Below are 56513 nucleotides of genomic sequence, written 5' to 3'. Positions count from 1 at the left end.
TTTCTCGAAGTACAAAAATCTAAATACCAAGTGGAAACTTTGTAACTTTGGCAATCCAAAATCCAGTGTATGATATACAAATTAAGAATAATACTTGATGCCGAAGAAGATGTCTTCCGCGATGTTGAAATTGAAGCTGATAATACCCTAGAAGATTTTCATAATGTTATTACACAAGCTTTTGGTTTTGGTGGTAGTGAAATGGCTTCTTTCTATATTGCTGATGATGAATGGAACCAAGGAGAAGAAATCGCTTTGTTTGATATGGGAGACAAAGAAGCACGTTTTATGGGAAATACAACTATTGAAGAGGTTGTCTCTGAAGATCAAAACAAACTGATTTATATCTATGATTTTCTAAATATGTGGACATTCTATGTGGAATTAGCAGGAGTAGCAGAAGCACAAGATGGAATTACCTATCCACGGTTGCTTTTCGCTCATGGGATCGTGCCTGAATCAGCTCCCGAAAAACAGTTTGAAACAAAAGAAATAATCGATGATCTCGAAGATTTGAATATTGAAGATTTTGACGATCTGGATTTTGATGAAAACTGGAATTAACAAACCTAATTTTTGAAAAATTAAAACTATGGTTAACCTCTACACTACTCAAGTAGAAACACTTTCTATACATCGTATTGGTAATAAAAGTAAGAACGAATCACTTTTTTTATCATCAGAACCTTATAATCTAAATGATGAAATCAAAGGGCTTTTAAAAGAATATTTTTTTAAGTCTTTTCGGGAAAAGGAAGAAAATTATTATCATTTCTCACATGAATCCGATATAGCGTTCAATACACTATACAATATAGCTAATACTATTTTTGATAATCCGGATACACTTCATGTCAATTCTAAAAAAATTGCAACCCACCTTTTCGAGCAATCCAATCACCCACATATTAAGAATGGTGAATTGTATGTTACTTACCTGACTAACATCGTCTTAGACAATGAGAAAACAGATGCCATAGGTATTTTTAAAAGTGAGCTTAAACACGATTTTTTACAATTTGAAGAAAAAAGCAACAATCTTGATATTATCATCCAGCAAGGTGTCAACATCAATAAGCTAGACAAAGGCTGCCTGATCTTTAATCGCAGTAAAGAAGAAGGGTACAAAGTGCTTTCTGTAGATAGCAATCGTTATGATACCAAATACTGGCTTCATCATTTTTTAAATGTTGACACATTGGCTGATGAGAACTTTTTTACTAAGAAATACTTGAAATTTTGCCAAAATTTTGCAAAAGATGTGGTTTTGCCGGCAGAAGATAAGCAACAAGAAGTTCTGTTTATGAACAGGGCCATTAACCATTTTGCTAGCAATAATGAATTTGAAGAAACACATTTCTTAAACGAGGTAATGGACAACCCTGAGCTTATTCCGGAGTTTAAAAACTATAAAGTAGAGCGGGGCCCTAAATACAGTATTGAAGACGTTTCGAGTTTCCCTATTGCTAACAAAGCTGTTTCCGACACCCGAAAGAAGATCAAAAATGTGATCAATCTGGACACCAATATCCAAATAAAACTGGATTTTATCAATCCCGATTCTGCCGATCGGTTTGTAGAAAAAGGATGGGACGAAGAACGTCAGATGTATTATTACCTTGTCTATTTTAACAGGGAGCAGAAATCCTAGCTCAATTACTTTTAAAACTTATAGTAGGTAAAATCTTTAAGTGCAAAGTGTTTAACCAAATTCCCTTTATCATCTATAAGATCAATATCGCACTTTAAGTTGTGCGTGCCTACAGGCAAATTAAGTTCATCATAAGGCATAAACACTTCTATATCTGAATAATTTGCATTATCAGAAGAAGGGTAAATACTCTTAAAAACAGCTATATCACCATTTTTATTTGCAAACGAGGAATTTGTTGTACTTAAAAATTCATCATCTTCGTCCATAAAACGTACAGTGATCTGGCCTCTTTTATTAGTCATATTTTCTACAGAAAAACTTACATGGACCCGTATTCCATACTTCCCATTTTCATATACTCCTTTATCCAACCATGCATTTTTATAGGTTGCACTCGCTACCTTGCTATTGGTAAAACTCCCGGATGATGAGTCCCCTCCTCCACTAATAACAGCTTCTGTCAGTTTAATATTATAAAAATTCCAGCAACCACTCCCTTCACAATTTACTTCTGTCATAGAATAAATATCATCAATATTATTCAACTTACTGAAATAGAGTTTAATTCGTTTTTCTTGATTGGCAGTTAACGACATACTTCCAAAACCTCCTTTGTCTGAGCCTCCCCAACCGGTTTGAAAGATTAAAGAATACCTATTCCCTTTTTTGTCGGTTAAAACAAAAGGCGATTTTCCCGAAGGAGCATGTAAGGTAGCATTGATGGTTGTAGTTGGGTTAAATTTAAGACCAACTTCCGTCCATTGTTGAGAATTTTCAACACTTGCAATAGTTATATAATTGGTTGTTGAATTGCCAACAGTGACTACCTTTTGAGTATATGCATAGGTGAAAAATAAAAATAAGCTAATGGTAATTATTCGTTTCATAGTAAATTATTTCTTTGTGGTGCCTAAAATTAAAAAATATTTTTAACTTCCTAAAAATCAAAATCTCAAAACTTTAAAATATTTATTGCTATTTTTAAAGACATATAACCCATACTTATATAATTGTTATGAAACATACCATATCTATACTTATGCTTGTTGTTTTTTTCCTATCATCATGTAAAACAGCGGAACCACTTATTGGTTATTGGGAAATATATAAAGTTAGTTATGATAATGGTGAAACCATACTTGATGAACGGGATAAATGGATAGAATTTGTAAAAGGTGGGATTTTAAAAGGTGGGGATATTGGTAAAAGTTCAGATAAAACAGGTAAATGGACCCTAAGCGATGATTATAAAGTGCTCACCTTTGATGTGGGAGATGTTCGCGATAGTGGAGATTATCTTATTGAGAAGATAACCAAAAACCAAATGGTTTTGTTACGGAACAATACCAGAATTTATATGGAAAAAGGTGAAAAAAATTAGTGATTTTTTTAAGGTCACGACGATATAGTCATCATTCCGGTTGAACAATATTCTTATTCTTCTTAAAAGGCCGTATAATCAACCGTGTTTCCCTATCATAACGGATGTAGTTATATACCCAATTTATGAATACCACAATCCGACTTCGAAAACCGATCAAAAAAAACAAATGCACAAACATCCATACAAACCATGCAAAAAAACCTTGAAACCGGACTTTAGGCAAATCAACCACCGCTTTGTTGCGGCCTACAGTGGCCATTGAACCTTTATCCTTGTATGAGAAAGAGATCATTTCTTTAGATTCTATGATCCGAATGAGGTTTTTTCCAAGATGTTTGCCTTGCTGAATGGCAGGTTGCGCCATCATCGGATGTCCATGAGGGTACACCTCGCTTATCATAGAAGCTACATCTCCGATAGCAAAAATATTTTCATGGGTCACTACTTGATTAAATTCATTTACTTTTACACGATTCCCTCCTGCAATATATCGTTCCGCATTTAATCCTTTTACTGTAGCTCCTTTTACCCCGGCTGCCCATATAAGTGTTGCTGTTTCAAAAAGTGTTTCACCATCTGTTTTTGCAACAAATCCGTCATAATCTACTACTCGCATATTTTTCCATACCGTAACACCCATTCGTTCCAAGAAAGCTTCTGCTTTTTCAGAAGCTTCCTCACTCATGGCATCAAGAACCCGTTCTGATCCTTGTACCAGATTTATCTGCATCTGACGGATATCCAAATCAGGATAATCTTTTGGCAAAATGGCTTTTTTCATCTCTGCCAAAGCACCTGCCAGTTCCACTCCTGTAGGCCCTGCACCTACAATTACAAAATTCATCAATGCATGGCGCTCATTAAGGTCTGAGGTCAGTAATGCTTGTTCAAAATTTTCTAGTATTAAGCTTCTAAGGTTCAATGATTGTGGAATGGTTTTCATAGCCATACTATTGGCTGCTATTTTTTCATTTCCAAAAAAATTAGTTTTAGACCCGGTTGCCAAAACCAGATAATCATACTTAAGTGTCCCTATATCTGTAATTACCTTATTGTTGGTTGTATCAATATCTTCGACACGTGCCAACCGGAAATAAAAATTAGCGTAATTTTTCAACACCTTTCGAATCGGATACGCTATGGAATCTGGCTCTAAACCTCCTGTTGACACTTGATACAAAAGCGGTTGAAAGGTGTGGTAATTGTGCTTGTCCAGTAAAACTACTTGTACTTCTCTCCCTCCCAGTTGCTTAGCGAGTGAAATTCCTGCAAAACCACCTCCAATAATAACTACTCTGGGAGTGCTCGTACGGGGTATGTTCATAGTGAATTTGTTTCTCCTACAAAAATACAGCTTATTATTTGCTTTTCCAGTGACTGAAAAATATAATTCACTATCTTTTGTAACATATTTATAAAAAACACTACTTATAACCAATAACCATCAAGAATCTGTGAATAAAGAACTGGAGCATAGTTTTGTAACACAATTGGAACAGCACCAGAATATTGTGCACAAAATATGTCGTATCTATACGAATGACAGCGATTCGCACAATGATTTATTCCAAGAGATCACCATTCAATTATGGAAGGCATATCCGAAATTCAGAGGTGATTCCAAATTAAGTACATGGATTTACCGTGTTGCATTAAATACGGCCATTACCTTATACAGAAAATCCAAACGACGTATCAATACATTTGATTATGATACCATAGATTTTAAAATAAAGGCTGAAGAATATGATGATACGGAAGAGCAACAATTACGATTGATGTATAATGCTATAAAAGAATTAAATGACATAGATAAAGCACTTGTGTTTTTATATCTGGAAGATAAAAACTATATGGAAATTTCTGAGACGTTGGGAATTTCTGAAGTAAATGCGAGAGTAAAGATGAACCGTGTAAAAACAAAATTAAAGACAATATTGAACCCCTAATAATTAGTGGCATGGATGAGTTAGAATTATTGAAGAAAGATTGGCAAAAGCGAAATACGGACTTCCCTAAATTATCGTATGACGAGCTCTATAAAATGATTTGGAAACGCTCTTCTTCCATTGTCAAGTGGATTTTTTATATCAGCATCATTGAGTTTGCTTTTTGGTCAATACTTGCTTTTTTTACAAATGATATGGACCATTTAAGAAAGTTCAACAGTTATCATATAGATTATATAACCATTCCAATGAATATTATAGGCTACGCCGTTCTCCTTTATTTTATCGTTCAATTTTATTTTAACTATCGGAAAATAACAGTTACTGATAACACGAAAGTATTAATGAACAATATTTTAAAAACCAGGAGGACTGTAAAACAGTATGTGTGGTTTAATATCATCTTCTTTTTTGTTTCTTTTATCGTTATTGCTATTGTATTGCTATACTACGATCAGGATCTCATAAATAGTGTTGAAGAAGCTGCCCATAAAGACACTACAGGGTTATTCTATTTTTCCTATATAGGGATTATGGTAATAGCCGCTTCAATTATAGCTTGTATTATATGGTTTCTCTACCGTTTAATTTATGGTGTCCTCATACAAAAGCTTAAAAAGAACTATGACGAACTTGAAAAAATAGAAGTTTAAATGCTTAATAACGCCATTGGCGTTCTTTATTGAGTTCTTCATAAGCTTCTAGTTCTTCTTGGGGGATTACCTTTAAAAAAGAAGGATGTTGTTCTATAGCATATTCCAACTTTTCTACAATATCATCTATAGTCTCATTATTATAATCGATGTCCAATGGTTCTTTAATTACTATAGACTGAAGAATATTTTTTTTCTTTACACGAAGTCCTTTTTTATCAAAAGAACGTCGGAAACCATCTATCACTATCGGAACTACAATCGGTTTGTATTGCTTTATAATATGGGCTGTCCCTTTACGAATGGGTTTCCAGGGCTTTGTAGTACCCTGCGGAAAGGTTATTACCCATCCATCATTTAACGCAATACCTATATTTTCAGTATCGTTTAAGTTGACATTTCTTTGTATGTTTTTTCCTTTCTCCCTCCATGTGCGTTCCACTGTTATAGCTCCTGCATATGCTAAAATTTTGGGTAGCAACCCCGAGCGCATGGTTTCTTTAGCAGCTACGTAATAAATGTTAAGCTTAGGCCTCCATAAATAGCTGATGTTTTTAATAGTGTCTACCCGACCACTTAAACTGGCATTAAACACATGAAACATTGCCACTACATCCGCAAAATAGGTTTGATGATTAGAGACAAATAAGACACCTGTTTCCGGTAAGTTTTTTATAATCTCAGAGCCTTCTATTTGTAGTTCATTAAACCCTCGATACCTCCTGTGAGTTAACACCCCGAAAGTCCTAATCAACCATTTTTTTAAAAATAATATATGCCCAAAAGGGTTTTCTTTAAATACTCCCATAAAAACATTTAGTCTTTGTCAGATAGCGAAAGTATGAAATAATATGTGTTAAAGCACATGTTTTAATAGCTCTTTAACTTCGCTGAGCATCATGGCAGTTGCCCCCCAAACAACATGACCGTTCAATTTAAAAACAGGAACAGTTATATTCTTAGCATAAAAAGTAGTCAGTTCTTCAGTATATACATTTGTATCGTCCATGAAATTTGCTAATGGCACCTCTACAATTTGTTCCACTTCACTTTCTTGTCGAGAAAAAACAGGAAATTCATTCGTTATTCCCATAAAAGGATATACCATAAAATTACTAGGTGGAATATACACTTCTGATAATGAACGGATTAATTTAATTTTTTCAGAAGACACTCCTATCTCCTCATGTGTTTCCCTCAAGGCAGTTGCTCGTAAATCAATGTCTTTCTTTTCAACTTTTCCACCCGGGAAACTAATCTGGCCTGAGTGGGTTCCAGGGTATTTTTTTCTGTGAATAAGCACAAAATTAGTTTGCAAATCTACATCCGGGTACAATAATATCAAAACCGCTGCTTTTTTCGGGTTTCGTTCTTCTATGTTAATGGCATTTAATTCTTTTAAACGTAACTGTGGAGCCATCTTATAGTGTGAAGTTTCCCCCGGAAGTGGCAGATTTGTTATTTTTGAAACTGATTTAGAAAAAATATCAAAATCCATGTTACTAATATCCTCTAACTTTTATGCAATATTACTATTTATTATTATAACAGCTTGTCAGGAAAAACCTGAAAAAAAAGCTAGACAAGCAGTTTCTACTATTGATAGCATTCAAAAAAAAGCTCCTGAAAAAGATACTATTCAAGAAAAAAAGAAGGAGCCTTTTGTCCTCAATGAAGACAATGCCATTCCTTTCTTTTTTGAATATGCTAAAAAACATAAAGAGAACAAAGTAAAAATATCCACACGGTTCGGAAGTTTTGTCGTAGAACTTTATGACAGGACTCCTTATCATAGGGCTAATTTTATTTACTTAACCAAAAAAGGCTATTTTAATGGTTCCTACTTTCATAGGGTTGTCAAAGATTTTATCATTCAAGGCGGGAATGCCGATAATAAAAAGATAAGTGAAAAACGAAAAGCTATAGGGCGTTATTTACTACCTCCGGATACCCGAAAAGGGTATAAACACCATAGAGGGACTATTTCCATGCCCAGTAGCGATATTGACAATCCGCATAAGTTAGCCTCTCCTTATGAGTTTTTTATTGTAGTAAAAAAACCGGGGTCTTACCACCTTGATGATGATTATACTGCTTTTGGAAGGGTTATTCAGGGAATGGAAGTGGTTGACAAGATTAATGCACAACCTACTGATGCCGGGGAGTGGCCGTTGCAAAATATTGTTATTGATAGTGTAACTATTGTTGAACAATAAACTGTTACATGTTCTGGGTGTAGTAGTTGTAATCCCTTAAAATCGTGTCTAAATATTGAATATCGTATAATTCTGATGTTGTTTCGAGCACTTCTTCTACTCTGTTCCTCAATTGTTTCAACGTTTTATGATCGGCCGTCCGTTTAGCCGTTCTATATGTTTCCTTTATTAACCGTACATCTTTGTCCGTTAGCTTTGTGACATTTAAAAAAGTAGGTGTGTAATCGGTTGCTACCTCTTCTAAAATGGTATGAGAAATTTTTGTTTTTCTCTTGGTACTTATGACTACTGTTCCTGCAGCTGCATCACCTAACCGTTGCCTTCTATCCGTAAAGAGAATGGATAAAATCCCTATAGCACCTATGAAAAGCCAAATATCCACTAAACGCAGCATCCACCGGATACTGTATGATGACCAATGTACAGGTGTTCCATCAACCTTAACTACTTTAATCTTCATGATCATTTTCCCTACCGTTTGTCCATTAAAAAGAATGTGCATCAACAAGCTATAAAACATAGCCGGAAGAAATAGTAACGACATAAAACCAAATACAGACCAGTTGTCATTTAAAACATCCCTGAAAGCGTCTCCAACATAATTTACCAATAAGGCATACATATATAAAATGAAACCGTCTATTAGGAAAGCCACTATGCGTTCCCCTATACTGACAATCTTATAGTCTAAGTTTACATTTTGTGCGGTATTGATAGCCAAATTTGCCATAGTTAGATTTGTTTTTATCTTTAACCATTATTTATTTCATAATGCGCGAAGCAGCTTTTATTAAGCAAAATAAGGAAAAATGGATCGCTTTTGAAAAAGCGATCTCCTTTAATGCAAAGATAGACCCTGATAAATTAGCTGATTATTATATTCAGCTTACAAACGATTTGGCCTATGCACAAACTTATTACAAAGAAAGCAAAACCCTTTTGTACCTCAATTCATTGACCTCTCAAGCGCATCAAAAAATATACAGCAACAAAAAAGAGCATAAAAACCGGATTGTAAGCTTCTGGAAAACAGAATTCCCGTTATTTTTTAGGCAATACCACAAAACCCTTGGTTATTCGTTTTTAATTTTCTTCATCGCAGCAGTGATAGGTTCGCTATCTGCTCTAAACGATACCAGTTTTGTCCGCCTTATACTCGGTGATGCATATGTAAATGAGACATTGAACAATATAGAAGATGGAGACCCTACAGCTATATATAAAAGTGGTAGTGAAATAGGTACTTTTTTGGGAATTACTATCAATAACATACGGGTTGCCTTTTTGGCATATGCTTTTGGGGTAATAACCAGTATAGGTACTGCCTATATCCTTTTTACCAATGGAGTGATGCTGGGCTCATTTATGACCTTTTTTTATACACAAGGGGTACTGTTCCAGGCAACAAAGCAAGTATGGCTACATGGCACTATCGAAATATCAGTCATTATTATTGCCGGATGTGCAGGATTGGCAATGGGAAACAGTATTTTATTTCCGAAAACCTATTCCCGGAGAGTTTCTTTTGTAAGAGGAGCCAAAGACGGTTTAAAAATAGTGGTTAGTACGGTTCCCTTTTTTATCATTGCCGGTTTTATAGAAGGGTTTATTACCCGTTATTCCAATATGCCTGTATGGTTGGCTTTTACCATTATTTTTATGTCACTTGCATTGATTATTTATTATTATATTGTTTATCCAATTCTATTGAACAGATCCTATGAAAAAAGAATTCATTGAGCTTAAAGTAAACAGGGATTTTGGTGAAATCATCGCTGTTTATTTTGATTTTTTTAAACAAAATATCAAAAAGTTCACCAATATCTTCATTAGTTATAATGGTATTTTTTTAATTGTTTTTTTGATTATCAGTTATTTGTTAATATCTGGTTTTCTTGGTCTCATTACTGAAGGGGAAGAATTTTTTCAGGGTACTAACCTGACTAGCGATGATTACTATTTGGCATATTTAATACTAGGTGGCGCACTATTTTTCATAACATTCATAATTGTTGCCATTATGAATTACAGCTTGGCATCTTCTTATATGATCCATTATGAGAAGAATAAAGGGGCCCATTTTACGAAACAAGATTTATGGAAACTTATAAATAAAAGACTTGGTAGTATTCTTGGGTTCATTCTTTTAATTATTGCTATTTATGTAGTGGTCATGATTATAAGTGTCGTTCTCGCTTTTATCCCTATCATAGGGATGTTTATTCAATATATTATGTCGTTTTCATTAAGTGCATGGATAGGCGTATCATTTATGTGTATGCTCTATCAGGGAAAAGGGGTTACTGATGCCTTGGGGGAAGGTTGGAAGCTTGTGATGGGGAATTTCTGGAAATCTGTTGGTGTAAATTTTATCTTAGGACTACTTGTAGGCCTACTCGTGCTATTTGCTCTATCTATTCCCGGAATCATTATAGGCATCTATACTTTTCATGTGGTAGATACTGACCTGGTTGTAGGGGAGTCAGTTTTTGCAAAAGTAGTTTATTCCTTGGGGCTTAGTTGTGTATTAATTATTACTGCATATTCGCAATCATTATCACAGTTCATAAATGGTATTTTGTTCTTTAACCTTCATGAAAAAGAATACAACACAAATGCCCAGGAAAAAATACAACAAATAGGTGCTGATAGTGAATAAATTATGTATTTACATAGTTGTTTTTATTTCCGTTTTTTCTTACGGAAAGGCTACAAATGATTCTATCAAAATAAAAAGAGATGAAGGCCCCATTATCATAAAGTCATTTGATGAAGGTTTTGAGAACCGTTATAAAAGCAATGAATATAACTACGATGCAAAAACAGGGGAAGCTCAAAATCTTATTTCGCGATTCATAAACTGGATAACAAAAGGAATTTCAGAGCTCTTTGGTGTTAGTATCTCTCCTCAAGCATTAGCAATCATAGAAATTATTATTTATGTGTTGTTGGGCATTTTTGCGCTGTACTTATTGATACGCTTTCTTACTAATGAAAATATTTCATCATTGTTCAATAAAACTGCCAAAACAATTGCCCCTATTGAAATTTCAGAAGATAATATAACAGCCGTAGACTTAGATGAATTTATTAAAAAAGCTCTTCTAGAAGGAAACTATAGGTTGGCAGTCAGGTACTTATATTTAATGTCATTAAAAAAATTATCCTTACATAAACTGATCAGTTGGCATTATCAAAAAACAAATACTGAGTATGCTAATGAAATTGACCATCCCGAAATTAAAAATGCTTTTCAAAAAACTTCCTTTTGGTACGAGTACGTATGGTACGGGGAATTTTATATTGATGAACCTCTTTTTGAGAACGCACAGGAAAATTTTAAAATGTTAGAGCAACTTATAAACAAACATTTTGGATAGAAAATCAAAAATAATTATCGGGTTATTTTTAGCAGTACTAATAGCTATTATTATTACTGAAGTGGTGCGCCCTAAGCCTGTTAACTGGAAGGATTCTTTCACCTCAGCCGATAAAATCCCTTTTGGTTGCTATGTTTTATACAATGAGCTAGAAAGCCTCTTTCCTGATAAAACTATTAAGAAAATAGATCGGAGTGCCTATCTGGAATTAGTAGAAGGCGACATTCCTTCATCAACCTACCTGTTTATAAACAGCTATCTTGAGTTTGATGAGCAAGAGCTCCAGAAATTGTTGGACTATGTGGAAACAGGTAATAATGTGTTTTTGGCTGCCAATAGTTTTGATTATATGCTACGGGACTCTCTAAAAATAGACACCTATACGGCATATGGATTGACAGAAGACACGATCACTATCTCATTGGCAAATTCTGTGTTTAAAAATAAGGGGTATAAATACGCAAGAGGCATTAATGAGTCTTATTTTTCTTCTTTTGATACTATCAATACAACAATATTAGGGTACAGGAATGCCACAAAGAAAAAAGAAAAGGAAGTTAATTTCATAAAACTAAAAAGAGGGAGTGGAAGCTTCTACATCAGCACCCTTCCGAAAGCTTATACTAATTATTACATGCTTAGAGGAAATGGTGAGTATGTAGCAAACACATTGTCATACTTCCCTAGTGAAGTTATCTTTTGGGACGATTATAAAAAAGACGGTAGGATTATTATAGATTCACCTATGCGTTATGTTTTAAACCAAGATGCCTTAAAGTGGACCTATTACCTTACCATAAGCACTATTTTTCTATTTGTCCTGTTCAAGGGAAAAAGAGAACAACGGATCATTCCTGTAGTGAAACCCTTGGAAAATGCCTCTGTAGCATTTACGCAAACTATTGGTAACCTCTATTTTCAACATAAAGATTACAGCAACATTGTTCGCAAAAAAATAGTTTATTTTTTAGAATTTGTACGGTCTGAATTCTTTTTAAATACAGAAAGACTCGACAATCATTTTATAGAACGATTGGCTATAAAATCAGGGAAAACAATAGAAGAAACACAAGTACTTATTAAATATATTGAAAAGCTTAGAAGCAATACAACACATACTGAACAACAACTTATTGAACTTAACAAAAAAATAGAATCATATAAAAATACATAGCCGGCATGAACACACAAGAAAACGAGAACAGCACATTTAGTAACCGTATCGACCTTAAAGGGCTTCAAGAAGCAGTAAACAAAATCAAACTAGAACTAAAAAAAGTGATTGTAGGGCAAGAAGAAATGATTGAATTTCTCATTGTTTCTATCCTTGCAAATGGACATTCGCTTATAGAAGGGGTTCCCGGCGTTGCCAAAACTGTCACCGCAAAACTCTTGGCCAAAACCATGAATGTTGACTTCAGCCGGATTCAGTTTACCCCTGATCTAATGCCAAGCGACATCATTGGAACTTCTGTATTCAATGTAAAAACCAATGAGTTTGAGTTTAAAAAAGGCCCTGTATTCTCCAACATCATCCTTATAGATGAAATTAACCGGGCTCCTGCTAAAACACAAGCTGCCCTGTTCGAAGTAATGGCAGAACGGCAAATAACTATTGATGGGACACAAAACACCCTTCAAACACCATTTTTGGTTTTCGCTACCCAAAACCCCATAGAGCAAGAAGGTACATATAGTCTTCCCGAAGCACAATTGGACCGTTTCTTATTTAAAATTAATGTTGATTATCCTTCCTTGGAAGAAGAAATCAATATCTTGGAAGGCAACCATCAAAGAAAAGATCATATAGCCGACACACTTATAGAAGCGGTTATGAATGCAAAAGAAATAGCCAACCATCAAGCTATCATTAAAGAGGTCATCATAGAAAACCATCTACTAAAATACATTGCTACTATTGTAAATAATACTCGTACCAATGCCAATTTGTACCTTGGGGCCTCTCCGAGGGCTTCCATTGCAATTATGAATGCTGCAAAAGCATTAGCTGCTATGAACGGACGCGATTTTGTAACTCCAGATGATATAAAAAGATGTGTGCCCCCTGTACTGCGCCATCGGATTATTCTAACCCCTGAACGTGAAATGGAGGGCTTTACCACCGATAAAGTAGTTCAGCAATTATTGGAAACCATTGAAATACCCAGATAGTGAAACGGTTTTTTAAACAACTCTATTTAGAGCAACACTTTTTTGTCGCAGTTTTGAGCATTATACTACTGTTTAGCCTCTCGTACCTATATGAAAGCCTGTTTATCATTGCTAAATTGGTGTTTTTTATTTTTCTTGGGTTGGTTTTGATAGATGTTTTACTTCTCTTTCGGAACAAAAAGAATAGTATCGCACAACGCATCACTCCCGAAAAGTTATCGAATGGTGACAATAATGACATTCATATCCATGTAAAAAACAACCATTCTTTTGTTGCTACTATAAAAATCATTGATGAGCTACCAATACAATTTCAAAAACGCGATTTCATAATCCACTCAAAAATAAAAAGTGGTCATCAACGAAAATACACCTACCAATTAAGGCCTACAGAACGTGGTGAATACCGTTTTGGCAGCCTTCATGTATTTATCAGTTCGCCCCTTCAACTTATTTCAAAAAAATACAGCTTTTCGTCCGCTGCTGCTGTGCCTGTATATCCCTCCTTCCTACAATTAAAAAAATATGACCTGATGGCATTTACCAACCGTCTTTTTGAGTATGGCCTGAAAAGAATACGGAGGATTGGACATACAATGGAGTTTGAACAAATAAAAGACTACGTACAAGGCGATGACATTCGGAATATCAATTGGAAAGCCACTGCAAAAAAAAGCCAGTTAATGGTGAACCAATATCAGGATGAACGTTCTCAACCTGTATATTCGGTAATTGATAAGGGGCGTGTGATGAAAATGCCATTCAATGGATTGCGTTTATTGGATTATGCTATCAATGCAACACTGGTTATATCAAACATCGCATTGAAAAAACAGGACAAAGCTGGCATGTTTTGTTTTTCCAGTAAAATTGAAAACCGGATAGTGGCCCAAAGACGAAAAGCCCAAATGAACCTCATTTTGGAAACACTTTACAATGTTCAGACCAATTTTGTAGAATCAGATTTCGGCCGTTTATATATTGATATCAAACGCAATCTAAAACAACGAAGCTTATTACTGCTTTATTCTAATTTTGAAACGTTGGGCGCCTTACACAGACAATTGCCTTATCTGCAAGCCATTTCCAAAAATCATTTGTTAGTAGTCATTTTCTTCAAGAATACGGAACTAAACCAACTGCTTAAAAAAAATGCTAAGACTACCTATCAAGTATTTGAAAAAACAATCGCTGAAAAATTCATTTATGAGAAAAAACTTATTGTAAATGAACTGCAAAAGCATGGTATCCAAACTATCTTGACTGCACCGGAAGATCTTACCATCAATACCATCAACAAATATTTGGAAATAAAAGCTAGAGGACTTTTATAAAACAATCCCCACAAGTTAAACTTATGAGGATTACAATGTCAATTCTTAATTAAAGTAAAAATATCATATTTCTTCGTCCAACCATGCCTTCATCATCCAGATGGTTTTTTCCTGTTCCGTAATGAAATCGCTCATCATAGAATTAGTCCCTTCATCGTTAGCCTCATCGGATTTGTCTAATATTTGACGTTCTATTTTTAATAATCCGGTTAACGAATTTACAATTAATACTACGGCATTTTCATCAACGGAAACATTCTTCCCGACAGGGACTTTAGCTGCCTTTACGTAATCTTCAAAAGTATGTAGTGGTGTGCCCCCTAAGGTTAATACACGCTCAGCTACCATATCCACTTTTAACTGTGCGTCGTTGTACAATTCCTCAAACTTTACGTGGAGGTCAAAAAAGCGCTTTCCACGTATATTCCAATGAATACCTCTTAAGTTTTGGTAATACAATTGAAAGTTAGCTAATAATGTATTGAGCTCTTTTATAATTTCATTTGTTTTTTGGGCATTGAGCCCTAAACTGTTTAACTGCATAATCTGTTTTTTTATATGTTTTCTTTGATTTACTATAAATATAACCATGATTTTATAGGTATAAGTATAGATTTTATTGATAGTTTTTATACTTTTATCATCTAAACTTATACAATATGACCATTACACAGCTTCAATATGTACTTGCAGTAGCCACTTATCAAAATTTTACCTTAGCTGCAGAAAAAAGTTTTGTTACACAGCCTACACTCAGTATGCAAATCCAGAAACTGGAAGAAGAATTGGATGTGTTGATTTTTGATAGAAGTAAAAAACCCATTCAATTAACTGAAATAGGTAAAAAGATTGTCGAGCAGGCCAAGAATATTATAAATGAGTCTGGTCGTATTATGGATATTGTAGAACAACAAAAGGGCTATGTGGGGGGTGAATTTAAGTTAGGGATTATCCCTACCATTATGCCCACATTATTGCCTATGTTCCTTCATAATTTCATCAAAAAGTACCCAAAAATAAACCTCAAGATTGAAGAACTAAATACACAGACCATCATACAACGATTAAAAGAAGGATATATAGATGCTGCTATTGCCGCTACACCTCTTAACGATGAAAAAATTACAGAACGCCCTCTTTATTATGAGCCTTTTGTAGCTTACGTCCCTCCAAACCACCGATTGCATAACAAGAAAAATATTGACACGAAAGACCTTAATTTAGATGATATCCTTCTCTTAGAAGATGGGCATTGTTTCAGGGATGGGGTTATCAACTTATGCAAAGCGGCCAAGAATAATCAAAATGAACATTTTCAGTTAGAAAGTGGCAGTTTCGAAACTATGGTTAAATTGGCTAACGAAGGATTGGGAATGACCTTATTGCCTTATCTACACTCAATGGACATAAAAGAAAATGAGAAAAAGAACCTTCGTTATTTTACAGAACCTAACCCAGCCAGAGAGGTAAGCCTCATTTTTCATAGCAGTGGGCTAAAAATACACATTATAGAAGCTTTAAAAGATATAATAGCCGGAGTAGTAAGAGGTGCCATTGCTTTTCACAACGTAAAAATCATAAGCCCTATTCCTAAAAAGAAATCATAAAACTGCCTATATAGGCAGTTTTATGATTTTAGATAAATTAAACATTGGTTCAACTCAGGTTTTCCATGGATGTATTCATAAATCCATATCCGCAATTCTTCCAATTCATGGGGCAGTAACCTTTTCACTGCTTTTTCCAACTCTTTACAAAACAAAACCGGATCAAAGCTAACTTTCTGAAGAACTACCTGAGTGTATTCAAACATAGCTCTAGCCATAATTGGTATAGTTTTTAAGTTTTACAATAACAAAATAACAGTATCGCTCTCTATTTTATTGTTTCAGAAAAGTTAAAAATTGTTATCAACACTATAAGTCATTGTCTATCAATCTTTTAATTTTATGGTCCATTCAAAGTTAAATGTTGACACTACGACACCTTCTTCGTTAATACCTACCGATTGCATCCAAAAAGTTTTCCCATCTCCTGTTTCCATAGTTTCTTTAATGGCTTTGCTTATTAAATGCCCATCATGGCAGGTGAATGTAATTTTTCCCGTTGCTTTTTTTGAAAAATTGGCATTGTTATTGGCTACTAGCATAGAGATGCGTTTTCCTGATTTTTTTATTTGTGACATTACCATAGCTCCCGTGCTCAGTTCAGCTGCCATTCCTTGTACAGCCCAGAACATCGAATTAAAAGGGTTTTGATTTATCCAACGGTGTTTTACAGTTACTATACATTTTTTATCATCTATATGCTTTACCCGCACTCCACATAACCATGCAGATGGGAGTTTAAACATTGTGAATGTATTGAGTTTCTTAGGGGTTATCTTCATCGAGACTGATTATTTGGATCTAAAATATTGAAAATATCAATAGCATCTAAATTTATTTTTTTCTTAAATATTTGTTAAATTTTAGTACTATGTTTTGCATAATACCTTTTTTTAGATATATATTTGCATAGGAAAATAATAGGTTATGGAATTATCTATCAGCAAACACCAACGAAATATAGCAGCATTTATACATGCATCAACCTTTGCTAGGTATTTTTTTCCGTTTGGAAACTTTATCCTTCCATTGGTTTTATGGGTTTCTAACAAAAAAGAATCTGACTATATAGACCATCATGGAAAACAGGCACTTAATTTTCAGATCAGTATTTTATTATACAGTATTGTTATAGGTATCTTTTCCGTTTCATCTTTCTTTTTATTTACGAACGATTTTATCACCTCAACAAACATATTTGATCATAATGTACATACTATAGATTTTGATCGCTTGGACCATCTCTTCCGTTTTAGAAGAAATTGGATACCTATAGGTGTCGGAGGGCTCCTCGGGCTTGGATTAACGGTTTTAAATATTGTTTGTTCCATCATTGCCACTATACGTGCCAGTGAAGGCATCCGGTATAGGTATCCACTGACTATTAATTTTATAAAATAAAAGTAACATCAATCATACATCAATCAAAAAATGAACAGTTTAACACCACTAAAAAGAAAACCCTATGAACATTGAAAACACAAAAGCACAAATGCGTAAAGGGGTCCTGGAGTACTGCATACTCTCCATCTTAAAAGATGAAGACAAGTACGTAGCAGAAATCCTGAATACGCTCAAAGGTGCAAAAATGCTGGTAGTAGAGGGTACTATCTATCCGCTACTTACAAGACTGAAAAATGCGGGGTTATTAAATTACCGCTGGGAAGAGTCTAGTTCCGGACCGCCGAGAAAATATTACCAACTCACGGAAACCGGAAAGATCTTTATCAAAGAACTTAACACCACATGGGAAGAATTACAAGACGCAGTTAACATAGTAACAAGCCAAAAAACGAACAAATGAACAAGACAGTAAACATAAATTTAGCAGGAACGTTTTTTCACATAGATGAAGATGCCTATCTAAAACTTCAACGCTATTTAGATGCTATAAAACGTTCTTTTTCAAGCGCACAAGGCCGTGATGAAATCATTGCTGACATTGAGGCCAGAGTAGCAGAACTATTTGCCGAAAAAATACAACATGACAGGCAGGTTATAAGCATCAAAGAAGTTGATGCAGTAATTGCTGTTATGGGACAACCGGAAGATTATCTTCTGGACGAAGAGATCTTTGATGACCAACCTAAAACATCACGCACTTATAAAGAGCGTAAACAACTCTATAGAGATACTGAAGATAAGTATATTGGTGGGGTTTGTTCTGGATTAGGATACTATTTAGGTGTGGATGCCTTATGGATGCGGCTCATCTTTATCTTGGTAACTGTTTTCTCAGGTTTTGGCTTAATAGCATACATCCTGTTCTGGATTTTAGTGCCTGAAGCTTCTACAACAGCGCAAAAATTAGCTATGCGGGGCGAAGCAGTCAATATCAGTAACATTGAAAAAAAAATTAAAGAAGGGTTTGACAATGTCTCCGAAAAGGTAAAAAATGTAGATTATGAAAAAGTAGGCTCAAAAGTAAAGTCGAGCTCAAAAACATTTTTTGATACCATAGGCGACATCATTCTGTTCTTTTTCAAAATAGTTGCAAAATTCATAGGAGTCATCCTGATTATAACAGGAGCTTCTGCACTGATTGCCCTGTTTGTAGGCCTATTTTCAGCCGGCATTGCAGACATCGTCCATGTTCCGGGAGTAGACTTTGTTGATATTTTTAATACCTCCGGTGTATCATTATGGCTTGCATCATTGCTACTGTTCTTTGCTATAGGCATCCCGTTCTTTTTACTGTTCTACCTAGGATTAAAAATATTGGTAGGAAGTTTAAAATCGATGGGCAATATCGCAAAATTCACCCTGCTGGGTATATGGTTATTAGCTATTGTAGGGTTAATCATAATTGGTGCAAGACAAGCCTCTGAACATGCTTATACAGGAACTACATCAACAAAAGAACAAATATTTGTGAGCACTTCAGACACATTGCTTATTAAAATGAACACTGAAAATGAATATACCGATCATTATTATAGAAATCCAAGCTTTGCACTAATCGTCGATGAAAATGATACTGAAAGGATTTATTCTGAAGATGTGCAGTTTAACATTCGGAAATCAAACGATTCATTAAGTTATGTAGCCGTTCGGAAAGAAGCTGATGGCCGTACTTACTCTGATGCCAGAGAGCGTGCCGGGAAAATTGACTATGCATATCGCGCTTCTGAAAAGACAATTGAATTGGACGACTTCTTAACTACCGATTCAAGAAACAAGTTTAGAGACCAAGAAGTAGACATTGATATCTACCTGCCCGAAGGAACTGTTGTTAAAGTAGATAATTCTACCTATGGAAATATTGGAAGAAGCACCAAAAATGACAAAGGTTTCTATAGAAGTGGTATTGTAGGGCGTCTATGGAAAATGGGAGCAGATGGTGAATTGAAATGTTTGGATTGTACTGCATATGATGAAGAAACCGAACCCAATAGCATCCGGATCGATGAAGAAGGGCTTGATATCAACATTAAAGACCGTGATGGAGAAGAATTCAAGATGAAGATCGACGAAAACGGTGTGAAAATAAAAACAAACTAACCAATTTTATATAAAAGAAGAATTAATCAATCATTAAACAAAAATTAAACATTATGACAACGCTATTAAAAATTATCACAACATTACTCCTATCCTTATTTTTAACATCCTGTCAATGGGATGTAATGATCGGAGAAGGAAAAAAAGGGAACGGAAATGTAGTTACCGAATCCCGAAACACCAATGAATCTTTTACGGTCATTAAAGCATCAGAAGGTTTAGATGTTTATGTAACACAAGATGATAAAACTGATATTAGAGTAGAGGCTGATGAGAATATCATTGAGTTTATACGAACCGATATAAAAAATGGGGTTCTAAGAATCCATACGGAAGAACGCATTGGAAGGGCAAAATCTAAAAAAGTTTATGTAAGCCTACCCGAGATAACAGCACTTTACAGTAACAGTGGTGCCGATTTATACAGCATAGGGCTTATAAAAGTAGATGAATTAAGACTTGATAGCAGTAGTGGTGCAGACATTGAAGTAGAAGTAGATGTAGATGAGTTGCGGCTTGATAGTAGTAGTGGTGCCGATATCGAAGTATCGGGAAAAGCAGATTTCCTTTTCGCAGATGCTAGCAGTGGAAGTGACATAAAGGCTACTAATTTAACTGCCAGAAAGTGTATAGCAGATGTGAGCAGTGGTGCTGATATATCTGTTAATGTTACAGATGAGCTTACTGCAGATGCTAGCAGTGGAGGTGATGTACACTATTCCGGAAACCCTGAGATTGTAAAAAAAGACCGGTCTTCTGCCGGACGGATCTCAAAAAATTAACTTTTTTATCTAACCAACCTTTAGCCAATCGAAAAAAGGGAGTAGCTTAATAGCTGCTCCCTTTTATAATTAACACTTATTTGATAGATTAACTCTCTACCTCTTGTGGTGATTCAACAGTAGTCAGATACCGTTCAGCATCCAACGCGGCCATACAACCTGTACCGGCGGCAGTAACTGCTTGTCTGTACTCTTTATCTTGGGCATCACCACTTGCAAAAACACCCGGTTTATTGGTTTTTGTCGACTTCCCTTTAGTAATGATATAACCTGTCTCATCCATATCCAACTGTTCCTTAAAAATATCCGTATTAGGTTTATGGCCAATAGCAATAAACAATCCGGTAATTTTAATCTCCTCTTTCTCACCAGTTTGGTTATTTACCATTCGTAAGCCTTCCACTACCTGATCTCCCAATACCTCATCAACTTCTGTATAATAACGGACTTCCAGATTTGATTTACTGTTTACCCTATGCTGCATTGCTTTAGAAGCACGCATTTCGTCTTTACGTACTAGCATAGTAACTTTATTACAAATATTGGCTAAATAAGTAGCTTCTTCGGCAGCAGTATCACCACCCCCTACAATTGCTACGTCTTGACCCTTATAGAAGAAACCGTCACATACAGCACAAGCAGAAACGCCCCCTCCACGTAAACGTTGTTCACTGGGAAGCCCCAAATACTTAGCACTGGCACCTGTGGCAATGATAATCGTTTGTGCCTCTATCTGTTTTGTATTATCAACCGTTACTTTATGGATTCCCCCAACTGCATCACTCAACGTAACAGCAGTGACCATCCCTATACGTACCTCCGTACCAAAACGCTCTGCTTGCTGTTGCAATTGTACCATCATCGTGGGGCCGTCAATCCCTTCCGGATATCCGGGAAAATTATCAACTTCGGTTGTAGTTGTTAATTGTCCACCCGGTTCCATCCCTGTATATATGACAGGGTTTAAATCAGCCCTGGCAGCATAAATAGCTGCTGTATACCCTGCAGGACCTGAACCAATAATCAAACACTTTATTTTTTCAACTGTATCAGCCATAATAATTCTTTCTATAAATAATTTAATTGTAAAACAAAAGTAGGTTTTTTGATAAAAAGCTTACAAAGTATTTATCAAAAGTTATTATACCGAGATAAAGGAAGGCAATAACAGACCAATCTTAATAAACTATAGATGAGTTAGTTATTATACCTTCTGATTTTTTTTGCGTAAATTTAAGTGTTTGTCACACGTTTACAACCAACTAAAAAACATATCATGAAAAATAGTCTTTTCTTTTTAACTATCGCCCTCATCATTTTGTCTTGCAATCAAAAACCAAAAAAAGAAGTAGTCGAAGCAAAAAAAACTTCTTTGGATGGTGTTTGGGAATTAGTTGATCATTACTCTTATACGGATAATGTTATATCAGATACTACAGCATGCATGAATGGATATAGGCAAGTGAAGATATATACTGGTGGAAAAGTTATGTGGTCTCGAAAAGTACCATTAGATTCTACTGAATGGTACGGATATGGATCTTATCAAACAACAGACTCTACCCTAACAGAAACCTTAGAATACGGCTCAGCTTCTATGTTAAAAATTATTGATACCATGCGGGTATTTTCTTTTGATTTAGAACTGGGAGATGATTATTATCGACAGATAAATACGGATGGCATGGGAAATCGCTTATTCTCAGAAAATTACAGACGGATTAAATAACCTTTTCATTTTTTTGAAAATACCCCGCACAGGTTTTAAAACCTGTGCGGGGTATTGATATCATATTATTTTCTTAATTTTAAATGCACACAAACATCTCGTACAAAATGATCCAAAAACTTACACTGCTATCTTGTTTATTAGGTATTACATTGCTCCATTCACAAACTGATTTCCGATTATATAATATCATAGATGCCGTATCTGCAGAAAGGCTGGAATCAGATATTCGCACCTTGGCTAATTTTGGAACACGCCATACCCTAAGCGATACTGTTTCCGATACCCGTGGTATTGGGGCTGCAAGACGATGGATAAAAAAAGAATTTGAAACCATTTCTGGGAATTGCAAGGGTTGTTTGGAAGTATTCTATCAGAAGAACTTCATCAAAAAAGGAGATGGTGCGAGAATTGTAAAAGACGTATGGGTAGTGAATGTAGTGGCTATACAGCGAGGTACTAAATACCCCAACCGATATATCGTTATGAGTGGCGATATTGATTCTAGAGTTTCAGACCCTGTTGACTATACCTCTGATTCGCCGGGGGCCAATGACAATGCCAGTGGTATGGCAGGAACCATAGAAGCTGCCAGGGTACTTTCCCACTATCAATTTGAAAACAGCATTATTTATGTAGGACTTTCAGGAGAAGAACAAGGCTTGTATGGCGGGGCAGGACTCGCACAACATGCAAAAGAGAATGGATGGGATATTATAGGGATCCTTAACAATGACATGATCGGAAATATTGAAGGGGTAGATGGGGTTATAGACAACCAGACATTCCGGATTTTTTCGGAACCCGTACCCCCTACTGAGACAGAACGAGCAAGGAGATTACGTCGTTTCTATGGCGGTGAAGTAGATGGTATTTCACGGCAACTGGCACGTTATGTACATAGGCAAGTATCCACTTATATGCCGGAAATGAGCCCTATGCTCATTTATCGTTTAGACCGGTTTGGGCGTGGCGGGCATCACCGTCCATTCAACGACCTGGGATACGCAGGCATCCGGATTATGGAGGCACATGAAAACTATAATCGGCAACATCAAGATATCCGTGTAGAAAATGGTATTAAGTATGGTGATGTCATAGAAGGTGTTAATTTTGAGTATGCCAAGAAGCTTACCGCTGTCAATGCGATTAATTTAGCAAGCATTGCTTGGGCACCACCTCCACCCCAAGAAGTTGAAATAGGTGGTATTGTAGAACCTTCTACAAAATTACGATGGAAAAAACCAGAGAGCGACAATATTGTAGGGTATAAAGTTTACTGGCGGTTAACTACTTCCCCTCAATGGGAACACAGCCGATTTGTAGGCGATGTAGATAATTATACATTAGATGGAATTGTAATTGACAATTTTTATTTTGGTGTAGCCGCTGTTGGTAAAAATGGCCATGAAAGTCTAGTAGTATTCCCTTCGGGAACTTATAGATAATTAAAGAGCTAACAATTGTTTGTTAATTGCTTTTACCAATGCCGGGCCTTCATAGATAAACCCGGTATAAAGCTGTATCAGGTCAGCACCTGCTTCTAATTTTTCCAGGGCATCTTCCACACTATGGATTCCCCCTACACCAATAATCGGGAATGCTTTATTGCTCTTCTCTGCTAAAAACCGGATTACTTCCGTGCTTCGCTTGCTTAAAGGCTTTCCACTCAACCCTCCGGTTTCCTCAACTAAACGGCTCGGAGATCTCAAATCTTTGCGGTCAATTGTCGTATTGGTAGCAATCACCCCGGCTATTTTTGTGGTTTTTATAATTTCTATGATATCCAAAAGCTGTTCCTCATTCAAATCCGGAGCAATTTTTAGCAGTATGGGTTTTTGTTTAGGTTTCGCCGCATTTTGCTCTTGTAACGTGTTTAATAACGCTGTTAACGGTTCTTTGTCCTGAAGTGCCCGTAAATTGGGCGTATTGGGAGAGCTTACATTGACTACAAAGTAATCTACATATGTATATAAAGTATCAAAACATAATTTATAATCTTCAATAGCAGCTTCATTGGGGGTCGTCTTATTTTTTCCAATATTCCCACCAACAAGAACACCTTTGTTTTTTTTGAGCCGTTCCACCGCTTTTGCTACTCCTTCATTGTTAAAACCCATCCGGTTAATGATTGCCTGGTCTTTTTTTAACCGGAACAATCGTTTTTTAGGGTTTCCGGATTGTGGTTTAGGGGTTAACGTTCCTATTTCAATAAAACCAAACCCAAAACAAGACAATTCATTATACAATTTGGCATCCTTATCAAAACCGGCAGCCAGGCCTACTGGGTTTTTAAAAGTCAATCCGAACACCTTTCGTTCCAATCGTTTATCATCAATAGTATATGTTTTTTTAATAATTCCTGAAAGGAAGGGACTATTACATACAAAACGGATCAAAGAAAACGTAAAATGGTGTACCCGCTCAGGGTCAAATAAAAAAAGAAGAGGTCGGATGATGAACTTATACATGCAAGATTATTTGTGCAAAAATAGCGTTAATTAAAAAATAGCACAATGGAAACCCGGAACAATTATATATAGTATTTTTGATAAAAAAAGATACTCATGCAGGACATTATAGACCGTTTTATCAGGTATGTAAAAATAGATACCCAATCTGACCCTAACTCAAAATCAATTCCCAGTACTAAAAAGCAATGGGATTTGGCCCATAAACTGGTACTCGACCTTATGGAAATAGGCATGCAAGAAGTAACCATAGATGATAAAGCTTATATTATGGCCACGCTTCCTTCGAATGTAAAACACAAAGTTCCGGTCATTGGTTTTATTTCGCATTTTGATACTACCCCCGATTATACCGGAACCAATGTAAAGCCGCAAATAATTTCTGACTACGATGGTAAAGACATTGTTTTAAACAAAAAAAAAGGAATGGTTTTATCGCCTGATTATTTTGAAGATTTAAAACTGTACGAAGGGCAAACGCTTATTACCACCGATGGTACTACGTTGTTAGGGGCCGATGATAAAGCGGGTATTACAGAAATTATTGAAGCAATGAAATACCTCATCCAACACCCGGAGGTAAAACATGGAAAAATACGGATTGCTTTTACGCCTGATGAAGAAATTGGGCGTGGAGCACATCATTTTGATGTAAAAAAATTTGGTGCCGACTGGGCGTATACAATGGATGGAAGCCGCGTAGGCGAACTGGAATATGAAAATTTTAATGCAGCCGGTATAACCATTACCATTAAAGGAAAAAGTGTGCATCCCGGATATGCCAAAGGGAAAATGGTCAATGCTATTTTAATTCTTAATGAATTCCTCAATACAGTCCCCGGAGAGGAAGTCCCACAACTCACAGAGGGCAAGCAAGGGTTCTTCCATTTTTATAAAACAGAAGGTGGTGTGGAAAAAGTAACTCTTGAAGGCATTATACGCGATCATGACCACAATGCTTTTGAAGCACGAAAAAAGCTAATGTTGCACATTGTAGATGAACTCAATAAAAAATATCCCGGTGCATTGCATGCAGAAATCGAAGACCAGTATTACAATATGCGCGAAAAAATAGCCCCTGTTTTTCACATTGTAGAAACAGCCAAAAAAGCCATGAAAGATTTAGGCATCAAACCTATCATCAAACCAATACGGGGTGGTACTGATGGTTCTCAGCTTTCGTATATGGGCCTACCCTGCCCCAATATTTTTGCCGGAGGGCACAATTTTCATGGCCCTTATGAATATGTGCCTGTGGAAAGCATGGAAAAAGCCATCAAGGTGATTGTGCGGATTTGTGAATTGACTGCTGAAAATGCAACAAAATAACTATTCAAAATCATGAAGTCTTATAAAACGGTAGCCAATTTCATTAAAGAACATGAACAATGGGAAGCTGAACTGATACTTCTCAGAGGTATTTTAAAAACACTGGGCATGAATGAAACTATCAAATGGGGAGCTCCGGTTTATACTATAGATGGTAAAAATATTGTAGGGTTGGGTGCATTTAAATCATATGTGGGATTGTGGTTTTTTCAAGGAGCCTTGCTAAAAGATGAGAAAAAGGTTTTAGTTAACGCACAAGAAGGAAAAACTGTTGCGATGCGGCAATTGCGATATAATTCTATAACAGCCATTGATGAAAGCTTAGTAAAAAACTATGTGTTAGAGGCTATTCAAAACCAAAAGAAAGGACGGGAAATAAAACCAGTTAAAAACAAACCACTCACCATCCCCGGGATTTTAAAAGCAGGTTTTATAAAACAACCAGAGTTGGAAGCGTATTTCAATAAGTATACACTTTCAAAAAAACGGGAGTTTGTTGAATATATAGGAAGTGCTAAACGTGAAAGCACTCAAAAAACAAGGCTCAAAAAAATAATTCCTATGATTTTACAAGGTATCGGGTTAAATGATAAATACCGGTAATTTTCAGTATTTAGGCAATTTCCAATTATTATGATAATCGTTTTTTCAATGTCAGCAGATTGTTTTCTCAGTACCGAATCGTCTACATCACAAAATGCTATGATATTTGTTTCGCTATTTTTACATAGATACAAAGTCGGCAAAACCCCATCCCTTTACAGCTTATGAGGCCTAAATTGATAGGTTATTGGGGCCAATATAGTTTCGGGTTTGTGCTAAAAGTTCTATGGGAAAGAGCATGGAACCTGCTGTTCTTTATAAACACTCTTCTGCTCGTATCCATCATGTTTTTTATCTATTAGTTTCTCTATAGCTATAAAATATTGTTGTATAAAAAACACCCTGCAGCAACAGGGTGTTTTCGTAAATTATGGAATATGTTTTTAAGCGTTATTTCTTAGGAGCATTGAGTTTACTTGACATTTCCATAGAAATGGCAGAGCGTTCAAATTTTATTTTCCCTGCGGATGTTTCGATAATACAAGTACTATCATCTCCCAATTCTAATACTTTTCCGTGCATCCCACTCTTTGTAATAACCCGGTCTCCTTTTTTGAGTTCGCTTGCAAATTTCTTTTCTTGTTTTTGTTTTTTTACTTGTGGGCGGATCATAAAAAAATAAATGACCACAAACATCAATAAAAAAGGTGCTAATGAATTTAGTGTTTCCATCTACAGTTTTATTGTTGTTTTACAATAGGCGTTGCAGTACCGTCTTTAGCATTTACAAATGCTTTAATGGTAAGGTATTCTGTGCCTTTTTGAGTGTTAGCAGTAACTGTAACGGTCTTTGTTACTTGATTTTTTCCAGAGCCATTGAATTTTACTAATAATTCACCTGTTTCTCCCGGAGCAATTGGTTTATCTTTAGGGTAACTTGGCACGGTGCAACCACAACTACTAGTAGCATTGGTAATAATAAGTGGTGCATTTCCTGTGTTCGTAAACCTAAAAACAGTTTCTACAGGTGTCCCGGCTTCAATGGTTCCAAAGTCATAGTCCCTTGTCTCAAAATCCATTATAGGTAACTTTCCGGCGGCATTATCGCGTTCAGCAGCTACTTCTACATTTTCTGATTTCACTTTGCTTGATGCGTCATTTTTTTTGCAGGACACAAAAAGCCCCAATGTTACTATTCCTAAAATTAAAGCTGTCTTTCTCATTACTGTTTTCTTTATTTTTTATCTAATTAATTAATTTGGAGCTAAAAATACTAATATTTTTTTTACATCAATCCCCTGCCTGTCTTATTTAACGTATTTTTAGATTGGTATTCTTTTACCAGTTTATCTAATATACCATTTATAAAAAGGCTACTTTTAGGGGTTGAATATTCCTTTGCTATCTCAAGGTATTCATTAATGGTGACTTTGACAGGGATAGAGGGAAATTTATGCAGTTCACATATAGCCATTTTTAATAGTATAGCATCCATTTCAGTAATACGATCAGTATCCCAATTAGGTGTCTTTCCTGTGATTTCTTTTTGAAAAAGCGCATTATTTAAAATTGTTTTCCTGAAAAGTACCATAGCAAATTCCTTGTCATCTTCATCTTTAAATAATTTAGGGAACATATGTTTTTCATTCGATGTTGGCTTGAGCTTTCTCAGTATTTTAACTAATAGTGTATTTACCGAAGGAAGGTCATCTACCCATGTAAGTTTATAGTCTTCAATGAAGTCGTATAACTTTTCATTTGTTGCAACAATGGTTTTATATGCCTCTATGACAAACGTTTTGTCTTCTGAGAAGGTATTTCTTTTATCAACCATATATTTTTTGTAATCAGTACTGTTGATAATGTCTTTGTATATTATGTTTACATATTCTTCTTCTAATTCCCAGTTTATTAGCTTATATTTTTTTGAAATTTCCTGAAGTTCATTGTTATTTTTCAAATATTGAAATACTTGGTTTTCAATAAGCCTTCTATTTGGATTCTTTTCTTCTTCTGTTGCCAGGTATTTTTTCTGAGAGATCACGAGTTGTTCTTCTGCTTTCTTGTGAATAGCTACCAATAAATTAAGTAATGTAATGTATAGGCTGTACATATCATTCATGCTAAGCAGCAAAAACTTTTCTTCTTTATCGAGATCTGTATTATGTGACTGTACTAATGCATAAATAGATTGCATTACTTTTACTCGTATATGTCGCCTTGTTAACATGAAAGAACATAAAATTAAAAGGCGAAAGAATTTCTTTCGCCTCACAAAAATACTATTATTTGCAAATAATTACTTTGTATTTTCCATTTTTCTTGCAGCAATCCTAGCTTGAGCTATGTTTAATGCTGACTCGTGTGTAGAACAATCGCTTGCTTTCGAATGGTTAAAAATCTCTAGTGTTGTCTTGTATATATTTTCTGTTTTACGCATGATTTCTGCCTTGTCATAACCTTCTAATTCCGCATAGACGTTAATAATACCTCCGGCATTTATCAAGAAATCAGGCGCATAAGCAATCCCTTTTTCTTTAAGTAATCTCCCATGCTTTATCTCATCTGCTAATTGGTTGTTTGCAGCCCCAGCAATCACTTTTGCTTTTATTTTATTTATCGTTGTATCATTTATAGTGGCCCCTAATGCACACGGTGCATATATATCAACATCTGCGCTATATAAATCGTCTCCTACAAATACAGAAGCCCCATATTTTTTACTCACCAATTGTAATCTTTCTTCATTGATGTCTGTTATAAAAACATTTGCCCCTTCATTAACCAAATAATCTACTAGTGTTTCCCCTACATGTCCGATTCCTTGGACCATTACTTTTTTTCCTTCCAAATTATCATCGCCAAATTGGTATTTAGCTGCTGCTTTCATTCCCATAAAAACACCATAAGCAGTAATAGGAGAAGGGTTTCCTGCACCTCCTTTTTCTTCTGATATTCCGGTTACATATGGAGTTATGCTCCTTACTAAATCCATATCAGAAGTTTCCATACCTACATCTTCAGCAGTAATGTACTTGCCACTTAAGGAGTGTACAAATTCTGCAAACTTTTTCATAAGTGCAGGGGTCTTTTGCGTTTTGGCATTTCCTATAATGACTGCTTTTCCACCCCCTAAGTTCAACCCTGTTATGGCCGACTTATAAGTCATCCCACGTGAAAGGCGGAGTACATCGTTCAATGCCTCCCATTCACTATTGTATTGCCACATACGTGTACCTCCTAATGCAGGGCCAAGTGTCGTATTATGAATACCTATTATTGCTTTTAAACCTGTATCTTTGTCGTTGCAAAAAACAACTTGTTCATGATTATCAAAAGATAGTTGCCCAAACACAGGAGCCATATGTTTGATTTCTTCGGGTTGTATTAGTTTTGAATTCATTTAATTGTTCGAATTATCGATTTAGTAAAAAATCGATGCAAATTTAATCAAATATTTAATTTGAAACTCAAAATTGGGTTTATTATTGTCATATTTATAATATAAATTATCTGTAGTAGTATAATGCGTGCACTAAAACACTTGAACAAATATTTTATAAAGTACAAATATAAACTTTTGATAGGTGTCATTATTACTATCATTGCCCGTATCTTTTCGCTAGTTGTACCTCCTTATGTAAGAAATTCTTTCACTGCCGTTGAAAATTATTTAAAGAGCGACACCCGAAATTTAGAATTGGTAAAAGCACAGCTTCTAGAATATATTGTTATTATTATAGGGTCTGCAATTCTATCAGGCTTTTTTACTTTTTTAATGCGCCAGACTATTATAAATGTGTCCAGGTATATTGAGTTTGATCTTAAAAATGAGATTTTTAAACATTATGAAAAACTTTCTTTAAATTTTTATAAAAAGAATAGGACAGGTGATCTTATGAACCGTATCAGTGAAGATGTTGGTCAGGTTCGTATGTATGCAGGGCCTGCAATCATGTACAGCATCCAAACTTTTACACTTTTTGCTTCCGTTATACCGCTTATGTTTTACTCCTCTTCTACCATGGCGCTATATACGTTATTGCCTTTACCGGTTTTGTCCTATTTGATCTACCGGATAAGCCGGATCATTCATAAAAAGAGTACTATTGTCCAGGAATATCTTTCAAAGCTGTCTACTTTTACACAAGAGTCCTTTTCCGGGATTTCCGTTATAAAAGCCTATGGTATAGAGCCTCGTATCAATACGGAATTAAGTGCTTTAGCTAATGAAGGGAAAATTAAAAGCATGAACCTTGTGAGGGTAAATGCATGGTTTTTCCCTATGATGATCTTGCTTATTGGATTGAGCAACCTTTTTGTTATTTATATAGGAGGGCAACAATATATTAATGGTAATATTGAATCTATAGGGATCATTGCCGAGTTTATTATTTATGTGAACATGCTCACTTGGCCGGTAGCAACTGTTGGATGGGTTACCTCTATTGTACAGCGGGCAGAAGCTTCTCAAAAAAGAATTAATGAGTTTTTGAGTACCGAACCTGAAATAACTAATCAAACCAACCAACTTACCCCCATTGAAGGAAAGATTGAATTTAAGAATGTTTCTTTTACTTATGAAGATACAAACATTACTGCCATTAAAAATATGTCTTTCACCATAAACAAAGGAGAAACTGTTGCTATCATTGGCAAAACAGGTTCTGGCAAATCGACTATTTTAGATTTAATTGGTCGTATGTACAATGTTTCTGCCGGGCAAATATTAATCGATAATAAACCGATAGAACAGTTAAACCTGTATAATCTAAGAAATGTAATCGGTGCAGTTCCGCAAGACGCTTTTCTTTTTTCTGATACCATTAAGAACAATATCAAGTTTGGCAAGGAAGATGCCACAGATCAAGAAATTATAGCTGTTGCAAAAAAAGCAGCCGTCCATAAAAACATTATGGAGTTTAGTAAAAAATATGATACTATTCTTGGAGAACGAGGCATCACACTCAGCGGTGGCCAGAAACAGCGTGTTTCTATAGCCAGGGCACTTATAAAAGACCCTAAAATATTTTTATTTGATGATTGCCTATCTGCTGTAGACACTGAAACAGAAGAAAAAATACTTAAAAACTTAAAGAAGGTATCTCAACAAAAAACAACTATCATTGTAAGCCATCGAATTTCTTCAGCAAAAAACGTGGACAAGATTTTTGTTTTAGAGGATGGAAAGATTATACAACAAGGCACTCACAGTGAGTTAATAGGCATAAAAGGTTACTATAAAGAACTCTATCTTAGCCAACTGTCAGAAAAAGATTTTTAAAATTAGTTGTTTCATTTAGTTTTTTTTCACATTTTTGATTTCACAATTAATGAATCAACTATTAAAATTAAGAAAGAGGGATTATGGCAGACAAAGATCTATTAGAACAAGAAGATATCTTCTCTAAGGTACTTAGAGCAGGTAGAAGAACGTATTTTTTTGATGTGAGGGCCACAAAAGCCGGAGATTATTACTTAACCATTACCGAAAGTAAAAAATTTACTCACGATGATGGCTCCTATCATTACAAAAAACACAAAATATACCTTTACAAGGAGGATTTCGAACCTTTTAAGGAGATATTAGAAGAAACTACTGAATACATTGTTGATGAAAAAGGGGAGGAAGTAATCTCTGAAAGACATCAAAAAGATTTTAAAAAAGAAAATGACTCGGAACAAAACGGTGAAACCTCATCAGAAAACTTTACCGATATTAGTTTTGATGACATATAATTTTTTTAAACACAGCTAACTCAAACATTACCGTTTCATCAATGAAACGGTTTTTTTTATATTTACAGTTCAAGTAAAATAACTCCTATGAAAAAAACTTTCCTTGCATTTATTGGCATCATTAGCTTTCAATTTTCATTATCTCAAGAAAAAGCAACTTTAGATTACTACTTGCCACAAGACATTACTTATAATAAAAATATCCCAACTCCAAAAGACATTGTCGGGCATGAAGTAGGCGAATGGCATATCACACATGATAAGCTTGTTGCTTACATGGGAGTGCTTGCACAATTATCTGACCGGATCACTATAGAAAATAGAGGAACTACCTACGAAGGGAGGCCTATACTCTTGTTGACCATTACAAGCCCGGAAAACCATCGAAATATTCAATCGATAAGAGACCGGCACATTCAACTTACAGAACCGGAAAGCAGTGCCATAAACACAGAAGATATGCCTATTGTGGTTTATCAAGGTTTTTCAATCCACGGTAATGAACCAAGTGGTTCCAATGCCAGTATGGCTCTTGCTTATTATTTAGCCGCTGCACAGGGTCCTGAGATTGATGAGCTTCTAAAAAATACTATTATTTTACTAGACCCTTCTTTTAATCCTGACGGTTTGCAACGATTTGCATACTGGGCCAATACCAATCGCAGCCACAACTTAAATCCTGATAATAATGACCGGGAATACCATGAGGTATGGCCCGGAGGGCGCACCAATCATTATTGGTTTGACATGAACCGAGATTGGTTACCAGTACAGTTACCCGAGAGCAGGGCACGCATTGCATCCTTTCATAAATGGTTGCCAAATATTCTTACAGACCATCATGAAATGGGTACCAATGCTACATTTTTTTTCCAACCGGGCGTGCCGGAACGCACCCATCCTCTAACACCTAATAAGAACCAACAATTAACTGAAGAAATTGCACAATTTCATGTAAAAGCATTAAATAATATTGGTTCCCTATATTATTCAGGAGAAGGTTTTGATGATTATTATTATGGCAAAGGCTCCACCTTTCCTGATATTAATGGAAGCATCGGTATATTATTTGAGCAAGCCAGTTCTAGAGGGCATATTCAAGAAAGCAATAATGGCACTCTTACCTTCCCTTTTACTATAAGAAACCAGTTTACTGCAGCGCTTTCTACCTTAGAAGCCGCAAAAAATATGCGCGTTAAACTTTTAAATTATCAACGTGATTTTTATACTAGTGTACGGTCCCAAAACACTAAAAATAAAGTAAAAGCCATTGTCTTTGGCGATGAAAAGGATGCGGCAAGAGTACACCATCTAGCAGAAATTTTGCAACGGCACAAAATTGCATTTCATGAAATAAAGAATGATTTTTCAGTAAACGGGAAAAATTACAGGAAAGGACATAGCTATATCGTCCCTATGGATCAAAAAAACAGCACCCTTGTAAAAGCGATGTTTGAAAAACGTACTACTTTTAAAGACAGCCTCTTTTATGATGTGTCAGCATGGACGTTCCCATTAGCTTTTAATCTTAATTATGACGAGTTAAATACTTTAAATAATACTGCTGAAAAAATAACCGACCTTAAATTCAATAATGGCAGTGTTACTCGAAAAAGCAACTATGCCTACCTTTTTGAATGGCATGAATATTATACCCCAAAAGCACTTTATAAAATATTAAACAAAGGCATTCGGGCAAAAGCAGGGCTAACTCCTTTCACTTTAGAAGGCAGGGCCTATGACTATGGTACTATTATGGTCCCTGTTCAAAATCAAAAGCTAAATCCGGATGATTTGTATGCTTTTCTACAGAAAGTAGCTCAAGAGAGCCACATCACCATACATGCTGTATCTACCGGTTATGCGCAAGGAATTGACCTGGGAAGTAACGACTTTATTAAAATAGACACCCCAAAAGTTGCTTTATTGGTAGGAAATGGTGTTCGGTCATACGATGCAGGTGAAATATGGCATGTATTCGATCAACGTTACCAAATGCCTATCACCAAATTAGATACCGATTATTTTAATAGGATTGATCTTAGCAAATATACTACCATTATTATCCCCAGCTCTTCCGGAAATACACTAGATGAACGTGGCAAAAAGAAATTGCAAGAGTGGGTAAAAGAAGGTGGAACACTCATAGGGTATCGAAATACTGTAAATTGGTTAAAAAGTAGTGGTTTTGTAGATTTGGATTTCAAAAAGACGGAACTTACTGCAAAAAATATTTCTTTTGAACACCGCCAAAAATTTCGAGGGGCTCAGGTAACAGGCGGAGCTATTTTCAATGCCAAAATAGATCGCTCCCATCCTATCAATTTTGGGTATTCTTCTGATAATATCCCATTATTCAGAAATTCAAATATCTATATTGAACCTAGTAAAAACAGCTACAACAATCCCATAATTTACACTGAAAATCCTTTACTAAGTGGCTATATTTCTGAAGAAAACTTAGCACAATTAAAAAACACGGTTCCTTTTCAAGTTCAACGAATGGGACGTGGAAACGTTGCTGTTTTTACAGATAACACCAACTTCAGGGCATTTTGGTATGGAACGAATAAACTATTAATGAATACTGTATTTTTCTCAAAAATGATGCGATAATGGTACACTACTCATATAAAATAACAACACTGGTTCTTTTTCTTTTTATAATTAGTTGTAAATCAGAAAAAAAAGATACTAATAAGACAGTGCTAACGGATCCAAATAAAGATACTGTAGCACATGCTCATGAGAAAAAAATAGCTGTCCAAGAAAAAAACACATGGAATACCGAAACGACTATTGGAGAAGGCATTGTATGGCGGCAAGAAAAAGATGGGGTTGAAAATACATGGGAAAAAGTAGAAATAACGAATATTTTTGGTTTTGAAAAAGCTCCTAAAACAGGAGAAACTATTCAAGTGATACCGTTGACCCATGCATTGCCTGTCCTCCAACTAGCCATTTTAAAAATAACCCCTCGTGACGACCTAGAAGCCGGAACACCTCAATGGTATGAAATTGAAGTTGAAGAAGTCATGGAACAAACCTATTTTGACTTCGAAGGTCCTCAGGAACGTTCTAATGAATTCCCGATAGATGTTATTGTAATTCATCCCATACAAAAAGGGGTAAAGTATCTGGAAGTTGACAAAATTAAACCCATTGACCTTCCGAAAGATATAAACAAAAAAATCATCAAAGGCGCTATTGATATAAACAATGACAATGTACCGGATGCTTTGGTGTGCGAATTTTGTTGTGAAGACTATGCTACTGCCCAAAACTGTGAATACTATTGTGGCAAAACCTATATTAAAGTCAATGGTAAGTGGGAAGTCATTAGAAGTTCCAGACCGTTATAATAAAAATAGATTAGCGGACTTGCATACCATTGGGCACCTTTTCTTCAGGATGGAGCAATAGTACATCATCTCCTTCAACAGCACCTAATACCAAACATTCACTCACAAAATTGGCTATCTGTTTCTTTGGAAAGTTAATTATTGCTATAATTTGTTTATGCAGTAAATCTTCTTTTGTATAGCGCTTGGTTATTTGGGCAGAAGATTTTCGAACCCCTATTTCTTTTCCAAAATCAATCGTCAATTGATAAGCAGGCTTCCGGGCTTTAGGAAAATCATTCACCTCAGCAACAGTTCCTACCCGTATATCTACTTTTTCAAAATCGTCCCAATTAATCTCCATAATATGGTTAACGTATGTTTAATTTTTTCAATATTTCTAATGGAATACTTGTTGCGTATGCCCCATATGCATCCAGCAACAATCCTTTTTTTCCTGTATTGGTCTCAATCACATATAAAACCATATTGTCCCCCGGATATGTATTCCCTTCAAACCGATAAAATTTTACCACATTAAATTGGGCCTCAGAAAAATCCTTGGTCTTCATATGAAGGTTAAAATCTTCTATGTATCCTTGAGATTGCAAATCATTAATCGCTTCCACAAGTGTTTCATAAGACCGCTTCATAATTTATTCATTGGTATCATAAATTTAAGTATCCTGATAATCTTAAGCAAATAACCTTTACCATATACTATACTAAGATTTTCTAAATAAATTATCCAACACCCAAGCCGGACCTATAAGCAGAAATTGCAAGTCTTTTAAAAAAGATGGTTTCTTTCCTTCTATTTTATGGCCATAAAACTGTCCAACCCATGCTACCACAAAAATGCCCAATGATATTGCCCATAGTGGTAAATACAAACTTATTTGGTAATTTAAGAAAACACATAATGCAGCAAAAAATACTATCTTAAAAGCCATTGACAACGATAGCCTAACATAAAAAAACAACACTAGCATAAGCACTGCTGTCGCCCAATTTTCAATAAACGGGTTTTGAAATGGTAATACGTTTTCAATAAACCCTGTTGGAATACTCATTAACAGGCCTACGATAGAAAAGAAGATAGCCGGCACACAAATGTAATGAATTGCTTTATTGGTTTTATTTTGATGGCTCACCGAATATTCATCAAACCATTGTTCAAGTGTCTTCATAAAATAATTGTTTTTTACATGTTCAATTTACAATATTTTTATATTTTACCTCTTTATAAACAAGTTAATACATAAAACATGGCACGTACAGAAAGTAATATGCTAGCACTTGGAACATCAGCACCTGATTTTAATTTATATGATACTGTTACGGATACCACAGTGAGTTTACAACAAGCCAAAGGGGAGACCGGCACTGTTGTTATGTTTATTTGTAACCATTGTCCTTTTGTAAAACATGTAAATGCTGAAGTTGCAAAATTGGCAAAAATGTACACTTCAAAAGGGATTGGTTTTGTGGCCATCTCTAGTAACGATATTATTAACTACCCTGAAGATGCTCCTGATTTAATGAAGCAAAATGCCATAGAGCAGGGCTTTAAATTTCCATATCTATATGACGAAACACAGGAGGTGGCCAAAGCATATAATGCAGCTTGCACACCCGATTTTTATGTGTTTGATAAAAAATTGACCCTTGTTTACAGAGGCCAACTGGATGATTCCAGACCAGGAAATGGGCTTCCAGTAACCGGAAAAGACATACGTGCCGTATTAGAGGCCATTCTGAACAACCAACCCATTCCCCAAAACCAAAAACCAAGTATTGGATGCAATATCAAATGGAAATCCTAAAATATCTCTATGAAAGTAAGCAAAGAGAAAGCTATCGCAGCATTAAAGGCAGAAGGAACACTTTATACCACACTTTTTGAACATGGTTCAATGTCTGTTGAAATATACAAACCGGATACTGTTGATTTTCAAAAGCCACATGACAAAGACGAAGTCTATATTATTATATCTGGCAGCGGGACTTTTTATAATAATGGAAAAACAGCTACTTTTCAAAAAGGGGACATGCTTTTTGTAAAAGCAGGAAAGGAACACCGGTTTGAAAACTTTACAGATGATTTCCTTACCTGGGTTATTTTTTATGGCCCAAAAGGAGGTGAATAGATTGTTTTTATTTTACCTCCATTAATTCTACATCAAAAACAAGTGTAGCATCAGGCGGGATTACCCCTCCTGCCCCTTGGCTTCCATAGGCCAAATGTGAGGGAATCACAAAACGGGCCTTATCACCTACTTTCAGAAGTTGAATGCCTTCATCCCATCCGGGTATTACCTGTCCTATCCCTAAAGTAAAATCAATAGGCTGATCTCGCTTGTACGAAGAATCAAAAACAGCTCCGTTTACTAATTGTCCAGTGTAATGTACAGATACCGTCTTGCCTTTTTCTGCTTGTATTCCGTTTCCTTTTTCGGTGATTTGATATCGTAACCCGCTTGCTGTTTTATCAAACCCTTCAGAAAGCTTTTCAAGAATTGCTGCTGCTTTCTTTTTCTCATCTGCCAATCGTTTCTCTTTGCTAGCTTCAAAAGATTGAAAAGCTTCAACGGCATTCCAATTTTCAGCCTCAGTACCTACACGTACAATCGAAATTTGTTTGATAATATCTCCTTGTTGTATTGCATCCACTACTTCTTGCCCGCTTTCCACAAAACCAAAAACGGTGTGTTTATCATCCAACCATGGAGTTGCTGTATGTGTTATAAAAAATTGGCTCCCATTAGTCCTTGGCCCTGCATTGGCCATCGATAATATTCCGGGACCTGTATGACGGAGTTCAGAATCAAACTCATCATCAAATTGATAACCGGGTCCCCCAACACCTGTTCCTTGAGGGCATCCACCTTGTATCATAAAATCCGGAATAACCCTGTGAAATGTCAATCCATCGTAATATGGTTCTCCTTTAGGTTTCACCTCATTAGTTAGTGCCCCTTCTGCCAACCCTACAAAGTTGCCCACAGTACCGGGAGTTTTATCATGTGTAAGTTTTATAATTATTTCTCCTTTTGAAGTATCAAGTTTTGCGTAAATACCTTCTTGCATAATTCGTTATTTTTATATGATCGGCAAAGGTAATGATTTGATACTCCATAAACGAATTCCCATTTGTTCAATCTTATAGCATGTCATTAGAATTATTTATCTTTGATAATCAATTGTTTACATATACCACAACCTACTAATATTAACAAATATGACTCCTGAAGATAAAGAGATTAAACTCCTACGCCTCAATTATACACAACAAATTGCCGAAAACTATAATGAAACAGGGCAAAAAGTAAGTGAATTACTCCAACAACTTACCAAAGAAAACCTAAAGCATGAAACCATTATTGATGAGTTTTTAGATTTTGCTAACCAAGTTGTCTCTAAACTGAATAAGGAAGAGCAAGTACAAATTAATGACTTTGTTAAGAGGGTTACCGAACTCCGCATAACTGCCAATAATGGTGTGAAAATGCTTGTTCAGTTATTGAATGACCAAAACGAGCTTACTAAAGACAGTACCGAGACACTTAAAAAACTTCTGGAAGAAGGTATGTAAATGGCTTAACGAACGGTTCCGTATTTGTCAAATAAATATACTAAACTTGCCATGGTAGCTGCTCCCAGTTCCAATTCCCGTTTATTAATTGCATCAAATGTATCATTAGCTGCATGGTGGTAATCAAAATACCGTTGCGAATCGGGCCGCAGGCCTGCTAATACAATATTACTACTCTTAAGTGGCCCTATATCAGCACCACTTCCCCCTTTTTCGAAATAATGGATTAGATAAGGTTTAAACAGTGTTTTCCATGATAAAACTTGCTCATAATTTTCATCAGAGCAGTCAAAAGAAAAACCTCGTGGGGTAAACCCTCCTGCATCACTCTCTAAAGCAAATACATGGTCTTCTCCTTTCTGTTTAGCTATTTCTGCATATTTCCTGCCCCCTCTTAAACCATTTTCTTCGTTCATAAATAAGACTACCCGAATCGTCCTTTTGGGTTTATAACCTGTTTTCTTCAGCAATCTCAATACTTCCATGCTTTGTACACAACCTGCCCCATCATCATGAGAGCCATCTCCTAAATCCCAGGAATCCAAATGCCCCCCTATGGTGATGATTTCATCCGGAAATTCGCTTCCTTTTATTTCCCCTATAACATTATACGATTGTACATCCGGTAATTGCTCACACGTTTGCCTAAAATAGAATTTGAGATCAGGGTTCAAGCTCAACATAGAGCTTAGTTTATTGGCACCATTAGTGCTGATAGCTGCTGCCGGTATTCGTTGCGCAGAAGGAAGGTCACCGTAACTCATACTACCTGTATGTGGAAAATCATCTTGCCGTAAATTCATAGACCGGACAATAACACCTACAGCTCCATATTTACCAGCTTCTAGAGCTCCTGAGTAACGCTGATCTACACAACCTCCATACGCTTGAAAGGTATTGATTAAATCAGGTTGCATAGGCCTGTTGTAAAAGACAATTTTTCCCGCTATTTTTTCAACACCTAATTTTTCTAAATCTTGGACTCCTTGTACTTCAATAATAGGCGCCTTTAAACCTCCTCCGGGAGTGGCAACCGACCCTCCAAGTGCACAAACAGGTACATTACTTGTATTGCCTGGCGCAGTTTCTATATAAGCAAATTCCGGAACACCTCTTGTCCATTTCGGTACCATTACCGGCTGTAGCCATACACGATCCAACCCTAAAGAATCTAATTGTGCTTTGGTGTAATTTACTGCTCTTTCTGCATTGATAGACCCAGAAAGCCTTCCTCCTATTTGATTGGATAAATGGTCGAGCCATTCGTAGCTTTTTCCTTCTGTCAAAGATGCATGGTATAGTTCTTTTAACCATTTTTCATCTTCTGTTTGCGCAGAAATAGTATATACACATAATAGGCCTGTAATGATAAGTAGTTTTTTCATAAGTAATTTTTATTCTGATTCTAATTGTTTTTTATATAGTGCTAAGTTTTCTTTTATGTCGTCATCCAATTCTGGTTCTTCAATGTCTTTATATTTTCTAAGTTCTTTGTAGAGAATAGTAGCTACCATTAATCTTGCAGCATTTTTATTGTCGGCTGGGATCACATGCCAAGGAGCATAAGGTTTTGAGGTATGATTGATGGCATCTTCATAACATTTTTGATAGTTGTCCCATAATTTTCGTTCTTTTAAATCGCCGGGAGAGAATTTCCAGTTTTTTTGTTTGAGCGCTATTCTTCTAAGCAATCTCTTTCGTTGTTCTTCTTTTGATAAGTGTAAAAAAAACTTAAATATGATAGTCCCATTCTCAGCAATATGTTTCTCAAAATTATTGATTTGCTCAAAACGTTTTTCCCAAAAATTATTATCAATAGCTGCTATGCTATCGATTCCCGGAATATTTTCATTTATAATGTATTCAGGATGTACACGTGTCACTAATACATTTTCATAGTGTGTTCTGTTAAATATACTAAACTTTCCCCGTTCCGGAAGGGCTATGTAATGCCGCCATAGATAGTCGTGCTTCAACTCCCTTTCCGTAGGCACTTTGAAACTATGCACTACAATGCCCCTTGTGTTAAAATCTTTAAAAACTTCACGGATAAGGCTATCTTTTCCTGAAGTATCCATTCCTTGCAAGCATAATAACACACCATATTTACCATGTGCATACATGGTGTCTTGAAATTTTCCCAGTTTTTTACGTACCGCTTTTAATTCTTCTTCCAGTTTTTCTTCAGAAACTTCTAAATCTACAAAAGTTGGTATGGTGTTTAAACTGATTTTTGTGTCAATTTTATAATCGTCTACATGTATTTTCTTCATGGCATTGCTCCAATAATGTCTAAAGATATGAAGAAAATGAATATTGTGTAACTGATAGCCCCTATCTGAAAAAACTTTTATATATCAAGATAAAATTGTAATATTGTGATGCCCAAATTTTATTAATTAAAACCTAACCTACTATGAAAACGATATTTTCTTTTCTATCGATTTTTGCTATATGCATGTTTGCTAATGCTATTGAGAAAGGTTGTTCTCAAGCACATTCTCCCGCCAGTTATGTACTTTCTCATACAAAAAAGTCATTAGATGCCGATAATTTTGACCACCAACGCTATTATGCAGAAAGAGCACTTGAAGCACTTGAAAAAACCAAGGCAATCATCTCTGAATGTGGCTGTGAAGAAGCTTTAAATGCTATTGCCAAAGGGTATGAAAACCTTACCAAAGCATCCGATCCGGAAGATTGGGACAAAGGGAGGTATTATGTAAAAAAAGCATATGCTGACTCCCAAGATTTGATTAGTTCCTTAGAAGTATGTACTACATTAAACAATAACGGTTTTACATATTCAACCAATTCAGAGTTTTCAGAGTCTAATATTGAAGAACAAGCATTGATAGAACAACAACGTTTGTTGGAAGAGCAACAGCTAAAGCTCATGAAAGAGCAAAAAAAGCTAGAGGAACAATTGGAGGAGCAACGTAAATTAAAGGAGCTGCAAAAATTGAACAGGCAAAAAGAATTACAGCAACAAATAGAGTTAAAAATAAAAGCAGAACAAGCTATCTTAAAATTTGAAAAATCAATTTTAGAAGTCATTAACACCTTGGATTGCAGAGATGCTTATGAACTTATGTATGAAAGTTATGCTAGGACTGAAAAAGCCCTAGAAAATGAGGATTTAAATACTACCAGAAAATTTTATGCTGAGAAAAGCCTACAGATTATAGATAAGGCATTAATCAACTTACAAAACTGCAGCTTACAAAGTCCATGAAAATAAAACCAGGGGTATCTTTATTCTTTTTTCTATTGAGAACCCTAGTTTTATATTAACTTTAATCCAGTACTTTAGCGATGTTTGGTTTAAAATAATTAGGCCCTTTCATCACTTTTCCATCTTCTCTATAAATGGGGTGACCATCCTCTCCTAATTTACTCATATTACTTCGCTGTATTTCTTCAAAAACAGCTTCTATTTTATCTTGCATACCATGTTCCAATATGGTTCCACAAAGAATATAAAGCATATCGCCTAATGCATCTGCAACCTCAACAAGATCGCCTTCCTTAGCTGCTTCCAAATACTCTTCATTTTCTTCTGCCATCAAATTAAACCGCAACTTCAACTTTTCCTCCCCTATATATGCAATTGGTTCATTCTTTATCCCAAGACCAAATGCCTTGTGAAATTCTGCTACTGCATTCAGCTTTTTTTTCATTATTATATTTTAGTTAATTTCGTTTTTTAAAAATATAAATATGTTCAGTAAGGGGCAACTCATTTTTACCATTTTATTTATAATTTCTTTTGTTATTATATTAATCATAAGTTACCAAAAAGATAAAAAGGCACATTTTAAAAATTATAAAGGTATTGTATGGGTACTGGTTGGATTCCTTCTTTTCCTATCAACCTTATTCATTATTAAATATTCTATTAATTAACTAATATTGCCAAGCATTTCATCTGATTTTTATATTGTTTTTCTTAAAGTAAGATTTTATTTCATAAAAAAACATTAAATTTGTGTCGAGTTTTTGACCCCAAAATAATAAAGCAATGGTTATTTTTTTAAGTATTCTCTTAGGCTTAACCGTTTTAAACATACTGTTGTTGGTTTTCAGTGTGAATAAAACTAAAAAGTCTACTAAGAAAAATACTCTGGCAACGATTAACAAGCCAAAAGAGTACCGATCAAAAGAAAAAAAGATTCCACTTCATTCGTATAAAGAGGCTATCTAGACAATAAGTTGTTTGAACTAATTATTCGTTAGTAGTTCTTTTGCTTTTTTAGTAATTTTGATTGGTAATGTCACTATTTTATTGCTTATGATAAAGCATATGATACTGATTTTTATTGGAGGTGGTACAGGAAGTGTACTTCGGTATGTATTTAGTAAAACACTCAATAATTACGGTTTAATTCCCATAGGGACTTTTACTGCTAATGTGATTGGTAGCTTGTTGATAGGAATCATATTAGGATTAAGTTCAAAAAGTGATTTATTAACTACCAACCAAACGTTATTCTTGGCCACAGGTTTTTGTGGAGGTTTGACAACTTTTTCAACATTTGCTTACGAAAATCACACTTTTTTAAAGTCAAATGATTTCTTTCACTTTTTTCTATATAGTGTCTTAACGTTCTCAATTGCACTAATAGCTATATGGGCAGGTTTGTGGTTAGCCAAACAATTGATGTGATTTATCAATTTTTATACGCTTTTACACCTGCTCTGATCGCCACTTCCAATATATTTTCTGAAGGAACTATCGGGCATGAGTATTTTTCATTATATGCACAATATGGATTGTATGCTTTATTAAAGTCAATAACAATTGTATCACTATCAGGAACAGAAAGGTCTATATAGCGTCCTCCCCCATATGTTTCCTCTCCATTCGTTAAATCACTAAAAGGAAGAAATAAATAGTCCTTATATTCTTGAGTGAGTTTTAATTCTTGATTTTGGTAAACGTTGAGTTTTAATTCCTTTCCGTCAATTTTAAAATAAACTTCTCCATATTTTATCTCCACTGTTTTTCTTGAAGTAGTTGTAGGCATCATAAAAGGAAGTTCATTTGGCGTTCTAACAAACTCTGCTATAATATAATATGCTGTGTCCACCGGAAAAAAATCCAACCCTGTAAAATCCTTCTGATCTTTTTTCTTTAAAGGAGAGCTTTCAGGGTTTTTAAATGTTCCATCTAACGCTTTCTGAAAGGTTAAAATATCTTTTATTGTACTTGAATTTATTTTATTTAGCACAACAGGTGCATTACTATGATAGCGTTTCCCTTTATTACATCCAAAAAGTAGTAATCCACATAATAATAGAATATACTTCATCTTTTTTTATTGTGTTTCAAAAATACAACATATAAACTTTTTAAGTAGCTTTGTGCCATAAACAAGGAAAAAATGAATTTAATCACAAGAAAAGAAATTGTCTATCCCGTTTGTAAGCAGAAACAAGTTTGGGCATTCTGTAGTTTAATGTGATTAAATCTCACGATAAAGAATTACTTGGAGCCCGACAAACATGTCGGGCTTCTTATTTTGAAAAAGTATGAGAAAGCTGTACTCTAATTACATATCCTCTTTTAGAGGCTTTTCAAAAGAAATTTGGATACTGGCCTTGGTAACACTTATCAATAGGGCTGGAACCATGGTATTGCCTTTCCTTACAAAATACCTGAAGGAGGATATTCAATTCACCTTGAGTGAAGTAGGAACTATTATGATCTTTTTCGGGTTAGGTTCTATGGCAGGTTCTTGGCTAGGGGGCAAAATGACTGATAAGGTCGGTTTCTATAAAGTAATGGTTTTTAGTTTACTTGTAAGTGGCTTTATGTTCATAGGGTTGCAATATATCCGGACATTTTGGGGGTTTTGTTTTGGTATATTTGGTATTATGAGTGTAGCTGATATGTTCCGCCCTGCCATGTTTGTTTCATTAAACACCTATGCAAAACCTGAAAATCGCACACGGGCCTTAACACTTATCCGTTTAGCTATAAATCTTGGTTTTTCAGCGGGTCCTGCAATAGGAGGGTTAATTATCATATCTATGGGATATCCAGGGCTTTTTTGGATAGATGGCATCACATGTGTTATAGCTATTGTTATTTTTGTTCTACTTGTAAAAGAAAAATATCTTGAAATACCTCACGAAGCAGTTTCAAAAAAAGCCATCAATTCTTTTTTAAAGGACACTCCCTATCTCATATTTCTTATGGTAAGTTTCATAATGGCAGTTGTCTTTTTTCAACTATTCACAACCATTCCATTATACCATGCCGACGTATACCAACTTAGCGAATTTGAAACAGGATTGTTACTGTCACTCAATGGAATATTAGTGTTTGCACTAGAGATGCCCTTAGTACATCATGCTGAAAAGCTAAAAATCAATAACCTGAAGATTGTAGGGGGAAGTATGATATTACTTGCAATGGGGTTCCTCATTATGGCTTTTGAAGGGTGGATAGGCATTCTAATTATTAGCATTGTACTGCTTTCCGTTGCAGAAATGTATGGTTTTCCTTTTGGTAATGATTTTGCCATGAAGCGTTCCCAGTTAGGCAAAGCGGGCAATTATATGGGAGCCTACACCATGTCATTCTCCTTGGCACATATTTTATCTTCCAAGACCGGTTTATTAGTTATTGAGAACTATGGCTATACTGTTAATTGGATATTTATGGGTGTATTAAGCATAATCGGATTTTTATTCTGTGTATTTTTACGAAACTATTTAAAAAAATCAACAATATGAAGAAAGTACTATCGATTATAATCATCACTGTACTGTTTATAACCGGATGTAAGCAAAATGAACCTCCCCGTCAAGAAGATCATAAAAACAGAGAAGTTTTTCAAAGGGTTTTACCTGAATTGAAGCCTGACCGGTACAATGTGGCTTTTTTGATAATGGATGGTACATTTAATACCGAATTTACTGCTCCGTATGATATTTTTCAACATACGCAATATCGTGACAGTATTAAACAAATGAATGTGTTTACAGTTGCTAATACATTAGAACCTATTACTACTTTTGAAGGAGTTCGTGTATTGCCTGACTTTGATTACACAAAAGATTCGCTTCCCGATATCGATATTTTAGTAGTGCCCAGTGCAGAGCATCATTTAGATACTGATCTGAAGGATGAAGTGATGCTGAATTTTGTGAAAAAAGTAGCTAAAGAAGCCTTATTTGTCACTTCTCATTGTGATGGCGCTTTTGTATTGGCAAAAGCAGGGCTACTTGATAATGTTGCTTCAACTAGTTTCCCGGGAGATCTTAACAAGTATAAAGCTATGTTTCCTGAACTAAATATTAGAAGTGATGTTTTTTTTGTTCATGATGGAAAGTATATTACTTCTTCTGGAGGTGCTAAAAGCTTTGAAGCAGCTTTGTATTTATGCGAGCACCTATATGGTGTAGAAATTGCACAATCGTTAGCAAGTGGATTGGTTATTGATTGGAAACTTGAGAATGTTCCTCATTTAATTATAAAGAAAGATTAGTCAAAATATTTATTCATTAAGTTTTTATAGGCTTCTTTGTTCAAAAATGGAATAAATTCTTTCGTGGATTCTATCCGGTTTTTATCATCAAGTCCTTTTTCTATCGCCTTTTCAAGGTTAATTATAAAGTTTTCCTCGTCATATTTTCTGGCATAATCACGAGCTAACCTATAATATGCAAAAGGATACTCTGGGAGTATTACTGTTAACAATCGGTTACAATAAAGTGCCTTTTCATATATTTCATTTTCCATATAAAAATTAGCAGGTTCATAAACCATCGCAAACAGCATATAACGAATACGTTGTCCCATCCGCTTAACTTCTCCACTAGCCTCCTCAATATATATTTTATCAAATTTCTCAATTTCCTTATTCCACCATTTAAATTCTTTAATTGCTTTTGGAGTTTCCAGTTCTTTATAAAACCTATCCCTAAATTTTCTTACAATAACAATCTCTTCTTCTAATAATCTATTATGTATTTGTTGCTGTTTTTTATATAGCTTATTTTTTTTCAGCTGACTATATTTATGAGACAATGTATCAGTGTTCATATATGTACGAAACGAAGACACCAACCTTTTGTATTCCCATCCCATTCGGTATAGGTCTTTTTGATTTTTTAAACTATCAATCCATTGATAATTTCGATAAAAAGCTACTTCTATAATACTATCATTCCTTTTCCGTATACCTTTCTTATATGCTTGAATTTCTAACCAATCGAATGCACGTATTATTTGATCTGATGGCGGCCAATTGTGTTCATCATCATAAGTAAACAATTCATTTTCTATGGTTACTCTGTCCAACCATTGAATATTTTCTATCATTTCTCTATAGTTCATATCACGATAACCTACTAACCCTACATATGAAAATGCCCCCTCAGACGGGATATGTTCGGGCTGAGAAGAGAATCCTCCTCCACATGCTATCACTCCCTGAATTTCCCCTGTAAGTACTGCAACAGTAACTGCTAGCCTAGAGCCCCCAGAAAATCCGGCAGTATACACTTGATTTGCATCTATATCAAATTGATTAAAAACACTCGTAAAAAGGCTGTTTAATATCTCAAAGTTTTTTTCATAAGGGCCATTTTTTGAATTGTTTGAGCATATCAGAATATAATTGTATAACTCTGCGGCTTCAATAAAAGGCTCAACCCCTACTCGCCCTCTGGCTGCAGGTTCATATATAAAAACAATAGCCGACTTCTCAACAGGGTTATACGATCTGGGAAGGTATAATGCAAAGGTTTCCCCTGAATCCTTATCCACGGGTATTGAATCTATAATTATACCCTTCTCATAAGAGACTGTTTGTCCATATATGCTTGGCGCAAATAAAATTGTAAATAATAGTATACGATTAAATAGCTTCATCTAGAAAAAATTAATCAAAAATATCAAAATATAGTATAGTAATAAATACCTTGTATTTAGAAAAATACAGCTATTTTTTTGATTATCTTTACCATAATTCTCACAATAATACATTTCCTGATGAAAAGATCTTTCTTCTTTTTTTTGACGCTTTCAATTATAATATTTAATGGACATGCGCAAAAAATATCTAAAAATAAAAAAGCGGCTATCGCTTCTATAGAAAATCATAGTGATGCTCTTATAGAACTAAGTGATCAAATATGGGCTGCTGCAGAAACCGCCTTTAATGAAAATGAATCAGCTAAGCTACTAGCAGACTATGCAGAAGAAAATGGTTTCAAAGTAGAAAGAGGTGTTGCCGGTATACCTACCGCCTTTGTAGCCACTTATGGTTCGGGAAAACCAGTCATAGGAATTTTAGGAGAGTTTGATGCTTTACCTGGAATTTCACAAAAGGCTGTTCCCATTAAAGATCCATTAGTGGAAGGTGCTGCCGGACATGGGTGTGGACATAACCTATTTGGAACAGGAAGCCTTGGGGCTGCCATTGCTATAAAAGAGCTTATTGAACAAGGAGAAATCAAAGGAACCATTAAATTTTTTGGAACCCCAGCAGAAGAAAAGTTCTTTGGGAAATTATGGATGGTGAGAGAAGGATTGTTTTCAGATGTAGATGTTTGTATGGATTGGCACCCTTCAGCAGAAACCAAGGCAGATGTACAAAGTTCATTAGCGTTGGTAGACTTTACCGTAGAGTTTTACGGACAGGCGGCACATGCCTCTGCAGATCCTTGGAATGGCCGGAGCGCTTCCGATGCTCTAGAATTGTATACTACAGGTATTAATTATTATAGAGAACATATCAAGCCTACTGTTCGAATTCATTATCACATACAAGATGGAGGGCAAGTAGTCAATGTTGTTCCCGATTATTCAAAAATATGGGTCCGGGTAAGAGACACTAAAAGAGAAGGGTTAATGCCCGTTTATGAGCATGTTCAGAAAATGGCTAATGGGGCTGCTATAATGGCTAATGTTGACTATAAAATATCGCTCGTCTCTGGTATCTATGAATTACTGGTAAACCGTACAGGGGGAAAAGCGATGCAAGAAAATTTAGAGTTACTGGGGCCTATAAAATATACTGAAGAAGAAACAACATTTGGCAAAAAGATCCAAGAAGCCACTGAGAAACCAATGGTAGGGATGGATAGTGCAATACGTCCTTTAGAAGAAACCCTTGAACATCCAGGAGGAGGTTCTACAGATGTAGGCGATGTAAGTTGGGTAGTACCTACCATTAGATTAGGAGTTACTACTGCACCAAAAGATACTCCTTGGCATTCATGGGCAGTAGTAGCCTGTGGCAGTATGTCTATAGGACATAAAGGGATGAAATATGCCGCAAAAGCGTTAAGTATGACGATGCTTGATCTTTATGAAGACCCTAAACTTTTAAAAGCCATAAAGGAAGAGTTTAAAAACCGAAAAGGGGATGCTATCTATAAAGGAATGGTACCGAACGGCCCTCCACCTATCAACAGTAATAAATAATGTCATAAAATATTCCTGATTAGGCTATTAAATCAAAATGAAAAAAGATATCTAGGTTTATTATTTTTTGAATTTCTATAAACCCTTCTTTGAGAAGAACACTTATTTTTTTATATCCTTTCAATCTTAGCCCCAATAGCTTGTAAACGTATATCAATATGTTCATACCCACGGTCTATCTGTTCAATATTATGAATTGTAGAAACCCCTTTGGCAGAAAGTGCTGCAATTAATAACGAGATTCCTGCCCGGATATCAGGAGAGGTCATCATAGTAGCTTTTAAGGTTGATTTAAAGTCATGACCGATAACAGTGGCACGGTGTGGATCACAGAGAATAATTTTTGCACCCATGTCAATTAACTTATCCACAAAAAACAGGCGGCTTTCAAACATTTTCTGATGGATCAGCACACTCCCTCTGGCCTGTGTTGCTATTGTGAGCATTACACTCAATAAATCAGGTGTAAATCCCGGCCATGGTGCATCTGAAATAGTTAGAATAGAACCATCAATAAAATTTTGAACTTCATACCCCTCTGTATGAGAAGGGATATGAATATTATCATCTTGTTGTTCTACCGTAATACCTAATTTTTTAAACACATTCGGAATCTGGCCTAAGTGCTCCCATCCTACATTTTTGATAGTAATTTCACTCTTAGTCATCGCAGCTAACCCTATCCAACTCCCTATCTCTATCATATCCGGTAAAATAGTGTGCTCACACCCTTTTAAATTAGCGACCCCATTTATTGTTAACAGATTAGATCCTACACCTTTGATATCTGCCCCCATGCGGTTCAACATCCTGCACAGTTGCTGCAAATAAGGTTCACATGCTGCATTATATATGGTTGTGGTTCCTTCAGCCATAACGGCAGCCATGACAATATTGGCTGTTCCGGTTACAGATGCCTCATCTAAGAGCATGTATGCCCCTTTCAACTTATCAGCCTCTACACCATAGAAACGCTCTTCTTTGTTATACCGAAATTTTGCCCCTAGTTTTATGAAGCCTTCAAAATGAGTATCTAATCGACGGCGGCCTATTTTATCGCCTCCGGGTTTAGGGATATATCCCTTTCCAAAACGTGCCAAAAGTGGCCCCACAATCATAATAGAGCCTCTGAGACCCTTTCCGTCCTCTTTGAATTGTTCAGACTGAAGGTATCCTAAATCAATAGCATCTGCCTGAAACATATAGAACCCCTTCCCTATTTTTTCAATCTTTACACCCAGCTTTTTGAGTAGCGATATAAGTTTGTTGACATCTACTATGTCTGGGATATTGTGAATAGTTACTTTTTCAGGAGTTAATAAAACAGCGCATAAAATTTGCAATGCTTCATTTTTAGCACCTTGTGGAGTTATCGTCCCTTTTAGTTGATGACCTCCTTCAATCCTGAATGTTCCCATGAAATGATCTGGATTTAATAGCGTTTTTTACTTCTATTGCTTCGGCTCTTTTTCTTTCCGTTTGTATTTCGGGATTTTGAGAGGCTTTTCATTAAATCACTACTATCTGTAAGATCCTCATTCCATTTAGAAAGGTTTATTTTCCCTTCACTCAATTCATATAAATGCTTAAATATTACCTCATCTTCTACAGTATCCTTATTCCAATTAAGATAACTCTTCTTCATGTGGTTGGCAATAGTATACTTCAATGCTTGTTTAAGATCACTCTCCTCCCAACTATTTGCCACATCAATCATTCTTTTAATATTGTTCCCATAAAAGCGGTATTTGGGATGGTTTTGTGGGTAATTTAATCGTTCGGGGCGCTGCATCAAGACTTCTTTTGAGGGTTTTGGGAATGGAGAATCTACATCAAGCCTAAAGTCTGACATAATAAAAAGTTGATCCCAAAGTTTATGCTGAAAATCAGAAACATCCCTCAAGTGAGGGTTCAAATTTCCCATTACAGCAATAATGGCTCGGGCCACTTTGTTTCGCTCTTCTTTATCTTCAATAGCCGTTGCATGATCTATCATTTTTTGGATATGCCTTCCATATTCTGGAATAATAAGCCTTGATCGCTCTGTATTGTATTCTATGTGATCTATCAAAATTATCTAGTAATTATATTATAGGAATAACTGAACATTAATTATGTGTGTGCAAAGTACTAAAAATAATGTGCATTACAAGGACATGACCCCTTCTATTTTACTCACCTCTTTGTATTTTTCAATGACTGCATCGGGATTCTTTAAGTTCACTACAATTGAAATACTTGTGTAGCTTCCCTTTGCTGATTGCTTGGTATTTATCACAGCTCCGGTATTGTCAAAAATAGTTTCAATCTGCTGTATTTTTTCGTCATCTGTTGGTACAATAAATTTATACATGTAATCTGAAGGCCATAAAGTACTGTTAGCCAGTTCCTCTTTCAAACGTATATAAAAATCATTCTCCTTATTATTTTCATTCATAATCGGTCGTACATATAACAATTCACAAAGATAAGTATTTCCATTTTTAAGTTCGAGTAGGATTTTATTAATTTGCCTTAATAAAGCAACTCCTTTTGAACACTAAAAAAATAGTTATAACCGGAGGGCCCAGTACTGGAAAAACGACTGTCATAGAGGCCCTACAAAAAAAGGGATATATATGTATGCCTGAAATATCAAGACAGATCACACTAGATGCACGCCAACAAGGGGTTGATCAACTATTTTTATCAGACCCGCTATTGTTTAGTCAAAAAATCATTGAAGGACGTACAGAACAATTTTTTAAAGCAGGTACTTTTCGGCAAGAGATTGTGTTTTTAGACAGAGGGCTTCCCGATGCATTAGCTTATATGGAGTATGCTAATAATACTTATCCGGATGCTTTTATAAAAATATGTGCAAATCATATTTATGATGCTGTTTTTCTATTGCCTCCATGGAAGGCTATTTATACATCTGATAATGAGCGCTATGAAAATTTTGAACAAGCAGTTATTATCCATGATCACCTTGAGGATACGTACAAGCGGTTCGGATATAAATTAATTTATGTACCTACAGGCACTATTGATCTTCGGATACAGTTTATATTAGATACTATCACAAGTTTATGATACAACCTCTTGAGATATTAAAAATATATTGGGGTCATGAAACTTTTCGCTATCCCCAAGAAGCTATTATAAATAGTGTCCTGAAAGGTAATGATACATTAGCATTGTTACCTACAGGTGGAGGAAAATCTATTTGCTTTCAATTGCCGGCCATGGCAAAAGAAGGAATTTGTATTGTAGTCTCTCCGCTTATTGCACTCATAAAAGATCAGGTAGCCAATTTAAAAAAACAGAATATAAAAGCTGTTGCCCTTATTGGTGGATTGAAACATAATGAGATAGATGCGCTTTTAGACAATTGTATTTATGGAAATTATAAATTCCTATACCTCTCTCCGGAGCGTTTACAACAAGAATTGGTACAAGACCGTATTAAGCAAATGAATGTTAACCTGATTGCCATTGATGAAGCACATTGTATTTCACAATGGGGAAATGACTTTAGACCTGCATATAAACAATGTGCTATATTAAGAGAGATTGTACCTCAAACTCCTGTTATCGCCCTAACAGCCTCTGCTACTCCAAAAGTTATCAACGATATTATTAGTGACCTGCAACTCAATGATGTTTCATTAATAAAAAAATCATTTGCAAGGCCCAATATTGCATATCGTGTACTAGAAGAGGAAGATAAACTATATCGAATAGCCGCCATACTTAGAAAAAATAAAGGATCGGCCATCATCTATGTCAGAAATCGAAGGGCAACGACAGATATTGCTACCCATTTAAACAACCAAAGCATCACCGCAACTTACTACCATGGCGGAATGTCTGCTGAAGATAAAAGCAATAATTTTCAAGCATGGCTACAGAATAATGTTCAAGTAATAGTAGCTACTAATGCCTTTGGAATGGGAATAGACAAACCCGATGTACGTACAGTTATCCATATGAGCTTGCCCGATACCATTGAAAATTATTTTCAAGAAGCAGGAAGGGCTGGAAGAGACGAAATCTATGCACAAGCCATCCTCCTTAAAAATAAGAACGATGAAATTCAGGTAAAAAAACAATTCTTAAGTACGCTTCCTGATGTTAATTTCATTAAGTTACTCTATAAAAAACTGAACAACTATTTTCAAATTGCTTATGGGGAAGGAGAGAATGAAACAGTTGCCTTAAACTTTAACCATTTTTGTCATACCTATCAGCTCAATACAATGCTAACCTATAACGGCATACAGTTATTGGGTAGGCAAGGGGTTATTTCCATTTCTGAAAATTTTCAAAAAAAAACAACCATTCGCTTTCTAGTAAGCAATCATCATTTGTTTAATTACCTTGATAAAAACCCCAATATCGAACAGATCATAAAAACAATATTAAGGACTTATGGGGGTATTTTTGATTATGATACTAAAATCAATACACTTCTAATGGCCAATAAAACCAATAAGGAAGAACATACCATTATAAATACGTTAGAACAGCTTAAGAAAGATAACATTATAAGCTATCATGCACAACACACCGATATTGAAATTTTGTTTTTAGTGCCCCGGGAAGATGAAAAAACAATCAACCCCATTGCGAAAAACATTGAACAACAAAATAAACTCAAAAAAAAGCAAATAGCTGCTGTCATTGAATACAGTAATAATAACAGAACATGCAAAAGCATTCAGCTATTAAAATATTTTGGAGAAGAAAACCTGAATTCCTGTGGTATCTGTTCTGTGTGTGTATCTAAAAGCAAAAAACTCACAAAAAGTACTATTGACTCGATAAAAACTCAGATTACACAAATACTAAAGGTACAGTCTAAAACCTCCAGAGAGCTTACAGAAATACTTACCTTTAATGAGCAAAACGTGCTATACGTTTTAAGAATGATGACAGAACAAGGTTTAGTCATGCTCAATACTAAAAATCAATATATTAATACAAAATAAGGAATGAGAGAACTACGCATAGTATTTATGGGAACACCTGATTTTGCAGTAGATACATTAAAAACCTTAGTAACAAATGATTATACTGTTGTTGGGGTAGTTACAGCTCCCGACAGACCTGCCGGAAGAGGACGGAAAATTCACCAGTCAGCAGTGAAAAAATATGCCACTTCCCAAAACCTTACTATATTGCAACCTACTAATCTTAAAGAACCTGCTTTTATAGAAGGCCTCAAAAAGCTTCAGCCCAATTTATTTATTGTAGTAGCATTTAGAATGTTACCTAAAGTAGTTTGGGAAATTCCGGAATACGGAACTTTTAATTTACATGCTTCACTCCTTCCCAACTACCGGGGGGCTGCACCTATAAACTGGGTTATCATAAATGGTGAAGAAAAAACAGGGGTCACTACTTTCTTTATTGACGAAAAAATAGATACCGGAGCTATTATCTTACAAAAAGAAGTCCCTATTGGTAAAGAGGAAACTGCCGGAACATTGCATGATAAATTAATGAAAGTAGGGTCAAAATTAGTCCTAAAAACCGTAGAACTGATAAAAAATGACATTGCAGAAACCACTAAGCAAGAAAATCCTCCCTATTTAAAAACCGCCCATAAAATTCATCGAGACACCTGTAAAATACATTGGAAAGAAGACGTTGAAACTATTTACAATAAAATTCGGGGACTGAGCCCCTATCCCACTGCATGGTGCTACCTCCTTAATAAAGAAGACAAAATTCCAATAAAGATATATAAGGCTGCCTATGAGGAGGGTTTGCATAATTTATTGGCAGGTAGCATTATTATCGATAAAAAAGAGGTCAAAGTAGCTGTTAAAAACGGATATATCATTCTACATGAAATTCAATTCCCGGGAAAACGAAAAATGACTATTGGAGAAATCCTAAATGGATATAAATTTGAAGCCGATGCACAAATGCAGTAAACCCTATGTCAATACTGTGTTTCTTGGAATTTTAAAGAAAAACCTTATAGATTATTAACAAAGCTATTAAGTTATCAACAAAAACAAGCATTTCCCTTGATTTTACTTGCATGAAAGGGAAATCCCTATAAATTTGTTAGACAGAATAAAAAAAATAACGTTTAACCGAGCAATTTTATTAAAACTTAAATTATGAACAAAACAGAATTAATCGATGCTATGGCAGCAGACGCAGGCATCACAAAAGCAGCAGCAAAAAAAGCATTAGAGTCTTTCTTAGGAAACGTTGAAAAATCACTTAAAAAAGGTGGAAGAGTTTCTCTAGTAGGATTTGGTTCTTGGTCTGTATCTAAAAGAGCAGCAAGAGAAGGAAGAAACCCACAAACTGGGCAAACTATCAAAATTGCTGCTAAGAATGTAGTTAAGTTCAAAGCCGGAGCTGACCTTAGCAGTGCTGTAAACTAATTAACCGTAATAAAAATAATGGAAAACACCCACTATTGGGTGTTTTTTTCTTTCCTTATATCGAAATAATATCCTTAAAATTTGATTTTCATTATTTTTTACCTAGATTTAATAAAAATTGGACGTTCACATGGTCTCATTAAAACCCCAAAAAGGATGTTTACTTATTGCGGAACCTTCCATTATAGGAGATATTTCTTTCAATAGGTCTGTCGTACTTATTGCTGAGCATAATGAAGAAGGCTCCATAGGTTTCATCCTCAATAAACCACTTTCTTTTACACTCAATGAATTAATTCCTGAG

Annotated in this window: 65 protein-coding genes (2 of these 65 only partly in view); 39 read left to right on the top strand and 26 right to left on the bottom strand. The window is 35.4% G+C overall.

All coding sequences use genetic code 11. The annotated features are described in order from the left end of the window. The 3 genes in view from WBG21_RS03815 to WBG21_RS03805 are tightly spaced (at most 28 nt apart) and all read left to right on the top strand, a layout consistent with a single transcriptional unit that may run on beyond the window. Window positions 1–45, top strand: the 3' end of a protein-coding gene (locus WBG21_RS03815) for a COX15/CtaA family protein (RefSeq protein ID WP_340074980.1). 978 nt of this gene lie to the left of the window's left edge; the window shows 45 of its 1023 coding nt (coding positions 979–1023); its start codon lies off the left edge, out of view; it ends in the stop codon at window positions 43–45. 24 nt (window positions 46–69) lie between these two features. Next, the gene (locus tag WBG21_RS03810; protein ID WP_340074978.1) at window positions 70–564 is read left to right on the top strand and encodes an IS1096 element passenger TnpR family protein; all 495 of its coding nucleotides are present in this window, start codon (window positions 70–72) and stop codon (window positions 562–564) included. 28 nt (window positions 565–592) lie between these two features. Then, on the top strand, window positions 593–1651 hold the full coding sequence (locus tag WBG21_RS03805) for a nucleoid-associated protein (RefSeq protein WP_340074976.1): 1059 nt from the start codon (window positions 593–595) through the stop codon (window positions 1649–1651). An 11-nt stretch (window positions 1652–1662) separates the two neighbouring features. Here the strand turns inward: WBG21_RS03805 and WBG21_RS03800 are convergent, their stop codons facing one another. Then, on the bottom strand, window positions 1663–2541 hold the full coding sequence (locus WBG21_RS03800) for a hypothetical protein (protein ID WP_340074974.1): 879 nt from the start codon (window positions 2539–2541) through the stop codon (window positions 1663–1665). A gap of 128 nt (window positions 2542–2669) precedes the next feature. Here WBG21_RS03800 and WBG21_RS03795 point away from each other — a divergent pair, with 128 nt between their 5' ends. Beyond that, window positions 2670–3035, top strand: a complete 366-nt coding sequence (locus tag WBG21_RS03795; protein ID WP_340074972.1) for a lipocalin-like domain-containing protein — start codon at window positions 2670–2672, stop codon at window positions 3033–3035. A 31-nt stretch (window positions 3036–3066) separates the two neighbouring features. Here the strand turns inward: WBG21_RS03795 and WBG21_RS03790 are convergent, their stop codons facing one another. After that, window positions 3067–4362: an NAD(P)/FAD-dependent oxidoreductase gene (locus tag WBG21_RS03790; protein ID WP_340074970.1), complete on the bottom strand. Its 1296-nt coding sequence runs from the start codon at window positions 4360–4362 to the stop codon at window positions 3067–3069. Between the two features lie 130 nt (window positions 4363–4492). On the opposite strand from WBG21_RS03790, the gene WBG21_RS03785 reads away from it, so the two are divergent. Next, the gene (locus WBG21_RS03785; protein ID WP_340074968.1) at window positions 4493–4987 is read left to right on the top strand and encodes an RNA polymerase sigma factor; all 495 of its coding nucleotides are present in this window, start codon (window positions 4493–4495) and stop codon (window positions 4985–4987) included. 11 nt (window positions 4988–4998) lie between these two features. Next, entirely contained in the window at window positions 4999–5640 is a 642-nt protein-coding gene (locus WBG21_RS03780; RefSeq protein ID WP_340074966.1) for a hypothetical protein, read from the top strand. Between the two features lie 4 nt (window positions 5641–5644). On the opposite strand, the gene WBG21_RS03775 is transcribed toward WBG21_RS03780, so the two are convergent. Both WBG21_RS03775 and WBG21_RS03770 read right to left on the bottom strand, forming a co-directional pair. Then, on the bottom strand, window positions 5645–6448 hold the full coding sequence (locus WBG21_RS03775) for a lysophospholipid acyltransferase family protein (RefSeq protein ID WP_340074964.1): 804 nt from the start codon (window positions 6446–6448) through the stop codon (window positions 5645–5647). Between the two features lie 48 nt (window positions 6449–6496). Next, the gene (locus WBG21_RS03770) at window positions 6497–7138 is read right to left on the bottom strand and encodes an NUDIX hydrolase (protein WP_340074962.1); all 642 of its coding nucleotides are present in this window, start codon (window positions 7136–7138) and stop codon (window positions 6497–6499) included. Here WBG21_RS03770 and WBG21_RS03765 point away from each other — a divergent pair. Further along, a complete protein-coding gene (locus WBG21_RS03765; protein ID WP_340074960.1) occupies window positions 7137–7856 on the top strand; it encodes a peptidylprolyl isomerase in 720 nt (239 codons plus the stop codon). The two genes, WBG21_RS03770 and WBG21_RS03765, sit on opposite strands and share 2 nt — an antisense overlap. A 4-nt stretch (window positions 7857–7860) precedes the next feature. Here the strand turns inward: WBG21_RS03765 and WBG21_RS03760 are convergent, their stop codons facing one another. Then, window positions 7861–8586 carry an RDD family protein gene (locus tag WBG21_RS03760; protein ID WP_340074958.1) on the bottom strand — a complete coding sequence of 242 codons (726 nt, stop codon included), beginning with the start codon at window positions 8584–8586 and terminating at the stop codon, window positions 7861–7863. A 41-nt stretch (window positions 8587–8627) separates the two neighbouring features. On the opposite strand from WBG21_RS03760, the gene WBG21_RS03755 reads away from it, so the two are divergent. From WBG21_RS03755 to WBG21_RS03730, 6 genes are read left to right on the top strand one after another with little or no spacing between them, the layout of a single operon-like run. Next, window positions 8628–9596: a stage II sporulation protein M gene (locus WBG21_RS03755; protein ID WP_340074956.1), complete on the top strand. Its 969-nt coding sequence runs from the start codon at window positions 8628–8630 to the stop codon at window positions 9594–9596. Then, on the top strand, window positions 9577–10515 hold the full coding sequence (locus WBG21_RS03750; protein WP_340074954.1) for a hypothetical protein: 939 nt from the start codon (window positions 9577–9579) through the stop codon (window positions 10513–10515). Before WBG21_RS03755 ends, WBG21_RS03750 begins: the two co-directional genes overlap by 20 nt. Continuing rightward, the gene (locus tag WBG21_RS03745) at window positions 10508–11236 is read left to right on the top strand and encodes a hypothetical protein (protein WP_340074952.1); all 729 of its coding nucleotides are present in this window, start codon (window positions 10508–10510) and stop codon (window positions 11234–11236) included. The genes WBG21_RS03750 and WBG21_RS03745 overlap by 8 nt, the downstream gene beginning before the upstream one ends. After that, entirely contained in the window at window positions 11229–12410 is a 1182-nt protein-coding gene (locus tag WBG21_RS03740; RefSeq protein ID WP_340074950.1) for a DUF4350 domain-containing protein, read from the top strand. The genes WBG21_RS03745 and WBG21_RS03740 overlap by 8 nt, the downstream gene beginning before the upstream one ends. A gap of 5 nt (window positions 12411–12415) precedes the next feature. Then, window positions 12416–13408: an AAA family ATPase gene (locus tag WBG21_RS03735; RefSeq protein WP_340074948.1), complete on the top strand. Its 993-nt coding sequence runs from the start codon at window positions 12416–12418 to the stop codon at window positions 13406–13408. Further along, complete coding sequence (locus WBG21_RS03730) at window positions 13408–14742, top strand: DUF58 domain-containing protein (RefSeq protein WP_340074946.1); 1335 nt, start codon at window positions 13408–13410, stop codon at window positions 14740–14742. Before WBG21_RS03735 ends, WBG21_RS03730 begins: the two co-directional genes overlap by 1 nt. A gap of 63 nt (window positions 14743–14805) precedes the next feature. Here WBG21_RS03730 and WBG21_RS03725 read toward each other — a convergent pair whose 3' ends face one another. Next, window positions 14806–15285 (bottom strand): Dps family protein, encoded by a 480-nt coding sequence (locus tag WBG21_RS03725; protein WP_340074944.1) that lies wholly within the window; start codon window positions 15283–15285, stop codon window positions 14806–14808. Between the two features lie 116 nt (window positions 15286–15401). Between WBG21_RS03725 and WBG21_RS03720 the strand changes: the two genes are divergently transcribed. Then, window positions 15402–16349: a LysR family transcriptional regulator gene (locus tag WBG21_RS03720; RefSeq protein ID WP_340074942.1), complete on the top strand. Its 948-nt coding sequence runs from the start codon at window positions 15402–15404 to the stop codon at window positions 16347–16349. Between the two features lie 20 nt (window positions 16350–16369). Here the strand turns inward: WBG21_RS03720 and WBG21_RS03715 are convergent, their stop codons facing one another. Together WBG21_RS03715 and WBG21_RS03710 are read right to left on the bottom strand one after the other, a co-directional pair. After that, entirely contained in the window at window positions 16370–16567 is a 198-nt protein-coding gene (locus WBG21_RS03715; RefSeq protein WP_340074940.1) for a hypothetical protein, read from the bottom strand. Window positions 16568–16675: 108 nt separating this feature from the next. Continuing rightward, entirely contained in the window at window positions 16676–17131 is a 456-nt protein-coding gene (locus WBG21_RS03710) for a DUF4442 domain-containing protein (RefSeq protein ID WP_340074938.1), read from the bottom strand. Between the two features lie 145 nt (window positions 17132–17276). Between WBG21_RS03710 and WBG21_RS03705 the strand changes: the two genes are divergently transcribed. From WBG21_RS03705 to WBG21_RS03690, 4 genes are all read left to right on the top strand, one after another. Further along, the gene (locus tag WBG21_RS03705) at window positions 17277–17750 is read left to right on the top strand and encodes a DUF4870 domain-containing protein (protein WP_340074936.1); all 474 of its coding nucleotides are present in this window, start codon (window positions 17277–17279) and stop codon (window positions 17748–17750) included. Window positions 17751–17814: 64 nt separating this feature from the next. Beyond that, window positions 17815–18153 carry a PadR family transcriptional regulator gene (locus tag WBG21_RS03700; protein ID WP_340074934.1) on the top strand — a complete coding sequence of 113 codons (339 nt, stop codon included), beginning with the start codon at window positions 17815–17817 and terminating at the stop codon, window positions 18151–18153. Further along, window positions 18150–19850, top strand: coding sequence for a PspC domain-containing protein (locus tag WBG21_RS03695; protein WP_340074932.1), 1701 nt, complete (start codon window positions 18150–18152; stop codon window positions 19848–19850). Before WBG21_RS03700 ends, WBG21_RS03695 begins: the two co-directional genes overlap by 4 nt. A gap of 53 nt (window positions 19851–19903) precedes the next feature. Then, entirely contained in the window at window positions 19904–20632 is a 729-nt protein-coding gene (locus tag WBG21_RS03690; RefSeq protein ID WP_340074930.1) for a head GIN domain-containing protein, read from the top strand. Window positions 20633–20720: 88 nt separating this feature from the next. Here WBG21_RS03690 and trxB read toward each other — a convergent pair whose 3' ends face one another. Then, window positions 20721–21689: a thioredoxin-disulfide reductase gene (trxB, locus tag WBG21_RS03685; protein WP_340074928.1), complete on the bottom strand. Its 969-nt coding sequence runs from the start codon at window positions 21687–21689 to the stop codon at window positions 20721–20723. Between the two features lie 219 nt (window positions 21690–21908). On the opposite strand from trxB, the gene WBG21_RS03680 reads away from it, so the two are divergent. Both WBG21_RS03680 and WBG21_RS03675 read left to right on the top strand, forming a co-directional pair. After that, window positions 21909–22361, top strand: coding sequence for a hypothetical protein (locus tag WBG21_RS03680; RefSeq protein ID WP_340074926.1), 453 nt, complete (start codon window positions 21909–21911; stop codon window positions 22359–22361). A 107-nt stretch (window positions 22362–22468) separates the two neighbouring features. Then, a complete protein-coding gene (locus WBG21_RS03675) occupies window positions 22469–23809 on the top strand; it encodes a M28 family peptidase (protein WP_340074924.1) in 1341 nt (446 codons plus the stop codon). On the opposite strand, the gene WBG21_RS03670 is transcribed toward WBG21_RS03675, so the two are convergent. Continuing rightward, on the bottom strand, window positions 23810–24832 hold the full coding sequence (locus WBG21_RS03670) for a quinone-dependent dihydroorotate dehydrogenase (RefSeq protein WP_340074922.1): 1023 nt from the start codon (window positions 24830–24832) through the stop codon (window positions 23810–23812). A 96-nt stretch (window positions 24833–24928) separates the two neighbouring features. On the opposite strand from WBG21_RS03670, the gene pepT reads away from it, so the two are divergent. Both pepT and WBG21_RS03660 read left to right on the top strand, forming a co-directional pair. Then, on the top strand, window positions 24929–26161 hold the full coding sequence (pepT, locus tag WBG21_RS03665; RefSeq protein WP_340074920.1) for a peptidase T: 1233 nt from the start codon (window positions 24929–24931) through the stop codon (window positions 26159–26161). A 12-nt stretch (window positions 26162–26173) separates the two neighbouring features. Next, window positions 26174–26764, top strand: coding sequence for a YdeI/OmpD-associated family protein (locus WBG21_RS03660; protein WP_340074918.1), 591 nt, complete (start codon window positions 26174–26176; stop codon window positions 26762–26764). Window positions 26765–27154: 390 nt separating this feature from the next. Here WBG21_RS03660 and yajC read toward each other — a convergent pair whose 3' ends face one another. The 4 genes from yajC to WBG21_RS03640 all read right to left on the bottom strand — a co-directional run bounded on the left by yajC (window position 27155) and on the right by WBG21_RS03640 (window position 30107). Beyond that, entirely contained in the window at window positions 27155–27436 is a 282-nt protein-coding gene (yajC, locus tag WBG21_RS03655) for a preprotein translocase subunit YajC (RefSeq protein WP_340074916.1), read from the bottom strand. A gap of 8 nt (window positions 27437–27444) precedes the next feature. Beyond that, the gene (locus WBG21_RS03650) at window positions 27445–27927 is read right to left on the bottom strand and encodes a DUF1573 domain-containing protein (protein WP_340074914.1); all 483 of its coding nucleotides are present in this window, start codon (window positions 27925–27927) and stop codon (window positions 27445–27447) included. 62 nt (window positions 27928–27989) lie between these two features. After that, complete coding sequence (nusB, locus tag WBG21_RS03645) at window positions 27990–28934, bottom strand: transcription antitermination factor NusB (protein ID WP_340074912.1); 945 nt, start codon at window positions 28932–28934, stop codon at window positions 27990–27992. Between the two features lie 69 nt (window positions 28935–29003). Then, window positions 29004–30107, bottom strand: a complete 1104-nt coding sequence (locus WBG21_RS03640; protein WP_340074910.1) for a Leu/Phe/Val dehydrogenase — start codon at window positions 30105–30107, stop codon at window positions 29004–29006. A 123-nt stretch (window positions 30108–30230) separates the two neighbouring features. On the opposite strand from WBG21_RS03640, the gene WBG21_RS03635 reads away from it, so the two are divergent. From WBG21_RS03635 to WBG21_RS03620, 4 genes are all read left to right on the top strand, one after another. Beyond that, on the top strand, window positions 30231–31988 hold the full coding sequence (locus WBG21_RS03635; protein ID WP_340074908.1) for an ABC transporter ATP-binding protein: 1758 nt from the start codon (window positions 30231–30233) through the stop codon (window positions 31986–31988). 83 nt (window positions 31989–32071) lie between these two features. Beyond that, complete coding sequence (locus WBG21_RS03630) at window positions 32072–32443, top strand: PUR family DNA/RNA-binding protein (protein WP_340074906.1); 372 nt, start codon at window positions 32072–32074, stop codon at window positions 32441–32443. An 87-nt stretch (window positions 32444–32530) separates the two neighbouring features. Further along, complete coding sequence (locus WBG21_RS03625; RefSeq protein ID WP_340074904.1) at window positions 32531–35059, top strand: M14 family metallopeptidase; 2529 nt, start codon at window positions 32531–32533, stop codon at window positions 35057–35059. Next, window positions 35059–35805, top strand: a complete 747-nt coding sequence (locus WBG21_RS03620; protein ID WP_340074902.1) for a hypothetical protein — start codon at window positions 35059–35061, stop codon at window positions 35803–35805. The genes WBG21_RS03625 and WBG21_RS03620 overlap by 1 nt, the downstream gene beginning before the upstream one ends. Window positions 35806–35815: 10 nt before the next feature. On the opposite strand, the gene WBG21_RS03615 is transcribed toward WBG21_RS03620, so the two are convergent. The 3 genes from WBG21_RS03615 to WBG21_RS03605 form a co-directional block, all read right to left on the bottom strand. After that, entirely contained in the window at window positions 35816–36148 is a 333-nt protein-coding gene (locus WBG21_RS03615) for a tRNA-binding protein (protein WP_340074900.1), read from the bottom strand. Between the two features lie 7 nt (window positions 36149–36155). Then, a complete protein-coding gene (locus tag WBG21_RS03610) occupies window positions 36156–36437 on the bottom strand; it encodes a phosphoribosylpyrophosphate synthetase (protein WP_340074898.1) in 282 nt (93 codons plus the stop codon). A gap of 72 nt (window positions 36438–36509) precedes the next feature. Next, on the bottom strand, window positions 36510–36974 hold the full coding sequence (locus WBG21_RS03605) for an Mpo1 family 2-hydroxy fatty acid dioxygenase (protein ID WP_340074896.1): 465 nt from the start codon (window positions 36972–36974) through the stop codon (window positions 36510–36512). A gap of 78 nt (window positions 36975–37052) precedes the next feature. Here WBG21_RS03605 and WBG21_RS03600 point away from each other — a divergent pair, with 78 nt between their 5' ends. Further along, the gene (locus WBG21_RS03600; RefSeq protein WP_340074894.1) at window positions 37053–37610 is read left to right on the top strand and encodes a thioredoxin family protein; all 558 of its coding nucleotides are present in this window, start codon (window positions 37053–37055) and stop codon (window positions 37608–37610) included. A 9-nt stretch (window positions 37611–37619) separates the two neighbouring features. Then, complete coding sequence (locus tag WBG21_RS03595) at window positions 37620–37934, top strand: cupin domain-containing protein (RefSeq protein WP_340074892.1); 315 nt, start codon at window positions 37620–37622, stop codon at window positions 37932–37934. A 7-nt stretch (window positions 37935–37941) separates the two neighbouring features. Here the strand turns inward: WBG21_RS03595 and WBG21_RS03590 are convergent, their stop codons facing one another. Continuing rightward, window positions 37942–38874: a peptidylprolyl isomerase gene (locus WBG21_RS03590; protein ID WP_340074890.1), complete on the bottom strand. Its 933-nt coding sequence runs from the start codon at window positions 38872–38874 to the stop codon at window positions 37942–37944. Between the two features lie 151 nt (window positions 38875–39025). Between WBG21_RS03590 and WBG21_RS03585 the strand changes: the two genes are divergently transcribed. Continuing rightward, window positions 39026–39379, top strand: coding sequence for a hypothetical protein (locus tag WBG21_RS03585; protein WP_340074888.1), 354 nt, complete (start codon window positions 39026–39028; stop codon window positions 39377–39379). A 5-nt stretch (window positions 39380–39384) separates the two neighbouring features. Here WBG21_RS03585 and WBG21_RS03580 read toward each other — a convergent pair whose 3' ends face one another. Together WBG21_RS03580 and WBG21_RS03575 are read right to left on the bottom strand one after the other, a co-directional pair. Next, window positions 39385–40764: a M20/M25/M40 family metallo-hydrolase gene (locus WBG21_RS03580; protein ID WP_340074886.1), complete on the bottom strand. Its 1380-nt coding sequence runs from the start codon at window positions 40762–40764 to the stop codon at window positions 39385–39387. A gap of 9 nt (window positions 40765–40773) precedes the next feature. Beyond that, the gene (locus tag WBG21_RS03575) at window positions 40774–41652 is read right to left on the bottom strand and encodes a PPK2 family polyphosphate kinase (RefSeq protein WP_340074884.1); all 879 of its coding nucleotides are present in this window, start codon (window positions 41650–41652) and stop codon (window positions 40774–40776) included. Between the two features lie 143 nt (window positions 41653–41795). Between WBG21_RS03575 and WBG21_RS03570 the strand changes: the two genes are divergently transcribed. Next, the gene (locus tag WBG21_RS03570; protein ID WP_340074882.1) at window positions 41796–42614 is read left to right on the top strand and encodes a hypothetical protein; all 819 of its coding nucleotides are present in this window, start codon (window positions 41796–41798) and stop codon (window positions 42612–42614) included. Between the two features lie 61 nt (window positions 42615–42675). Here the strand turns inward: WBG21_RS03570 and WBG21_RS03565 are convergent, their stop codons facing one another. Next, window positions 42676–43059 carry a nucleoside triphosphate pyrophosphohydrolase family protein gene (locus WBG21_RS03565; protein WP_340074880.1) on the bottom strand — a complete coding sequence of 128 codons (384 nt, stop codon included), beginning with the start codon at window positions 43057–43059 and terminating at the stop codon, window positions 42676–42678. Between the two features lie 623 nt (window positions 43060–43682). Between WBG21_RS03565 and crcB the strand changes: the two genes are divergently transcribed. Next, the gene (gene crcB, locus WBG21_RS03560; protein WP_340074878.1) at window positions 43683–44045 is read left to right on the top strand and encodes a fluoride efflux transporter CrcB; all 363 of its coding nucleotides are present in this window, start codon (window positions 43683–43685) and stop codon (window positions 44043–44045) included. A gap of 4 nt (window positions 44046–44049) precedes the next feature. Here crcB and WBG21_RS03555 read toward each other — a convergent pair whose 3' ends face one another. Continuing rightward, window positions 44050–44691: a DUF1684 domain-containing protein gene (locus WBG21_RS03555; RefSeq protein WP_340074876.1), complete on the bottom strand. Its 642-nt coding sequence runs from the start codon at window positions 44689–44691 to the stop codon at window positions 44050–44052. A gap of 220 nt (window positions 44692–44911) precedes the next feature. Here WBG21_RS03555 and WBG21_RS03550 point away from each other — a divergent pair, with 220 nt between their 5' ends. Both WBG21_RS03550 and WBG21_RS03545 read left to right on the top strand, forming a co-directional pair. Continuing rightward, entirely contained in the window at window positions 44912–46120 is a 1209-nt protein-coding gene (locus WBG21_RS03550; protein WP_340074874.1) for an MFS transporter, read from the top strand. After that, window positions 46117–46875: a DJ-1/PfpI family protein gene (locus WBG21_RS03545; RefSeq protein ID WP_340074872.1), complete on the top strand. Its 759-nt coding sequence runs from the start codon at window positions 46117–46119 to the stop codon at window positions 46873–46875. Before WBG21_RS03550 ends, WBG21_RS03545 begins: the two co-directional genes overlap by 4 nt. Here the strand turns inward: WBG21_RS03545 and WBG21_RS03540 are convergent. After that, on the bottom strand, window positions 46872–48263 hold the full coding sequence (locus tag WBG21_RS03540; RefSeq protein ID WP_340074870.1) for a hypothetical protein: 1392 nt from the start codon (window positions 48261–48263) through the stop codon (window positions 46872–46874). The two genes, WBG21_RS03545 and WBG21_RS03540, sit on opposite strands and share 4 nt — an antisense overlap. A gap of 120 nt (window positions 48264–48383) precedes the next feature. Between WBG21_RS03540 and WBG21_RS03535 the strand changes: the two genes are divergently transcribed. Next, window positions 48384–49820 carry an amidohydrolase gene (locus WBG21_RS03535; RefSeq protein WP_340074868.1) on the top strand — a complete coding sequence of 479 codons (1437 nt, stop codon included), beginning with the start codon at window positions 48384–48386 and terminating at the stop codon, window positions 49818–49820. Between the two features lie 110 nt (window positions 49821–49930). Here WBG21_RS03535 and murA read toward each other — a convergent pair whose 3' ends face one another. From murA to WBG21_RS03520, 3 genes are all read right to left on the bottom strand, one after another. Next, on the bottom strand, window positions 49931–51238 hold the full coding sequence (gene murA / locus WBG21_RS03530; RefSeq protein ID WP_340074866.1) for a UDP-N-acetylglucosamine 1-carboxyvinyltransferase: 1308 nt from the start codon (window positions 51236–51238) through the stop codon (window positions 49931–49933). 14 nt (window positions 51239–51252) lie between these two features. Continuing rightward, window positions 51253–51891, bottom strand: a complete 639-nt coding sequence (locus tag WBG21_RS03525; protein WP_340074864.1) for a DUF4290 domain-containing protein — start codon at window positions 51889–51891, stop codon at window positions 51253–51255. A 75-nt stretch (window positions 51892–51966) separates the two neighbouring features. Then, window positions 51967–52257, bottom strand: coding sequence for a DUF493 family protein (locus tag WBG21_RS03520; RefSeq protein WP_340074862.1), 291 nt, complete (start codon window positions 52255–52257; stop codon window positions 51967–51969). A gap of 95 nt (window positions 52258–52352) precedes the next feature. On the opposite strand from WBG21_RS03520, the gene WBG21_RS03515 reads away from it, so the two are divergent. The 5 genes from WBG21_RS03515 to WBG21_RS03495 all read left to right on the top strand — a co-directional run. Then, window positions 52353–52895, top strand: a complete 543-nt coding sequence (locus tag WBG21_RS03515; protein WP_340074860.1) for an AAA family ATPase — start codon at window positions 52353–52355, stop codon at window positions 52893–52895. After that, window positions 52892–54793, top strand: a complete 1902-nt coding sequence (locus WBG21_RS03510; RefSeq protein WP_340074858.1) for a RecQ family ATP-dependent DNA helicase — start codon at window positions 52892–52894, stop codon at window positions 54791–54793. The genes WBG21_RS03515 and WBG21_RS03510 overlap by 4 nt, the downstream gene beginning before the upstream one ends. Window positions 54794–54796: 3 nt before the next feature. Beyond that, entirely contained in the window at window positions 54797–55744 is a 948-nt protein-coding gene (fmt, locus tag WBG21_RS03505) for a methionyl-tRNA formyltransferase (protein WP_340074856.1), read from the top strand. A 192-nt stretch (window positions 55745–55936) separates the two neighbouring features. Further along, on the top strand, window positions 55937–56209 hold the full coding sequence (locus tag WBG21_RS03500; RefSeq protein WP_340074854.1) for an HU family DNA-binding protein: 273 nt from the start codon (window positions 55937–55939) through the stop codon (window positions 56207–56209). Window positions 56210–56339: 130 nt separating this feature from the next. Continuing rightward, a protein-coding gene (locus tag WBG21_RS03495) for a YqgE/AlgH family protein (RefSeq protein ID WP_340074852.1) crosses the window boundary here: on the top strand, window positions 56340–56513 show its 5' portion. The gene runs 387 nt beyond the window's last position; only the first 174 of its 561 coding nucleotides appear in the window; its start codon is at window positions 56340–56342; its stop codon lies off the right edge, out of view.

The sequence above is a fragment of the Leptobacterium meishanense genome (assembly GCF_037645805.1).
Classification (GTDB): Bacteria; Bacteroidota; Bacteroidia; order Flavobacteriales; family Flavobacteriaceae; genus Leptobacterium_A; species Leptobacterium_A meishanense.
This window is presented reverse-complemented; position numbering and strand designations above follow the sequence as displayed.

Excerpts from the sequence above, each read along its gene's own strand:
- WBG21_RS03640 (WP_340074910.1), bottom strand. The coding sequence starts at position 30,107 with ATGAATTCAAAACTAATACAACCCGAAGAAATCAAACATATGGCTCCT.
- WBG21_RS03700 (WP_340074934.1), top strand. The coding sequence starts at position 17,815 with ATGAACATTGAAAACACAAAAGCACAAATGCGTAAAGGGGTCCTGGAG.
- pepT (WP_340074920.1), top strand. The coding sequence starts at position 24,929 with ATGCAGGACATTATAGACCGTTTTATCAGGTATGTAAAAATAGATACC.
- WBG21_RS03570 (WP_340074882.1), top strand. The coding sequence starts at position 41,796 with ATGAAAACGATATTTTCTTTTCTATCGATTTTTGCTATATGCATGTTT.
- WBG21_RS03585 (WP_340074888.1), top strand. The coding sequence starts at position 39,026 with ATGACTCCTGAAGATAAAGAGATTAAACTCCTACGCCTCAATTATACA.
- WBG21_RS03670 (WP_340074922.1), bottom strand. The coding sequence starts at position 24,832 with ATGTATAAGTTCATCATCCGACCTCTTCTTTTTTTATTTGACCCTGAG.
- WBG21_RS03500 (WP_340074854.1), top strand. The coding sequence starts at position 55,937 with ATGAACAAAACAGAATTAATCGATGCTATGGCAGCAGACGCAGGCATC.
- WBG21_RS03715 (WP_340074940.1), bottom strand. The coding sequence starts at position 16,567 with ATGGCTAGAGCTATGTTTGAATACACTCAGGTAGTTCTTCAGAAAGTT.
- WBG21_RS03695 (WP_340074932.1), top strand. The coding sequence starts at position 18,150 with ATGAACAAGACAGTAAACATAAATTTAGCAGGAACGTTTTTTCACATA.
- WBG21_RS03690 (WP_340074930.1), top strand. The coding sequence starts at position 19,904 with ATGACAACGCTATTAAAAATTATCACAACATTACTCCTATCCTTATTT.
- murA (WP_340074866.1), bottom strand. The coding sequence starts at position 51,238 with ATGGGAACATTCAGGATTGAAGGAGGTCATCAACTAAAAGGGACGATA.
- WBG21_RS03615 (WP_340074900.1), bottom strand. The coding sequence starts at position 36,148 with ATGGAGATTAATTGGGACGATTTTGAAAAAGTAGATATACGGGTAGGA.
- crcB (WP_340074878.1), top strand. The coding sequence starts at position 43,683 with ATGATACTGATTTTTATTGGAGGTGGTACAGGAAGTGTACTTCGGTAT.
- WBG21_RS03520 (WP_340074862.1), bottom strand. The coding sequence starts at position 52,257 with ATGAATGAAAATAATAAGGAGAATGATTTTTATATACGTTTGAAAGAG.
- WBG21_RS03580 (WP_340074886.1), bottom strand. The coding sequence starts at position 40,764 with ATGAAAAAACTACTTATCATTACAGGCCTATTATGTGTATATACTATT.
- WBG21_RS03545 (WP_340074872.1), top strand. The coding sequence starts at position 46,117 with ATGAAGAAAGTACTATCGATTATAATCATCACTGTACTGTTTATAACC.
- WBG21_RS03805 (WP_340074976.1), top strand. The coding sequence starts at position 593 with ATGGTTAACCTCTACACTACTCAAGTAGAAACACTTTCTATACATCGT.
- WBG21_RS03600 (WP_340074894.1), top strand. The coding sequence starts at position 37,053 with ATGGCACGTACAGAAAGTAATATGCTAGCACTTGGAACATCAGCACCT.
- WBG21_RS03795 (WP_340074972.1), top strand. The coding sequence starts at position 2,670 with ATGAAACATACCATATCTATACTTATGCTTGTTGTTTTTTTCCTATCA.
- WBG21_RS03750 (WP_340074954.1), top strand. The coding sequence starts at position 9,577 with ATGAAAAAAGAATTCATTGAGCTTAAAGTAAACAGGGATTTTGGTGAA.
- WBG21_RS03775 (WP_340074964.1), bottom strand. The coding sequence starts at position 6,448 with ATGGGAGTATTTAAAGAAAACCCTTTTGGGCATATATTATTTTTAAAA.
- WBG21_RS03790 (WP_340074970.1), bottom strand. The coding sequence starts at position 4,362 with ATGAACATACCCCGTACGAGCACTCCCAGAGTAGTTATTATTGGAGGT.
- WBG21_RS03765 (WP_340074960.1), top strand. The coding sequence starts at position 7,137 with ATGTTACTAATATCCTCTAACTTTTATGCAATATTACTATTTATTATT.
- WBG21_RS03610 (WP_340074898.1), bottom strand. The coding sequence starts at position 36,437 with ATGAAGCGGTCTTATGAAACACTTGTGGAAGCGATTAATGATTTGCAA.
- WBG21_RS03605 (WP_340074896.1), bottom strand. The coding sequence starts at position 36,974 with ATGAAGACACTTGAACAATGGTTTGATGAATATTCGGTGAGCCATCAA.
- WBG21_RS03540 (WP_340074870.1), bottom strand. The coding sequence starts at position 48,263 with ATGAAGCTATTTAATCGTATACTATTATTTACAATTTTATTTGCGCCA.
- WBG21_RS03800 (WP_340074974.1), bottom strand. The coding sequence starts at position 2,541 with ATGAAACGAATAATTACCATTAGCTTATTTTTATTTTTCACCTATGCA.
- WBG21_RS03660 (WP_340074918.1), top strand. The coding sequence starts at position 26,174 with ATGAAGTCTTATAAAACGGTAGCCAATTTCATTAAAGAACATGAACAA.
- WBG21_RS03770 (WP_340074962.1), bottom strand. The coding sequence starts at position 7,138 with ATGGATTTTGATATTTTTTCTAAATCAGTTTCAAAAATAACAAATCTG.
- WBG21_RS03565 (WP_340074880.1), bottom strand. The coding sequence starts at position 43,059 with ATGAAAAAAAAGCTGAATGCAGTAGCAGAATTTCACAAGGCATTTGGT.
- WBG21_RS03720 (WP_340074942.1), top strand. The coding sequence starts at position 15,402 with ATGACCATTACACAGCTTCAATATGTACTTGCAGTAGCCACTTATCAA.
- WBG21_RS03620 (WP_340074902.1), top strand. The coding sequence starts at position 35,059 with ATGGTACACTACTCATATAAAATAACAACACTGGTTCTTTTTCTTTTT.
- WBG21_RS03780 (WP_340074966.1), top strand. The coding sequence starts at position 4,999 with ATGGATGAGTTAGAATTATTGAAGAAAGATTGGCAAAAGCGAAATACG.
- trxB (WP_340074928.1), bottom strand. The coding sequence starts at position 21,689 with ATGGCTGATACAGTTGAAAAAATAAAGTGTTTGATTATTGGTTCAGGT.
- WBG21_RS03550 (WP_340074874.1), top strand. The coding sequence starts at position 44,912 with ATGAGAAAGCTGTACTCTAATTACATATCCTCTTTTAGAGGCTTTTCA.
- WBG21_RS03680 (WP_340074926.1), top strand. The coding sequence starts at position 21,909 with ATGAAAAATAGTCTTTTCTTTTTAACTATCGCCCTCATCATTTTGTCT.
- WBG21_RS03705 (WP_340074936.1), top strand. The coding sequence starts at position 17,277 with ATGGAATTATCTATCAGCAAACACCAACGAAATATAGCAGCATTTATA.
- WBG21_RS03510 (WP_340074858.1), top strand. The coding sequence starts at position 52,892 with ATGATACAACCTCTTGAGATATTAAAAATATATTGGGGTCATGAAACT.
- WBG21_RS03735 (WP_340074948.1), top strand. The coding sequence starts at position 12,416 with ATGAACACACAAGAAAACGAGAACAGCACATTTAGTAACCGTATCGAC.
- WBG21_RS03625 (WP_340074904.1), top strand. The coding sequence starts at position 32,531 with ATGAAAAAAACTTTCCTTGCATTTATTGGCATCATTAGCTTTCAATTT.
- WBG21_RS03630 (WP_340074906.1), top strand. The coding sequence starts at position 32,072 with ATGGCAGACAAAGATCTATTAGAACAAGAAGATATCTTCTCTAAGGTA.
- WBG21_RS03760 (WP_340074958.1), bottom strand. The coding sequence starts at position 8,586 with ATGGCAAATTTGGCTATCAATACCGCACAAAATGTAAACTTAGACTAT.
- WBG21_RS03650 (WP_340074914.1), bottom strand. The coding sequence starts at position 27,927 with ATGAGAAAGACAGCTTTAATTTTAGGAATAGTAACATTGGGGCTTTTT.
- fmt (WP_340074856.1), top strand. The coding sequence starts at position 54,797 with ATGAGAGAACTACGCATAGTATTTATGGGAACACCTGATTTTGCAGTA.
- nusB (WP_340074912.1), bottom strand. The coding sequence starts at position 28,934 with ATGTTAACAAGGCGACATATACGAGTAAAAGTAATGCAATCTATTTAT.
- WBG21_RS03535 (WP_340074868.1), top strand. The coding sequence starts at position 48,384 with ATGAAAAGATCTTTCTTCTTTTTTTTGACGCTTTCAATTATAATATTT.
- WBG21_RS03675 (WP_340074924.1), top strand. The coding sequence starts at position 22,469 with ATGATCCAAAAACTTACACTGCTATCTTGTTTATTAGGTATTACATTG.
- WBG21_RS03725 (WP_340074944.1), bottom strand. The coding sequence starts at position 15,285 with ATGCAGTTAAACAGTTTAGGGCTCAATGCCCAAAAAACAAATGAAATT.
- WBG21_RS03590 (WP_340074890.1), bottom strand. The coding sequence starts at position 38,874 with ATGCAAGAAGGTATTTACGCAAAACTTGATACTTCAAAAGGAGAAATA.
- WBG21_RS03710 (WP_340074938.1), bottom strand. The coding sequence starts at position 17,131 with ATGAAGATAACCCCTAAGAAACTCAATACATTCACAATGTTTAAACTC.
- WBG21_RS03810 (WP_340074978.1), top strand. The coding sequence starts at position 70 with ATGATATACAAATTAAGAATAATACTTGATGCCGAAGAAGATGTCTTC.
- WBG21_RS03575 (WP_340074884.1), bottom strand. The coding sequence starts at position 41,652 with ATGAAGAAAATACATGTAGACGATTATAAAATTGACACAAAAATCAGT.
- WBG21_RS03555 (WP_340074876.1), bottom strand. The coding sequence starts at position 44,691 with ATGAAGTATATTCTATTATTATGTGGATTACTACTTTTTGGATGTAAT.
- WBG21_RS03755 (WP_340074956.1), top strand. The coding sequence starts at position 8,628 with ATGCGCGAAGCAGCTTTTATTAAGCAAAATAAGGAAAAATGGATCGCT.
- WBG21_RS03635 (WP_340074908.1), top strand. The coding sequence starts at position 30,231 with ATGCGTGCACTAAAACACTTGAACAAATATTTTATAAAGTACAAATAT.
- yajC (WP_340074916.1), bottom strand. The coding sequence starts at position 27,436 with ATGGAAACACTAAATTCATTAGCACCTTTTTTATTGATGTTTGTGGTC.
- WBG21_RS03595 (WP_340074892.1), top strand. The coding sequence starts at position 37,620 with ATGAAAGTAAGCAAAGAGAAAGCTATCGCAGCATTAAAGGCAGAAGGA.